Raw genomic sequence first — 56,792 nt, forward strand, 5'->3', positions numbered from 1 at the left:
TGGCGGTGACGCCGCAGGATCTCTGGACGCTGGGCATTGGCGTCGCCTGCGTGCTGGCGGTGCTGGCGTGGCAGTGGCAGGCGTTGCTGTCGATTACCATTAGCCCAGAGCTGGCGCAGGTAGATGGCGTAAATATGCAGCGCTCACGCCTGCTGCTGATGCTGGTCACTGCGTTAACCATCGGCGTGGCAATGAAGTTTGTCGGCGCGTTGATCATCACTTCGCTGTTGATCATTCCGGCTGCCACCGCACGCCGTTTTGCTCCATCACCGGAGCGCATGGCGGGCCTGGCAGTGGTGATGGGTATGTTGGCGGTCAGCGGCGGGCTCTGCCTGTCGGCGTTCTACGATACACCCGCGGGCCCGTCGGTAGTGCTCTGCGCCGCGGCGTTGTTTATGGTCAGCATGATGAAACGTCCTGCGGTCTGAGCCGCCGGGCAGACAAAAAAAGAGCCGCACACGTGCGGCTCTTTTTTTTAGGGTGGTGCAGCGACTTACTCTTCGCGAGTGATACCAAAATGCTTGTACGCATGTTGAGTAGCAATTCGTCCGCGTGGCGTACGCTGAATGAACCCCTGCTGAATCAGATAGGGTTCCAGCACATCCTCAATGGTTTCTCGCTCTTCGCCGATGGCTGCCGCCAGGTTGTCCAGGCCCACCGGACCGCCGGTGAATTTATCGATAATCGCCAGCAGCAGCTTGCGGTCCATATAGTCAAACCCTTCGGTATCGACGTTCAGCAGATTCAGCGCTTTGATCGCCACCTCGCCACTCAGCTCACCGGAATGGCGCACCTCTGAGAAGTCACGCACCCGGCGCAGCAGACGGTTAGCGATACGCGGCGTACCGCGTGCGCGGCGGGCCACTTCCAGCGCACCCTCCTCACTCAGCGGCAAACCCAGACGCGATGCGCTGCGGCTGACAATGTGCTGTAAATCCTCAATGCGATAGAACTCCAGCCGCTGAACAATGCCAAAACGATCGCGCAGCGGTGAGGTCAGCGAGCCAGCACGCGTGGTGGCGCCGATCAGGGTAAACGGCGGCAGATCGAGCTTGATCGAACGCGCGGCCGGCCCTTCGCCAATCATGATATCGAGCTGGTAATCTTCCATGGCGGGATAGAGCACTTCTTCCACCACCGGCGACAGACGATGGATCTCATCAATAAACAGCACGTCGTGCGGTTCAAGATTGGTCAGCATCGCCGCCAGATCGCCCGCCTTTTCCAGCACCGGACCCGACGTGGTGCGCAGATTAACGCCCATTTCGTTGGCAACGATGTTAGCCAGCGTGGTTTTACCCAGGCCCGGCGGGCCGAAAATCAGCAGATGATCCAGCGCATCGCCACGCATTTTCGCCGCCTGGATGAAGATTTCCATCTGCTCGCGCACCTGTGGCTGCCCGACATACTCTTCCAGCAGCTTCGGCCGAATAGCGCGGTCGATGCTCTCTTCTTCGTTCAGGGTGCCAGGCGAGACCAGGCGATCGGCTTCAATCATTATTTACCTCAGAGGGCTGCACGAAGGGCTTCGCGGATCAGCGTTTCGCAGTCGGCATCTTTACGGCCAACTTTGCTAATCATGCGGCTCGCTTCCTGCGGTTTATAACCCAGCGCCACCAGCGCCGCTACCGCTTCGCCTTCCGCATCGTTCGCCGCAGGCTGTTCGCCCGGCGCAGTAAGCGTAAAGGCGGAGTCGCTGCCGAACAGATCGCCATGCATGCCCTTAAAGCGATCTTTCATTTCCACCACCAGACGTTCAGCGGTTTTCTTGCCAACGCCCGGGAGTTTGATCAGCGTGGCGACTTCTTCACGCTCAACGGCGGTCACAAACTGCTGGCCGGACATGCCGGAGAGGATTGCCAGCGCCAGCTTAGGCCCGACGCCAATCACTTTAATCAGCTCGCGGAACAGCGCGCGCTCCTGTTTGGTGTTAAAGCCAAACAGCAGCTGAGCATCTTCTCTGACCACAAAATGGGTAAAAATCACCGCTTCTTGATGCAGCTCAGGCAGCTCGTAGAAACAGGTCATCGGCATGTGAACTTCGTAGCCCACGCCGTTTGCTTCGATCAGCACCTGCGGCGGCTGCTTCTCCAGAATATTGCCTCGTAAACGACCTATCACAGCATTGCTTCCTGTAAAATTATGCGCATATGCGGCTGTTTATAACATAAAAAAAGCTGGATGAATATCCAGCTCAGGAGGAACGTAAGCGGCCGCGCGCCAGGCTAAGTCGGTTTTCACTCATTTTCGCGGCGTTCTGCGTAATGTGGCAGTGCGTAATGGCAATGGCCAGCGCATCTGCCGCATCCGCCTGAGGATTGGCGGCCAGTTTCAGCAACGTGCGTACCATGTGCGCCACCTGGCTTTTCTCTGCGCTACCGATGCCAACCACCGTTTGCTTCACCTGGCGTGCGGCGTATTCAAACACCGGCAAATCCTGGTTCACCGCGGCAACAATCGCCGCGCCGCGTGCCTGGCCAAGCTTAAGCGCCGAGTCGGCATTTTTCGCCATAAAGACCTGCTCAATGGCGAAAAAGTCAGGCTGGAACTGGGTGATGATTTCACTGACGCCCGCATAAATCAGCTTCAGTCGCGTGGGTAAATCATCCACCCCGGTGCGAATACAGCCGCTGCCGAGATAGGTCAGCTGGCGGCCGGTTTGACGAATAACGCCGTAGCCGGTGATGCGTGAGCCGGGATCAATGCCAAGAATAATCGCCATCACGCCTCTCCGCTAAGTGCTGCAGGCAACGTCATCAAAGCGTCGCCGCCACCTCGTCAGAAATTTCACCGTTATGGTAAACCTCCTGCACGTCGTCGCAATCTTCCAGCATATCGATCAGGCGCATCAGTTTTGGCGCAGTTTCCGCATCCATATCCGCTTTGGTGGATGGGATCATCGCCACTTCAGCGCTTTCCGGCTGCAGGCCAGCGGCAATCAGCTGATCTTTTACTTCGCCGAGGTTTTCCCAGGCGGTAAAGATATCGATGGTGCCATCGTCGTAGGTCACAACATCTTCCGCGCCCGCTTCCAGCGCCGCTTCCATCACCTGATCTTCATCCAGGCCCGGCTCAAACGAGATCACGCCTTTTTTGCTGAACAGGTAAGCCACGGAACCATCGGTGCCGAGGTTGCCGCCGGTTTTGGTAAATGCGTGGCGCACTTCAGAAACGGTACGGTTGCGGTTATCGCTCAGGCACTCAATCATTACCGCTGAGCCACCTGGGCCGTAACCTTCATAAATGATGGTTTCCATGTTGGCGTTATCATCGCCGCCGACGCCGCGCGCAATGGCACGATCCATGGTGTCACGCGTCATGTTGTTGGATAACGCTTTATCCATCGCCGCACGCAGACGCGGGTTTGAAGCAGGATCGCCGCCGCCCAGTTTCGCTGCAGTCACCAGCTCACGAATGATTTTGGTAAAGATTTTACCGCGTTTGGCATCCTGCGCCGCTTTGCGGTGCTTGGTGTTTGCCCATTTACTGTGTCCAGCCATTACTTCATCTCTCTTTGTAATCACTTGCCAGGCTATCTGACTGGCGATCGTATTCCCCGGCGATGCACACTTTCCCTGGCGCGATGCGCTGCGGTTGCGGCGTGCTGGCGGTCAATACCTCGCTGCGACGATAACGCCTGTAGGTTGACAAGGTATCCCTGAACGCCCGGTCAGGCTTCAGAGGTTTGCTGTTAACTTAACGATATCGCTAACGGCGCGCTTGTAAGCCGATCGTTCACGCTGCCGTTAGCCAATAAACTCTTCAATTGCCTGGCGATTGCTCCAGGACTTAGTCAGCTGAGCGGCATCGCGCGGCGCAAGCCACTGCGATGCCAGATGCTCACTGACGATAACGTTCCGCTCAGCGGGCAACGCCAGTAAAAACCAGTGCTCGCGGTTGTGCGTCACGTCTGGCGCATAACGATGACGAAAATGGGCGAAGATTTCGAATTCTATCTCACGGTGGCAGTCAACAACCTTGAGCTGCTCCGCATCAATATCAATCTCCACCTCTTCCTGCACTTCCCTTCGCGCCGCCTGCACGGGCGATTCACCCGCTTCGAGGCTACCGGTCACCGACTGCCAGAAAGTGGGATCATCGCGCCGCTGCAGCATCAGCACCCGTCCCGTATCCACAGCATAGATCACCACCAGGACCGACACGGGATGCTTGAACGCCATTATTTGTTCTCTGCGCTCTCAGGCTTCTCTTTCTTCACTACCTGAATCGCCAGCTCGTTCAGCGCCGCCGGGCTGGCGAAGCTTGGCGCTTCGGTCATCAGGCAGGCTGCCGCGGTGGTTTTCGGGAACGCAATCACATCACGGATGTTATCGGTGCCGGTCAGCAGCATCACCAGACGATCCAGACCAAAGGCCAGGCCGGCGTGCGGCGGCGTACCGAATTTCAGCGCATCCAGCAGGAAGCCAAACTTCTCACGCTGTTCTTCAGCGGTGATACCCAGCAGGCTGAACACCGCCTGTTGCATCTCACCGTGGTGAATACGCACCGAACCGCCGCCCACTTCATAGCCGTTGATCACCATGTCATAAGCGTTGGCAATGGCGTTTTCCGGCGACTGCGTCAGCTGCTCTGGCGTCATCGCTTTTGGTGCGGTAAACGGATGGTGCATCGCTGCCAGGCCGCCTTCGCCATCTTCCTCGAACATTGGGAAGTCGATAACCCACAGCGGTGCCCAGCTGTCGGTGCGGGTGATGTTCAGATCGCGGCCCACTTTCAGGCGCAGCGCACCCAGCGCATCGGCCACCACTTTCGCGCTGTCAGCGCCGAAGAAGATCAGATCGCCATCTTCTGCAGCGGTGCGCTGTAGCATGGTTTCAACGATTTCAGCGGTGAGGAACTTGGCGATCGGGCTCTGTACGCCTTCTGCACCCGCGGCACGGCTGTTGACCTTCATCCACGCCAGGCCTTTCGCGCCATAAATTTCTACAAACTTGCCATAGTCGTCAATCTGTTTGCGGCTCAGCTGTGCGCCGCCCGGCACGCGCAGTGCGGCAACACGGCCTTTGGCATCGTTCGCCGGGCCAGAGAACACCTTGAACTCCACCGCTTTCAGCAGATCGCCGACGTCCACCAGCTCCATCGGATTACGCAGATCGGGCTTGTCAGAGCCGTAACGCGTCATCGCTTCAGCAAAGGTCATCTGCGGAAACTCGCCAAGGTCTTCGCCTTTGATTTCCAGCCATAAGTTGCGGATCAGACGCTCCATCAACTCGCGCACCTGTGGCGCGGTCAGGAACGAGGTTTCCACATCAATCTGGGTAAATTCAGGCTGACGATCGGCACGCAAATCTTCATCACGGAAACATTTCACGATCTGATAATAGCGGTCAAAACCGGACATCATCAGCAGCTGTTTAAACAGCTGTGGCGACTGCGGCAGCGCATAAAACTTGCCTTTGTGCACGCGGCTTGGCACCAGATAGTCACGCGCGCCTTCCGGCGTGGCCTTGGTCAGCATCGGCGTTTCGATATCCAGAAAGCCGTTGTCATCCATAAAGCGACGCACAAAGCTGCTAATTTTAGCGCGCGCTTTCAGGCGCTGGGCCATTTCCGGGCGACGCAGATCGAGATAACGATATTTCAGACGCGCTTCTTCGCTGTTGGTCTGATTGGAATCGAGCGGCAGCGGATCGGCACGATTGATGATGGTCAGCGCGGTCGCGAACACTTCCACTTCGCCGGTCGCCATGTCGCTGTTTTTGTTCTTCTCGTCGCGCGCTTTTACCGTACCGGTCAGCTGAATGCAGAATTCATTGCGCAGTTCAGACGCGAGCTGGAAAGCATCCTGATGATCCGGGTCGAAAAAGACCTGCACGATGCCTTCGCGGTCACGCATATCGATAAAGATCAGGCTGCCAAGATCACGGCGACGGTTAACCCAGCCGCAAAGTGTAACCTGCTGACCTACATGTGACAGGTTGAGCTGTCCGCAATATTCTGTACGCATAACGCATTCCTTTTAACTTCGCCGCTGCAGCATTGGTAACATCCCTGCGTGAGGTAAAGGGACGCTACCGCAAAAAAGGCGGCTATTATAATGGAAAATGGTGATAACGATAAGTGTTGCCGCGGCGATCTGGCGCTTTCGGCCGCAACTAAACCCTTAGCAGACATATTAATTCACAATAAGGGATAATTTTGCACACTCTTCCTTACCACAGCGACATCAATCCGTGGCAGGCTTAACCTTTTCCCTTTTTAACAGGATTCCAGCATGAAACTTAACACCGCAACCACCGCTCTGGTGTTGATCGATCTTCAGGAAGGCATTCTGCCTTTTGCGGGCGGACCGCACAGCGCGCAGGATGTGGTCAGTCGCGCCGCCACGTTAGCCGCGGCATTTCGCGCTCACAGTGCGCCGGTAGTGCTGGTGCGCGTTGGCTGGTCCGCCGATTTTGCCGATGCGCCGAAACAGGAAGTCGATGCACCCGCCCATGGCGCACTGCCTGAAAACTGGTGGGATTATCCGGCGGCGCTGGGCAAAAAGGAGAGCGACCTGCAGATCACGAAACATCAATGGGGCGCGTTTTATGGCACCGATCTGGAGCTGCAGTTGCGTCGTCGCGGCATCGATACCCTTGTTCTTGGCGGCATCTCCACCAACATTGGCGTGGAATCCACCGCCCGCAATGCGTGGGAGCTGGGTTTTAACCTCGTGGTGGTCGAAGATATCTGTAGCGCCTTCAGTGCCGAACAGCACAACAGCAGCGTTGAGTGGATTTTCCCGCGCCTCGGCAAGGTTCGTCAGTCGGCGGATGTGATCGCGGCACTGTAATCATTTCGGGATGGCGAGCCATCCCCTTTTTTAAGTCAGGCTTATGCGCATCGGTTTACCACAGTGGCAGCACCCGCACTGGAAGAAAATGGGGCTGGAAACCCTGGCGGATTATGCCCGCTACTTTAATTGCGTCGAGGGCAACACCACGCTTTACGCGCTGCCAAAAGGTGAAACCGTGCTGCGCTGGCGTGATATGACCGATGACGCCTTTCGCTTTTGCTTTAAATTCCCGGCGACTATTACCCATCAGGCCGGATTGCGCCAGTGCGACGAGCTGGTCGATACCTTTTTCCGTACGCTCGATCCGCTGGCGGCGCGCATTGGCCAATACTGGCTACAGATGCCGGCCAGCTTTGGCCCGGAACATCTTTCCGCACTGTGGCCGTTTCTCGACGCGTTGCCCGGCTGCTTCAGCTACGGCATCGAGGTGCGCCATGCGCAGTTTTTTGCCAAAGGCGAAGCGGAACAGGCGCTGAACCGCGGCCTGCATCAGCGCGGCGTTAACCGCGTAATCCTCGACAGCCGACCGGTTCACCTTTCCCCTTCCACCAGCGCGGCGTCACTGGATGCCAAACAGAAAAAGCCGCAGGTGCCGGTGCATGCGGTGCGCACGGCAACCCAGCCGATGGTGCGTTTTATCGGTGGCGATGAGCTGGACGCCAACGAGCAGCTGTTCCAGCCGTGGCTGAAGAAACTGGCGGCATGGCAGACGGAAGGCGAACCCTGGCTATTTCTGCATACGCCGGATATCGGCGAGGTGCTGCATCTGGTTCAGCGGCTGTGGCCTCATCTGGCGCAGCGTTTATCGCTGACGCTGCCGCCGCCCGACTGGCCGCAACAGGATGCGCTGTTCTGACCGTTGCCACAGGTTAATGTGGCAGAAGAGGTGCAGCCCGCCTCACTTTCTGCCAAAATAGCGCCCTTTCCGTAGCTACCTGTCGGACTTACCGTTATGTCTAATCGCGATACGCTGTTCTCCGCCCCGATCGATAAGCTGGGCGACTGGACTTTTGACGAGCGCGTTGCTGAAGTTTTCCCGGATATGATCCAGCGCTCGGTGCCGGGTTATTCCAACATCATTTCCATGATCGGCATGCTGGCGGAGCGCTTTGTGCAACCCCACAGCCAGGTTTACGATCTCGGCTGTTCGCTCGGGGCCGCCACCTTGTCGGTACGCCGCAATATTCAGGTCGACGGCTGTAAAATTATCGCTATCGACAATTCACCGGCGATGGTCGAGCGCTGCCGTCGTCACATCGACGCCTTTCGCGCCGATACGCCGGTTAAGGTGATTGAAGCGGATATCCGTGCGGTGCCGATCGAAAACGCCTCGCTGGTGGTGCTTAATTTTACCCTGCAGTTTCTCGATCCCAACGAGCGCCTGGCGCTGCTGGAGCGCATCTGGCATGGCCTGAAACCCGGCGGTGCGCTGGTGGTTTCTGAGAAGTTCAGCTTTGACGATGCGGAAGTGGGCGAGCTGCTGTTCAACATGCATCATGACTTTAAGCGCGCTAACGGTTACAGCGAGCTGGAAATCAGCCAGAAGCGCAGCATGCTGGAAAACGTAATGCTGACCGACAGCGTTAACACCCATAAAGCGCGGCTAAAACAGGCGGGCTTTACCCATGCTGAACTCTGGTTTCAGTGTTTTAACTTCGGCTCGCTGGTGGCGTTGAAATGATCGACTTTGGAAATTTTTATCGCCACATCGCTACCGGTCCACTGGCCAGCTGGCTGGAAGTGCTGCCGGCGCAGATCGCCACCTGGCAGCGTGAAAATCTGCATGGCCACTTTCGCAACTGGGAAAAAGCGGTGGATTACCTGCCTGCGATGGTGCCGGAACAGCTCGATCTGCTGCACAGCGTCAGCGCCGACAGCAGCCAGCTCACCGACCGCCAGCGCGCGGGCATTGAGAAGCTGCTGCGTAATCTGATGCCGTGGCGCAAAGGCCCGTATCAGCTTTACGGCACCACCATCGATACCGAATGGCGCTCCGACTGGAAATGGCAGCGGGTGCTGCCGCATATCTCGTCGCTGGCCGGACGCACGGTGCTGGACGTGGGCTGCGGCAGCGGCTATCACATGTGGCGTATGCTGGGTGCCGGTGCTCACTTTGTGGTGGGTATCGACCCGATGCAGCTGTTTCTCTGCCAGTTTGAAGCGGTACGTAAACTGCTTGGCAACGATCAGCGTGCGCATCTGTTGCCGATTGGCATCGAGCAGCTACCGGAGCTGAAGGCGTTTGATACCGTGTTCTCTATGGGCGTGCTGTATCACCGCCGTTCCCCGCTGGATCATCTCTATCAGCTGAAAAATCAGCTGGTCAGCGGTGGCGAATTGGTGCTGGAAACGCTGGTGGTGGAAGGCGACGAGCACAGCGTGCTGGTGCCGGGCGAACGCTACGCGCAGATGCGCAATATTTACTTCCTGCCGTCGGCCGCCGCACTGAAAAGCTGGCTGGAGAAGTGCGGATTTGAAGATGTGCGCATCGTCGATTATGCACTGACCTCGACCGACGAGCAGCGCCGCACCAGCTGGATGACCAGCGAATCCCTGGCGGAATTTCTCGATCCCAACGACAGCAGCAAAACCGTCGAAGGCTATCCGGCGCCGCTGCGCGCGGTGCTGGTTGCCCGTAAACCCTGACTTACACGGGCGGTACGCTGCCGCCCATTTTCCCGCCGGTTGTCTTCTTGCTACGCATAATCAAAACCACATCGGCTCTCCTGTGCCAGGCTTAACCAGCTTATTTTCATCAACGTTAAGGAGTGCAGCACTATGAGCAGATTCATATTTTCCTCTCCACGTAAGTATGTTCAGGGCGCCGGTGTGATCGCTGAGCTGGGCACCTATGTTGCCGATCTGGGCAAACAGGCCTTTCTGGTCGCGGATGAAATCGTTTGGAGGCTGATTGGTCAGCAGGCGCAACAGGCGCTGCAGCAGGGAGGCGTTGAAAGCCACTATCAGCAGTTTAACGGCGAAGCCTCCAGCAATGAAATCTCGCGCCTCAGCCAGCTGGCACGGGAAAAAGGCAGCAACGTGATTGTCGGGCTCGGCGGCGGGAAAACGCTGGATACGGTCAAGGCGGTAGCGGATGAGCTGGCGCTGCCGGTGGTAATTGTACCGACCGTGGCCTCTACCGATGCGCCGTGCAGCGCCCTGTCGGTGATCTATTCCGATACCGGCGTATTTGAAACCTATCGTTTTTACAGCAAAAACCCCGATCTGGTGCTGGTAGATACCTTCGTCTGCGCGCAGGCACCGGTACGCCTGTTCGCCTCCGGCATTGCTGACGGACTCGCCACCTATGTTGAAGCGCAGGCGGTGCAGCGCTCTCACGCTAAATCGATGGTCAACGGCGATCCGACCATTGCCGGGATGGCAATCGCCCGCGCCTGTGAAGAGACGCTGTTAACCTGGGGCTTCAGCGCCTATCAGGCCGTTGCGCAAAAACTGGTGACACCGGCGGTGGAAGCGGTAGTGGAAGCCAATACGCTGCTGTCAGGACTGGGTTTCGAAAACGCCGGCCTGGCGGGCGCGCACGCTATTCATAATGGCTTTACCGCCATTGACGGCGATATTCACCATCTGACGCACGGTGAAAAAGTGGCCTACGGCACGCTGACGCAGATGGTACTGGAACAGCGGCCTGATGAAGAGATCGCCCGCTATATTCGCTTTTATCGCTCCATCAATATGCCCACCACGCTGGCGGAATTGCATCTGGAAAACGAACGCTGGGAAAACCTGGTGAAAATCGGCGAGCTGGCTAACAGCGAAGGCGATACGTTGAAGAACCTCAATCCCAACCTGAGCGCGGAGACCATCGCCCATGCGATTCGTGCGGTTGATGCCTTCAGCAAAACGGTGAAGTAATGCAGCCTGCGGCGTCTGCGGACGCCGCTACTCCTTTTGCCCGTAATAGTCATAGCGATAAGCGGTGCCGAAGTTGCGCTGTAGCGTGCCGTTGGCATAGGTTTCCGTCTGACGGGAATAGCTGAGCGTACAGTTGCCAATCGCATCCCACAGCTGACACTCATCCAGCGTATCGAGCGTGCTGACCGCGGTCACGTGCGTGCCGTGAATCCGCAGTTCCCGCTGCAAATTATCGTAGCTGTAGAGATCCTTGCCCTTCTCCGAGCGCATTGCCGCAATCAATCCGCGCCGATCCCATTGGTAACGCATCACGCCATTGGCCTCGTCATCGCTGCCGCGCGCCACGCTGTTTTGCAGGCGCAGCTGGCTATCGTGCTGATAGGTGGTTTCGGTAAAGCCTTTCTTGCCCATATTGGTAAAGCTATCGGTAGCGCTGAGAATGGTGCCCTGTTTGCCGACCTGCCAGCTGATGGTGCCCTGCCGGTTATCCACCACCGTTTGTTTACCCGCTTTTTCGACCTTTACCAGCCAGGCATATTCCGCCACCCAGCCGTGCGCCACGCGGGAAATATGCTGCTGCATGGTCAGCAGCACATTGTTTTCATTTTTGTCGTAGCTGATATCGGCCACGGTCAGGCTGCCGCAGGGATCGAACTGGCCAAGAATGCGCTTTTGCGAGTTAACGTCTTTGCCAAACTCTCCGCCGACAAACTGGCGAATCTGCCCCTTTGCCGTGCCGCCCAGCATGATGAGATTGTTGCTGTCAGCCATCTGCCTGCTGTGCGGGCTGCAGGTTTCATCTGCTAACAGCGAGGTCGAGAAAAAGCCTGCACAGATCAACACGTAACCACGATATTTCATCGCTGCGTCCGCCTGAAGAGAAGATAAGAAAAGGTAAACACCTTACGATGGGCTGGCAATATTTTTATTGGCAGAGAGGCAACGACAGAAGCGTGCAAAGCAGAAAAAGCAGAGGCATCCGGCACGGTGCGCCGGATGCCCGATCAACTCACTAACGGCTTATTTATAGATATCAGCGGTAGCGCTGAAGCGGCCATGTTCACGACCGGCAACCACCATGTAATAGGTTGCGCCTTTCTCATCGGCCATTTTTGACAGCTCGCGCTTGGCATCCATTGGCGAGGTGGTTTTAGCCGTGGTGTTCACGGTGCCAATTTTTTCCAGGTTCATTTTCTGCACTTCTTCTTTGGTCACTTCTTTTGCAGCAAACGCAGAAAAAGATACGGCACTAACAACCAGAGCAGTTACGACGGTTTTCATCATGTTCATCATCCATTCCTCATTTATTATTGATTTACCTGTGTTTACCGCCGCTCGCTCCACGAACCGGAAAACATCGTGAACGGTAGTAAAGGGGTACAAAGCGGTTGATCTACATGAAACAGTATTGTCGCGTAACTATATTTTGCCAGTGACCGGCAGAACTTTTTGTAAACAACGCGTTGGCGGTGGGGTTTTGTATGAGAAATGGCTGAACACGGCGGATCGATTTGCCTGAATAACGGGCAAAAAAAACCCCAACAAGGCGCTGGGGTCTGGTACTTGCAAACATCACGTCGGTTAGGGCGTGCTGCGCGGCAAAATCGGTGATGATTCAGGCAACGCGCGCTCCGTTCATCTGGATTAACGCCTGCATCGCCTCAACCATATCGCCATCTACGCTGTAGCGGCTAAATTCTTCCGTTTCGGAGTCTGAACACATCGATACGCCCGCTTTACGGTAACGCATCGACGAGGATAATAACCGGCTGGCCGAGCTGTGCACCTCTCTGATGCCGCAATCCAGAAACTTCTGCAGATTGCTTAAACGGACCCCAGCACCAGCCATAACGATTGGACCTTCAGGCAGCTGATTAAGTTCCCGCAGCAGCGCAATTCCGTTTTCTGCACTTTGCTGCTGGCCTGAAGTCAGAATGCGCGCAATGCCGAGATCGGTCAACTCCTGATACGCGCGCTTCGGACTGTGACACAGGTCAAAGGCGCGGTGAAAGGTCACCGCCATATTGCCGGTCAGCGCCATTAGCTGCTGCATTCTCGCCCGGTCGATATGGCCATCCTGATCGAGCAGCCCAACCACCACGCCGGGAAAGCCCATTTCGCGGATCAGGGTGACGTCAGACTTAATGGCGTCAAATTCCGCCTCGCCGTAGCAAAAATCGCCGCCGCGTGGCCGCACGATCGGGTGCACCGGAATCGAGACCCGTTCCCGCGCCTGTTGCAGCATGCCAAACGACGGCGTAATGCCGCCCTCTTTGGGTGCCGCACACAGCTCGATGCGGTTCGCACCGGCCCACTGTGCAGTCACGGCGCAATCCACGCCATAGCAGCATATTTCCAGTATTGTCATTCTGCTCTCCTGTTTAATGACCGCTGGCTGGGCACCAGAATCTCAGTTAGTCTGCCATCAGCAGCTAAGTCTAACGGGAAACGCGCACATGACATTCAATTTTGACCAGGGTATAGACCGTCGTCACAGCGATAGCCTTAAATGGAATAAATATGGCGACGATGTGCTGCCTCTCTGGGTAGCAGATACCGACTTTCGTTCACCGGATTGCATCATTGATGCGTTAACCGCCCGCGTTCAGCACGGCGTATTTGGTTACGGCACCACGCCGCACGATTTTATGGCCATTGCCTGCCAGCGCATGCAGCAGCGTTACGGCTGGCAAGTGCAACCGGAATGGCTGGTGGTGTTACCGGGGGTGGTCAGCGGCCTGAATCTGGCGGTGCGCGCCTTTACCGATGCGCAGCAGAGCACTATTGCGCCCACCCCCATTTATCCGCCATTCCGTCTTGCTGCGAAGCTGGCCGGTCGTCTGCAGCGCAATGCGCAGATGCGGCTGGAACAGGGCCGCTGGCTGATGGATCTTGATGCTTTGGCGCCGCAGCTTGACGGCAGTGAAAAGCTGCTGATGCTCTGTCATCCGCACAATCCATGCGGCACCGTCTGGCGACGCGACGAGCTGGAGGCGCAACTGGCGTTCGCCCGGCGTCACAATCTGATCGTCTGTTCCGATGAGATCCACAGCGATCTGATCCTCGAGTCCGATCTCAAACATATCCCTTTTGCCAGCCTGAGCGAAGACGCTGAGCAGCGCTCGATCACCCTGCTCTCGCCGTCGAAAACCTTTAACATCGCCGGTCTCGGCGCCTCACTGGCGATCATTCCCAACGCTGACCTGCGTGAGCGCTTTAATCAGACACGCAAAGGCATCGTGCCCGAGGTGGATATTCTGGCGCTGGTAGCCGCCTGCGCCGCCTGGCGTGACGGACAGCCGTGGCTGGATGCGCAGCTCGATTACCTGCGCGGCAATCGTGACTGGCTGGTGAACGCAGTCAATCAACTGCCCGGCTTGCAGATGCAGTCGCCGGAAGCGACCTACCTCGGCTGGATCAACGCCCGGAAATTATCGGTAGCCAGCCCGGCGCTGTTCTTTGAAAAGCACGGGCTGGGTTTCTCGCCGGGCCGCGATTTTGGCGACGATGCGTTTATCCGCATTAACTTCGGCTGCACCCGCGCCACGCTGGAAGACGCACTGCAGCGCATGCAGCGCGCGCTGGCGACGCTGGCTTAGCGCTGCTCGCTGGCCACAATCTCCTTCAGGCTCCACGGATGGAACTTGATGGTGGTTTGCCCGTCGCTCACCGCCAGCGTGGGATTGGGTAAACGCTCATTTTCGCCCTGTGGCGAACTGGTTTTGACGCTGATGCCCTGCTGGCTCAGCCCCTCATCACTCATCATCGACAGCGCGCGAGCCGCTACCGTCTCCGGATCGCCGCGCAGCACGATTTCAATGTGCTCCCAGCCTTCGTGCGGATAGCGTTTGTTGCCCGGCCACGGCAGTTCCACGACGTCAATCTGTAACGGGCCAATCTGCAGCGGCCGATCAAGCGCAAACAGACAAATCGGGCGGCCATTGATCATATTTTCTGAAAACATCTTACCGCAGCTTATCAGCCCGGTTTTCCAGCGTTCCGCCGTGGTGTTCTGGTGACAACGCAGCGAAATGTGGTCCGCTTCCAGCCCCTCCAGAGCGAGCCCGAGTCGATCGGCCAGCGCCAGCAGCGAAGCGGTAAAACGATCGATATCCTGTTCCAGATCGGCCAATAACGCAGAGTGAAAAGCTGATGCCACAACGTCTCCTTAAAGATAAAAAAATGATTACTAACGGGATTAAAACAGATGTTACTATCACAACCGAAAATGAGATTTGTTGCGGCTTTTTACCAAAAACCACGTTCCTGTCTGCTTTTTGCTTTCAGACTCCACTGAAAAATTGCACTTTAGTACCAGTAGTATGTTTATAAAAAACAGTTAACTCTTTGTTTTTTTATGTCATTAATTATTCAATGGGATAACTCTCATTTGGTTGGTGATGAATTGCAGCGGTGACGGCTTTCTATTAAGTTTGTCACGACCATCATAAAAGGAATGGCTTATGTCTATGTTAATCGTTTCGGCAGTCCTCATCGCCCTGATGGGATTTGCAATTACTCGCCACTGGAAGATTCGTGCCGATAAAACTGTTAAGAACCCACGTCGTCATTTGCGTCGTCGTTAACACCCCGCTTTTACGGCGGAAACAGTGGCCGCCATGTTTCCGCCCATCTTAATGCAGGCTACTGACGCCTGAAAACAAATCACGTATACTTTTCCCCTTCTTTTTCCGCTTTGCGAACATTCTTTGTTCAGCTAAGGCGATGTTCCGGTGCGTTTTTTTCAAACGAACCGCTTAAGCGCATATAGGTAACTTGGTGAATATTCAGGCTCTTCTTTCCGAAAAAGTCAGTCAGGCAATGATCGCGGTCGGCGCACCAGCGGATTGCGAACCGCAGGTTCGTCAGTCGGCGAAGGCGCAGTTTGGCGACTATCAGGCTAACGGCATCATGGCAGTGGCGAAAAAACTGGGTCAGGCGCCACGTCAGCTGGCCGAGCAGGTGCTGCAGCATCTTGATCTGCAGGGCATTGCCAGTAAGGTTGAGATTGCCGGTCCAGGTTTTATCAATATCTTTCTTGAGCGCGCCTGGCTGGGTCAGCAGGTGGCGGCCGCACTGACCGCGCCAAAACTGGGCGTGGCGTCGGTCACGCCGCAGACCATCGTGGTTGATTACTCCGCGCCCAACGTGGCCAAAGAGATGCACGTTGGCCACCTGCGTTCCACCATCATTGGCGATGCGGCCGTGCGCACGCTGGAATTCCTTGGCCACCATGTCATTCGCGCTAACCACGTCGGCGACTGGGGCACACAGTTCGGCATGTTGATCGCCTTTTTAGAAAAGCAGCAGAAAGAGCATCACGAAGAGATTGCGCTGGCCGATCTGGAAGCGTTCTACCGCGAAGCTAAGCGCACTTATGACGAAGATGCCGCCTTTGCCGAGCGCGCGCGCAGCTACGTGGTGAAGCTGCAGGGCGGCGATGAGTATTGCCGTAAAATGTGGCGTCGTTTGGTGGATGTCACCATGACGCAGAATCAGCACGGCTACGATCGCCTTAATGTCACCCTGACGCGTGACGATGTGATGGGCGAAAGCCTCTACAACGACATGCTGCCGGGCATCGTTGCCGACCTGAAAGCCAAAGGGCTGGCGGTGGAAAGCGAAGGCGCCACCGTGGTGTTCCTCGATGAATATAAAAACAAAGAGGGCGAACCGATGGGCGTCATCATCCAGAAAAAGGATGGCGGCTACCTCTACACCACCACGGATATCGCCTGCGCGAAATACCGCTATGAAACGCTGCATGCCGATCGCGTGCTCTATTACATCGATTCCCGTCAGCACCAGCATCTGATGCAGGCGTGGACCATCGTGCGTAAAGCGGGCTACGTACCGGAATCGGTGCCGCTTGAGCACCATATGTTTGGCATGATGCTGGGTAAAGATGGTCGTCCGTTTAAGACGCGCAGCGGCGGCACCATCAAGCTGGCCGATCTGCTCGACGAAGCGCACGAGCGCGCGCTGACGCTGATCAAATCGAAAAACCCGGATATGGCTGAGGATGACGCGAATCGCATGGCGGAAGTGATCGGCATCGGCGCGGTGAAGTATGCCGATCTGTCGAAAAGCCGCACCACCGATTACGTATTCGACTGGGATAACATGCTGGCGTTTGATGGCAATACTGCGCCTTACATGCAGTATGCCTACACGCGTGTGCTGTCGGTGTTCCGCAAGGCGGGCATTGATGAAGCGAGCCTGTCAAGTGACGTGCGGGTCAGTGACGATCGCGAAGCGGCGCTGGCAGCGCGCCTGCTGCAGTTTGAAGAAACCATTACTCAGGTTGCGCGTGACGGTACGCCGCATGTGATGTGTGCTTATTTGTACGATTTGGCGGGTCTGTTCTCCAGCTTCTATGAGCACTGCCCGATTCTCAGCGCGGAAGAGGCAACCGTGCGCCAGAGCCGTCTGATGCTGGCCAGCCTCACCGCTAAAACGCTCAAGCAAGGCCTACAAACGCTGGGTATTGATACGGTAGACAGAATGTAAAACTGCCCTCCCCGTTTCTTATACGGAACGGGGAAGTTTTACTGCGCGCCGCGATAGTTGACCATCACGTCGGCGCTGAGTACCCGCAACACCCTTTTCAACTGCCCCGACCCTTCCACACCGAAAATAAAACGTAACGGTTCATCGGCGCTGACATTGGTCAATCCGCGCGTCGTGCCGCTGGCGCCTTCCAGCGGGACACAGCGCTGGCTGGAACAAAGACGCGCCTGCAACCCGGCGGGTGCCGGACCATTCAGCTCATAACGCCAGTAAACCAGCGTCATGGTGCCATTAATTTTCTCACTGGCAATTAGCGGCTGCGATGAGGCCTGCACGCCAGCATTGCTTAACGCCGGGCCGCGCGCCGAGGCGCTCCACGCGCCATCATTGGCCTGTGCCAGCAGCGGCAGCAGCGCTAACATCGCCATCACTCTGCGTTTCATCATTTGCCTCCAATGGTTGCGGTCATGCGGATCTGACGGGTATCGCTCAGTTCCATATTGGAGAGCACCACCAACTGCGGCAGATTGCGGCGCAGGAAGCGCGACAGCAGCGCACGCAGCGGATGATTAACCAGCAGCACCGGTGGAGCGCCCAGCACTTCCTGACGCTGCAGCGCGGCCTGCGCTTGATCCAGCAGACGATCGGCGAGGCCCGGTTCCAGCCCGCCGCCGCCCTGCAAGGCCTGCAGCAGCAGACGTTCCAGCATTGAGTCAAGACCAATCACCTGCACTTCGCCGTTGCCCGGGAACCACTGTTGGGTGATCGCCCGGCCCAACGCCACGCGGACTACCGTGGTCAGCTCCTGCGGATCGTTCTGTACCGGCGCATGTTCCGCCAGCGTTTCGATGATGGTGCGCATATCACGCATCGATACGCGTTCCACCAGCAGGTTCTGCAACACTTTATGCAGCGTGGTCAGCGTGATCACGCCAGGAATCAGATCCTCGGTCAGCTTCGGCATCTCCTGGCTGACGCGATCCAACAGCTGCTGCGCTTCCTGACGCCCAAACAGCTCGCTGGAATATTGGCCCAGCAAATGGTTGAGGTGGGTGGCAACCACGGTACTCGCTTCCACCACGGTATAGCCCTGAATCTGCGCCTGCTCTTTCAGCGCGCTGTCGATCCAGATCGCCGCCAGCCCAAACGCCGGATCTACCGTGGCTTCGCCCGGCAAGGTGCCGGCGGCGGTGCCGGGGTTAATCGCCATCCAGCGGCCTGGGTAAGCGTCGCCGCTGCCAATCTCCACCCCTTTCATCAGGATGCGATAGCGTGCCGGTGGCAAATCCATGTTGTCACGGATATGCACTACCGGCGGCAGGAAACCCACTTCCTGCGCGAATTTCTTACGAATACTGCGGATACGGCCCAGCAGCTCACCGTTTTGTTCATGGTCAACCATCGGAATCAGGCGGTAGCCCACTTCCATGCCCAGTGAATCTTCCAGCTGGACGTCGGTCCACGACGCTTCCACCGATGCTGCGGTCTCCTGCGGCTTAATGCTGATGCTCTGCGCAGGCGTCTTCGTCGCCTGCATCTGGCGACCGCGCTGCCACCAGGCAAGGCCGAGCAGGCCAGCGGTGAACAGCAGGAACACAAAGTTTGGCATGCCCGGCACCAGGCCGAGTAAACCGATCACGCCGGCACTCAGCATCATGACGCGCGGGTTAGCAAACAGCTGGGTCACCATCTGCTCGCCAACGTCCTGATCGGTGCCGACGCGGGTCACGATAACGCCCGCGGCGGTGGAGATGACCAGCGCAGGAATCTGGGCCACCAGGCCGTCACCGATGGTCAGCAGGGTGTAGCTTTCTGCCGCGTGGCCCATGTCCATGCCGTGCTGAATCACCCCCACCAGCAGGCCGCCGACCACGTTGATGATCATGATCATGATGCCAGCGATGGCGTCGCCACGAACGAATTTACTCGCACCGTCCATCGAGCCGTAGAAGTCCGCTTCCTGGGTCACGTCGGAGCGGCGTTTTTTTGCCTCTTCTTCGCCAATCAAACCGGCGTTCAGGTCGGCGTCGATCGCCATCTGCTTACCGGGCATACCGTCCAGCACAAAGCGTGCGCCTACTTCAGCGATACGGCCCGCACCTTTGGTGATAACCATAAAGTTGATGATCACGAGGATGATAAACACCACGATACCGATAGCGAAGTTACCGCCGACCAGAAAGTGGCCAAAGGCTTCGACCACCTGGCCCGCCGCGGCACCGCCGGTATGGCCTTCCATCAGGATGATACGCGTGGAGGCGACGTTCAGCGCCAGGCGCAGCAGCGTTGAGAACAGCAGAATGGTAGGAAACGCCGCGAACTCCAGCGTTTTCTGAGTAAACATCGCCACCAACAGCACCATGATCGACAGCGCAATGTTGAAGGTAAACAGCAAATCGAGGATGAACGGCGGTAACGGCAGCACCATCATCGACAGGATAATCAGGATCAGGATGGGCCCGGCCAGCACCTGCCACTGCGTATCTTTAAAGTTGCCCGGCAGACGGAGCATCGTGGACAGATTAGACATCGTTTTTCTTCTCTCCAGCAAAATCGAGTTCTGCCGGGACCGGCAGGTTATTTGGTTTCTTCGGAATCAGGCCGCCTTCACGCTTCCAGCGTCGCACCTGCCAGACCCAGGCCAGCACTTCCGCCACCGCACCATACAGCGTGCCGGGGATATGCTGACCAATCTCACTGTGGCGATAGAGCGCGCGCGCCAGCGGCGGAGCTTCCAGAATCGGAATACGATTCTCCACGCCCAGTTCACGAATACGCAGGGCAATATCGCCGGCGCCTTTTGCCAATACCTTGGGTGCGCTCATCTTCTTCTCGTTGTAGGCCAGTGCCACGGCGTAGTGCGTCGGGTTGGTCACAATGACGTCCGCCTTTGGCACATCGGCCATCATGCGGCGCCGTGAGGCTGCACGCATCTGTTGCCGGATGCGCCCTTTTACGTGCGGGTCGCCATCCTGCTCTTTGTGTTCATCGCGAATCTCCTGGCGGGTCATGCGCAGCCCTTTAAAGAAGCTGTAGAGCTGCCAGAAAACGTCAAAGCCCACCATCGGAATCAGCCCAAGCAAAATCAACAGCCCGCAGACGGCGATCATATTCAGGCCATGGCCCAGCGCGTCAAACGGCGATTCGCTGATCAGTCGCAGCATGTCCGGCCAATGGCTGCGCAGGTAAAACCAGGTCACGGTGCCGACGATAAGCGCCTTCAGGATGGCTTTGAACAGCTCTGCCCACGCCTGCCCGGCCACAATTTTTTTCAAGCCTTTCAGCGGGTTCATTTTACCCACGTCAAACTTGATCGCTTTACCGCTGATTACCACGCCACCGAGCAGCATCGGCGCGGCAATCGCCACCAGCACCAGCCCGGCAAACACCGGCACCAGCGCGCCAATCGCCTGACCCAGCAGGTTGGCGATATGACGAATAATCAGATTGTCATCGTTGACCATACTGTGGTCAAAGTTCAGTCCCGCCCGCAGCATCGCCGCCATCTGGCGCGCCATCGATTCACCTCCTACCCAGAGGATCATCAGGCCCACCACCAGCATCAGCAGAGAAGTCAGCTCGCGCGAACGCGGTATCTGGCCTTCTTCTCGGGCTTTATCAAGTCGGTGAGCCGTGGGGGATTCTGTTTTTTCCTCTTCGCTATCTCCGGACACGGCGATAATTCTCAGGCGGGGAATGAGTGAGAATAGAGTGCCAGAGTCGCGCAAAAGCGATGGCAAGAGTAATGAGGCGAAATTGCGGTTATTTCAGGGATGGAATAGCAAAAAGGCCAGGCCGAAGAGCATCGGCCCGGTTACATCATGGGGCGACCAGCACGGCCGCCCAAAGGTCCAACATCAAAATCCGAGGCTGTCCAGCAGGTCATCAACCTGATCCTGGTTTGCCACAACGCCTGGCGCTGCCGCATTGACCTGTGGGCCATTCAGCAGGCTGTCGTTGTCACGCTTCTGCCGTGCGTTCGCTTCCGGCATGTTTTCCAACAGCACCATCAGTAGCTGACGTTCGATCTCCTGAATCACATCCATCATGCGCTTGATTACCTGACCGGTAAGGTCCTGGAAATCCTGCGCCATCATAATGTCGAGCAGCTGCGAGTTGGTAAATGACGTATGAGTGGGCACCTCGCCAAGATACGCACGCGTATCTGAAACCAGTGACCGGGCATCCGTCAGCTCAATAGGGTTCTCAAACCATTCATCCCAACGGCCTTGCAGCTGTTTCGCACCGTTTTCCAGCGCATCCTGATGAGGCTGTGCCGCTTCCACGCTGTTTAGCGCACGATCGGCAGCCTGCGCCGTCATCTGCACCACGTAGTCAAGACGGTCACGCGCATCAGGAATGGCTTCCGCCGCTTCAGCAATCGCCTGGTCCAGTCCCAACTCACGCAGGCTGTCGCGCAGCATGCGTGTTAATGAACCAATGCGGCCAATGATGTCTTGTGCAGACGCCGCATCGGTCGATGGTTTCTGAAGTTCACTCATCACGACTCCTTACATACCCAGTTTTTCGAAGATCTTGCCCAGCTTCTCTTCAAGGGTTGCAGCGGTAAAAGGTTTAACAACATAGCCACTGGCGCCTGCCTGAGCGGCAGCAATGATATTTTCTTTCTTCGCTTCCGCGGTCACCATCAGCACCGGCAGCTTGTTCAGCACGCTGTCTGCACGAATGGTTTGCAGTAGCTCAAGCCCATCCATGTTTGGCATGTTCCAGTCAGATACCACGAAATCGAAACCACCTGAGCGCAGTTTGTTCAGCGCATCAACGCCATCTTCAGCTTCTTCTACGTTGTTGAAGCCCAGCTCTTTTAGCAGGTTACGCACAATACGACGCATCGTATTGAAGTCGTCCACCACTAAAAAACGCATATTCTTGTCAGCCATATCTACTCCTGAGTTATCTGCCTGACTCTGCTAAATACGCAGAGCCTGTCCGGCGCTAATTTTTGCCAGCATGTGCTGACTGATTTGGTGTAAGTCCACCACTTCACTGGCTCCCCCGAGAGCGATCGCTTCTCGCGGCATGCCGAATACCACACAACTCGCCTCATTCTGGGCGATGGTCCAGGCGCCAGCGCGATGCATTTCCAGCATGCCCGCCGCGCCATCGTTCCCCATGCCGGTGAGGATCACACCTACGGCGTTACGCCCCGCGTGGATCGCCACCGACTTAAACAGTACGTCGACTGACGGTTTGTGCCGGTTAACCGGCGGGCCGTCGTTCAGCTTCACCTGATAGTTGGCGCCGCTGCGTGCCAGCTCCATGTGCATCGCACCCGGCGCGATGTAGGCGTGGCCGGGCAGAATACGTTCGCCATCCTCCGCCTCTTTCACCGTGATCTGGCACAGCTTGTTCAGCCGCTCGGCAAATGAGCGGGTAAAGCCAGGCGGCATGTGCTGCGTAATCAGCAGCGCCGGGCTGGTGGCCGGCAGCGGCTGCAACACATGACGAATCGCCTCGGTGCCGCCGGTTGAGGAGCCGATAGCTATCAGCTTCTCGCTGCTGAGCATCGGTCCCGCTTTCAACATCACCGTTGGCCCTTTCGGTCCACGCATCTGCAAACGGGCACGGGCCGCGGCACGTACTTTATCGGCGATCATCTGGCTATAGGCGATCATGCCTTCGCGGATGCCCAATGCCGGTTTGGTGACAAAATCCACCGCGCCCAGCTCCAGCGCCCGCAACGTAATTTCTGAACCTTTACCGGTCAGCGAGGAGACCATCACCACCGGCATCGGCCGCAAACGCATCAGTTTTTCAAGAAAATCGAGCCCATCCATGCGCGGCATTTCAACATCAAGCGTCAGCACCTGCGGGTTGAACTGCTTAATCAGATCCCGCGCCACCAGAGGATCTGGCGCGGTTGCCACCATTTCCATGTCCGGATGGCTGTTAATGATCTCGGTCATCAGCTGACGCATCAGCGCAGAGTCATCAACACACATTACGGTGATTTTGCTCATTATCTTTCCTTAGTCAGCCCGTAAACCGTCTGGCCACGCAGCCAAAATTCTTTGCTGATCTGGCTGAAGTTTTCGGAGTGTCCGGCAAACAGCAAACCACCTGGTTTCAGCATGGGAACAAAACGCCGCAGGATCTTCTCTTGTGTTTCTTTGTCGAAATAGATCATCACGTTACGGCAAAAAATTGCATCAAACGGGCCGGGCACCGCCCACTCATTGCCCAACAGGTTGAGCTGGCTAAAGTTAACCAGATTGGTCAGCTCTGGCCGGGCGCGCACCATGCCAGCGTGCGGGCCGGTGCCGCGTAGAAAAAAGCGCTGCATCTGCGGCTGCGACAGCGTACGCAGCTCTTCCTGACGGTAAACGCCCGATATCGCCTTCTCCAGTACCTGGGTGTCGATATCACTGGCGTGTACCTGAAACTTGCCTGGTCCGCCGCCCAGCGTTTCGGCCAGCGTCATGGCGATAGAATAGGGCTCTTCACCGGTAGAGGCCGCCGTACTCCAGACGCTGTAGCTGCCGCCGCGTTTTTTCGCATGCTCAGCCAGAATCGGAAAATGGTGCGCCTCACGAAAAAATGCCGTCAGGTTGGTGGTCAGCGCATTGATGAACGCCTGCCACTCGGCGCTGTTCTGATCGGATTCCAGCAGCGCCAGGTAACGACCAAAGTCATCGATATTCAGCGTACGCAGACGACGCACCAGGCGGTTGTAAACCATCTCCCGCTTGTGATCGGCCAGAACAATACCGGCACGCTGGTAAATCAGCTGGCTGATGCGACGAAAATGCGTATCAGACAACGGCAGTCGCTGCACCATCTGTGAGAGCAGAGTGGTGTTCTCACCCTGATCCAGTAACGTTGATTTTTTCATGTATAGCCACCCGGCAAAGTACGGATTAAAGAGATAAAAAGGGTTCAGTTTCCTCGAATGCCAGCGTAGCGTCAGACTAAAGCGCCTTTTTGCGCCGCAATCCCGACAGACTTCAGTTCTTCGTCTGTCTAACGCCGTAGTGACCGGTACCGCTTTCAGGTATCAGCGCGGCCTTCTGTGGTACTCACTGCGCTGATGGCTCTGCCTGAGCGCACCACCTAAAGTGACATTGTCACTTTTTTTATCGGTCTGTTGCTGCTGTCAGTGCCGCCCTTGCGGGCGGCCTGCGATTCAGAAGGTTTCCCAGTTGTCGTTTGCATTGGCGGCGGACTTACTACCACCGGCTAAAACCGGCACAGTTAAGGGATTCTTACTTTCTCTAACTTGGTTAACGGCCTGGCCGCCGAATTCTTTACGGATATTGAACGCAGAGACCGCTTGTTTTAGTCGACTAGCCTGATCTTCCAGCGATGCTGCCGCCGCAGCGGATTCCTGTACCAGCGAGGCGTTCTGCTGCGTCACCTGATCCATCTCGGTTACCGCAATGCCAATCTGGTCAATACCGCGGCTCTGCTCGTCCGACGCCGAGGCGATTTCACCCATGATGTCGGTGACGCGGGTTACCGCATTAACGATATCGTTCATGGTTGCACCCGCGACGCTGACCTGGTTGGAGCCGCTGTCGACGCGATTGACCGAATCCTGAATCAGCGATTTGATCTCTTTTGCCGCCTGGGCGCTGCGCTGCGCCAGGTTGCGCACCTCGCCCGCCACCACCGCAAAGCCTCGGCCCTGCTCACCGGCGCGCGCCGCTTCCACCGCGGCGTTCAGCGCGAGGATGTTGGTCTGGAAGGCGATGCCATCGATCACGCTGATGATGTCAGCAATCTTTTTCGAGCTGCCAGCGATTTCGTTCATGGTTTTCACCACGCCCGCCACCACGCTGCCACCCTTCTCAGCGGTTTCTGAGGCGCTGAGCGCCAGCTGCGACGCCTGGCGGGCGTTCTCGGCGTTCTGCTTCACCGTGGCGGTGAGCTGCTCCATGCTGGCCGCGGTTTCCTCCAGCGAGGCCGCCTGCTGCTCGGTGCGGGCTGAGAGATCGTTGTTACCGGCGGCAATTTCGCTGGCACCGGTGTAGATCGCATCGGAGCCATCACGCACCCGGCTCACGGTAGAGATCAGTTCCTGCTGCATATGCTGCAGCGAGGCCAGCAGTTCACCGATTTCGTTACGGCTTTCAACCTCAATCTTCTGCGTCAAATCACCGGCGGCAATATGGCGAATGTGGGCAATGCTGCTTTTCAGCGGCGCGACCAGTAGCTTCTGCATGCCGCTCCACACCAGCAACATCACGCTCAGCGAGACGATCAGCACCAGGGTCAGCATCCAGATGGTACGCTGCCAGGCGCTTTCATTGGTCGCCACGCCATCTGCCATCAGCTGATTGATCACCTTCTGCCAGTTGGCATAAGAGGCACCCATGCGATCCTGAAATCCCTGGGTAGGCTGATCGATAAACGCCTGAAACTGGTTGGTGGTAAAAAACACCGTCAGCTCATCAAGCGCCTGACGATAGGCTTTGTAATCGTTCAGCAGCGCCTGCACATCCGGTGCCGCTCGGCCCTCATCACTTAACGTGGCGTTGAACACCGCCATCGAACGATCGGCGGTTTCCAGTTCGCTTTTCGCCAGCGTCACCAGTTTGGCTACCGCGGCGACGGATTCGGGTGAGGTTGCATCCTGCAAATGTTGAATACCGGCGCGGTTCAGCGTGTTACGCGCCTGCACCAGCGAGACCCATGAGGTGCCCATTGCGCGTTGCAGGTTGCTCATCTGTTGGCTAAAAGCAAAATTATCCTTATCCGCTTTTACGGTGTGAAAAAACATGCCGCCCATGGCAAGTTGAATAACAGCGAATAACACCAGCACGCCCAGCAGGCCGGTGACGATACGAATACGCTTTAGCATAGAAACCTCTTTTATTGTTGGTTCCTGAGTTATCGACCAATTCTGTTTGGGCTTTATCGCTGGCACAGCGATGTCAGCTGTTTATCTGTACAGCCCGCATTTTTGACATAAAAAAGGCGGAGTTTCCTCCGCCTACAGATGATTGTTCTGATAATCAGAAGGTTTCCCAGTTATCCGTCGGCGGCGTGCCCGCTGCGGCACGCAGCACCGGCTGTGGCACCACCCGGCTCAGCGGCTGGCTGGTACGTCCGCTGCCGCTGTTGCTGATGCGGAACACCGATACCGCCTGACTCAGGCGGCTCGCCTGCGCCTCCAGCGATGAGGCCGCCGCGGCAGACTCCTGCACCAGCGAGGCGTTCTGCTGCGTCACCCGGTCCATCTCAGTCACCGCCTGACCCACCTGGTCGATACCGCGACTCTGCTCGTCCGACGCCGAGGCGATTTCACCCATGATGTCGGTGACACGGGTCACCGCGCTAACGATGTCATTCATGGTGTCACCGGCGACACTGACCTGCGCCGATCCGCTGTCCACCCGGCTGACCGAATCCTCAATCAGCGATTTGATCTCTTTTGCCGCCTGGGCGCTGCGCTGCGCCAGGCTACGTACTTCGCCCGCCACCACCGCAAAGCCACGGCCCTGCTCACCGGCGCGCGCTGCTTCCACCGCGGCGTTCAGCGCCAGAATATTGGTCTGGAAAGCGATGCCGTCAATCACGCTGATGATGTCGGCGATCTTTTTCGAGCTGCCGGCGATATCGTTCATGGTTTTCACCACGCCCGCCACCACGTTGCCGCCTTTCTCGGCGGTGGCTGAGGCGCTGAGCGCCAGCTGTGATGCCTGACGGGCGTTCTCGGCGTTCTGCTTCACCGTGGCGGTGAGCTGCTCCATGCTGGCCGCGGTCTCTTCCAGCGAGGCCGCCTGCTGCTCAGTGCGCGCTGAGAGATCGTTGTTACCGGCGGAGATTTCGCTGGCACCGGTAAAGATGGCATCTGAACCGGTGCGCACATCGCTGACCGTGCGGACCAGCTCCTGCTGCATATGCTGCAGGCTCGACGCCAGCTGGCTCATTTCGTTGCGCCCTTCTACCGCAATCGGCTGGGTCAGATCGCCCGCCGCAATGGCGCGGATGTTGCCGATAATTGCGTTCAGCGGCAGAATCAGCACGCTGCGCAGGCCAAACCAGCTGGCCAGAATCACCGCAAAGACGATCGCCAACACCAGGCCAATCACCCACATCATCTGCACAAAGGCCGCATGATTCTTCGCTTCGCCTTTCGCCGCCATTGATGCCTGCGCTTCACGCCATTCGGTATAGGCTTTCTGCATCTCGCCCTGCTTCTGCTCAATGTTGAGTTTCAGCATGCCCTGCAGATCGTTGGCCTGCATCAGTTGCAGCATCATCTTCAGCGCTGCGTTATAGCTGCCGTAACGGCTTTCCAGCTCGTCGGTAATGCGGGTATCGAAATTCGGCAGCTCCGGCAGGTTGTAATAGATCTTGTAGTGCGCCTCGGCATCCGCCAGCAGCTGCTGCGTTTTGGCAATCACGCTGTCAAGATTACCGCCGTTCATGTTTGCCACCGCGCTGCTCTGCATACGCAGCATGCCGCGGTTAAGCTGAATGCGCGTCTGGTTCAGCGCAATCCACGCGTCGGTCATTGAGGTGACGTTTCCGGTCGCCAGCTGTGAAACGGCAAAGCTCGCTTTGTCATTTTCCAACGCCCGAAAACTGAGCCAGCTGGAGGAGAGCTGAATAATACCGAACAGGCAGAGCACCGCGACCAGGCTGGTCACGACTTTGATTCTTTTAAACATGGTTATCCCTGAAACTGGAAAAATACTGACGAGGGCGTTATCGGCGCGAGCGCCATAGCGATTAGGTATTTTGTGCGCTGCCTGAATCCGTATTACCGGCGCGTGGGTCAGTCCGACCCGGTGTGTTTGCTGCGGCGCCCATTGTGCAGGCGCGCATCAGGGCGGCGTCAGACGCCGCCCGGTATGTTTTAGAAGGTTTCCCAGTTGCTGTTGCCAGCTGGCGCGCTGGCCGCAGCACGCAGTACCGGCTGCGGTGTCACACGGCTGGCCGGCTGGCTGGCGCGCACGCTGCCGCTGATGCGGAACACCGACACCGCCTGGCTGAGACGACTCGCCTGCTCTTCCAGCGACGCCGCCGCCGTAGCGGACTCTTCCACCAGCGAGGCGTTCTGCTGCGTCACGCGATCCATCTCGGTTACCGCCTGGCCAATCTGGTCAATACCGCGGCTCTGCTCGTCTGACGCCGAGGCGATTTCGCCCATGATATCGGTAACGCGGGTCACCGCATTGACGATGTCATTCATGGTTGCACCCGCGACGCTGACTTGGTTGGAACCGCTGTCGACGCGGCTGACCGAATCCTGAATCAGCGATTTGATCTCTTTTGCCGCCTGGGCGCTGCGCTGCGCCAGGTTTCGGACTTCGCCTGCCACCACCGCAAAGCCACGGCCCTGCTCACCGGCACGCGCCGCTTCCACCGCCGCGTTGAGCGCGAGAATGTTGGTCTGGAAAGCGATGCCGTCGATCACGCTGATGATGTCAGCAATCTTTTTCGAGCTGCCGGCAATTTCGTTCATGGTTTTCACCACGCCCGCCACCACACTGCCGCCCTTCTCGGCGGTTTCCGAGGCGCTGAGCGCCAGCTGCGACGCCTGACGGGCGTTCTCGGCGTTCTGCTTCACCGTGGCGGTGAGCTGCTCCATGCTGGCCGCGGTTTCCTCCAGCGAGGCCGCCTGCTGCTCGGTGCGGGCTGAGAGATCGTTGTTACCGGCGGAGATTTCGCTGGCGCCGGTAAAGATGGCATCTGAACCGGTACGCACATCGCTGACCGTGCGGACCAGTTCCTGCTGCATGTGCTGCAGGCTGGATGCCAGCTGGCTCATTTCGTTGCGCCCTTCCACCACGATCGGCTGAGTCAGGTCGCCCGCAGCGATGGCGCGGATGTTGCCGATGATGGCGTTCAGCGGCTGGATCAGCACGCTGCGCAGGCCAAACCAGCTGGCCAGAATCACCGCCAGCACCACCGCCAGCACCAAACCAATCACCCACATCATCTGGGTAAAGGCCGCATGGTTTTTCGCTTCGCCTTCGGCTGAAATCGCCGCCTGCGCTTCACGCCATTCGGTATAGGCCGCCTGCATATCGCTCTGCTTCTGCTCGATGTTGAGCTTGAACATGCCCTGCAGATCGTTGGCCTGCATCTGTTTCAACATCGCTTTCAGCGCGTCATCGTAGGTAGCATAGCTGGCTTCCAGCTTGTCACGTACGCGGACATCAAAACCTGGCGTGGCGGGCAGATTGTAGTAAACATTGTAGTGCTTTTGCGCTTCGTCCAGCAGTTGCTGAGTCTGCGCGATGATGCCGTCCAGCTGGCCGCCGTTAATCTTCGACGCCATATCGCTCTGCATGCGCAGCATGCCGCGGTTGAGCTGGATGCGCGTCTGGTTCAGCGCAATCCACGCGTCGGTCATTGAGGTCACGTTATCGGTGGCTATCTGCGAGACGGCGAAGCTATTTTTATCGTTTTGCAGCGCCTGAACGCTCAGCCAGCCAGAGAACAGCTGAATAATGCCAAACAGGCACAGTACCGCGACCAGGCTGGTCACGACTTTAATTCGCTTAAACATGTTTACCCTTGGTGATTAATTGAAAACGGGAAATAGTAAAAAGAAAACAACAGGTAGGTTATCGGCGAACGGCGGCGCGAGTTTAGCGAACAGTGGTCAGAAATGGCGAAAAAACGGGCAATTAACGCAATAAAACAGCACAACATCAGGATTTAGCTGAATCGTGACAGGCGTGAGCGAGGCAGCATGGGATTCAGTGACCGCGCAGCCTGTGCTGGCGAAAAAAACAGCCCGGGCGATCGGTCTCGCCGCGGGCTGTCAGGCAGGATTACGCGCTACGCAGCGTATCGACCAGTTCCATCTCATCGCTGTTAAGCAGCTTCTCGATATCCACCAGAATCAGCATACGTTCGCCGAGCGCGCCAAGGCCGGTCATGTATTCGGTAGACATCGTCACCGCAAATTCTGGCGCCGGACGGATCTGATCCTGGGTCAGCGACAGCACGTCAGAGACGCCATCCACTACGATACCCACCACGCGCTGTACCAGATTCAGCACAATTACCACGGTGTTGTCATTGTATTCGACATCGGGCTGCTCAAACTTCAGACGCAGATCGATGATCGGCACAATCACGCCGCGCAGGTTGGTCACGCCTTTGATAAACGACGGGGTGTTAGCGATACGCGTTACCTGATCGTAACCGCGAATCTCCTGCACCTTCAGGATGTCGATGCCATACTCTTCATCACCTAAGGTGAATACCAGAAACTCCTGGCCTACGGTTTCGCCAGCCAGTTTCGTAACGGTTGCCATTCCACTCATTTTTTTACCCTTTTTGGTTTCGGTTACGCTGCGGCGCCGGCCACACGCTTCTCACGGTTCAAAGTTTGCAGTGCGGAGACATCAACAATCAGCGCAACACTGCCATCGCCAAGGATGGTGCCAGCGGAAATGCCCGGCACTTTGCGGTAGTTACTTTCAAGGTTTTTCACCACCACCTGATGCTGACCAATTAACTGGTCTACTAACAACGCATAGCGCTTACCGACGCTCTGCAGGATCACCACGATGCCCTGTGTCGCTTCCGTTTTCGCCTCTTTGACGTCGAAGACGTTCCACAGCTCAACCAGCGGCAGATATTCGCCACGCACTTCCAGCACGCGCTCGCCACCGGCCAGCGGCTTTAGGTCATCCGCCAGCGGCTGCAACGACTCCATAACGGCGTTCAGCGGCAGAATAAACACTTCATTCGCCACGCGCACCGACATGCCATCGAGAATAGCGAGCGTCAGCGGCAGCAGAATACGAATAGTGGTGCCTTTGCCCTGCTTCGAGGAGATTTCGACGTGACCGCCCATCTCCTGAATATTACGTTTCACCACGTCCATACCGACACCGCGTCCCGAGACGTCGGTGACCTGCTCAGCGGTGGAGAAGCCTGGGGCGAAGATCAGCATGCCGACTTCTTCGTCGCTCATGCTCTCGCTAACCGGCAGGCCGGAAGAGAGCGCTTTGGCCAAAATACGTTCGCGGTTCAGACCGGCACCGTCGTCAACCACTTCGATACAAATATTGCCGCCCTGATGTTCCGCAGACAGCGTCAGGTTACCCACCGCATCTTTGCCGTTTTCCAGGCGTTTTTCCGGCGATTCAATCCCGTGGTCGAGACTGTTACGTACCAGGTGCGTTAACGGATCGATAATGCGTTCAATCAGGCTCTTATCGAGTTCAGTCGAGCTGCCCAACAGGGTCAGTTCCACTTCTTTACCCAGCTTGCTGGCCAGGTCGCGTACCAGACGCGGGAAGCGGCTGAAAACATATTCCATCGGCATCATACGAATCGACATCACCGATTCCTGCAGATCGCGGGCGTTACGCTCAAGCTGGCCCATGCTGTTCAGCAGGTCGCCGTGCGCCACCGGATCCAGTTCGCCGGAACGCTGTGCCAGCATCGACTGGGTAATCACCAGCTCGCCAACCAGGTTGATCAGCTGATCGACCTTCTCTACCGCCACGCGAATACTGCTTGATTCGCTGGTTTTTGCCGGTGCAGCAACGCGTTTCGCTTCGCGTTTCGCCGGGGGTGCAATCTCAGTGACGCTGGCCAGCGCAGGCGCAGCGGCTGGCGCGGCTGCAGCCGGTGCAGCTTCAGCGGCAGGCGCGGCTGCATCCGGGAAGTGAATTTGCGTCTCTTCAATGACGAAGCAGAGCACTGCCACGATGTCATCTTTGCCGACGGAATCGATGTTAGCTTCGAGGGTGTTCTCCCCTTCCACTACGTCGCTCAGCGTGCCGAGGTTACCCAGTTCTTCACGCATCAGCTTCACTTCACCGGCTTTCAGGTCGGTGAGTTTCACACGCAGGCCATTGCTGGCAACCGCGGCGGCAGCGACAGGCGCGGCAGCAGCAGGTGCTACCGCTTCGCCTTTGGCTTCCAGCGCCAGCTGACGTAAAGCTTCGCAGATATATTTGAAGCTTTCCTCGTTCGGTTCCTGCCCGGTTTTATAGGCATCGAGCTGTTCCTGCATAATATCTTTGGTTTCCAAAAACAGGTTGATGATGTCGGTGCTGAGCTGCATTTCGCCGCGACGAGCACCATCCAGAATGTTTTCCAGAATGTGGGTAGTTTCCTGTAGTACACGGAAACCAAAGGTTCCCGCACCGCCTTTAATGGAGTGGGCGGCACGGAAAATGGCATTGAGCTGCTCGGAGTCTGGCTCCTGCGGGTCGAGACCCAGCAGGTGCTGCTCCATATCGGCCAGCAGCTCGTCTGCCTCGTCAAAAAACGTCTGGTAAAAATCGCTGATGTCCATACTCACGGGATCACCTCTGCTGTGAGGAGCGGTCTTGTTATTGCGTCGCGTTGGCAGGTGCCGCTACGGGAGCAGGCACTGCTGGCGCAGTAATTTGTTCAATGCTGGCGACGTCATTGACCGCCGTGGCATCACTTTCGGTATTCTCTTTTTCAATCGCGGCCTCAGTGTCATGGTTCAACACCAGCAGGCTCATACGCCGGTTCACGGCATCATCCCCGCCGCGATTTTTCAGCTTCATGGTGTCGGACATGCCCACCACGCGCAGCATCTTGTCAAAGGCCAGGCCACCGATAACCAGTTCCCGCCGTGAGGCGTTGGCACGATCGGTAGAAAGCTCCCAGTTGCTGTAACCGCGCTGTCCGCTGGCATACTGAATGTCATCTGTATGGCCAGCGATACTGATTTTGTTCGGTATATCATTCAAAATCGGTGCAATGGCCCGCAGGATATCGCGCATATAAGGTTCCACATCCGCGCTGCCGGTTTTAAACATGGGTCGATTCTGGCTATCAATAATCTGAATACGCAGCCCCTGCTCCACCATGTTGATGATCAGGTGCGGACGCAGCGCCTTCAGTCGCGGATCCGCTTCGATCAGCTGATCGAGCTTCTCCCGTAACCGGTTAAGGCGAATATCGTCCAGGTTGCGCTTTTGCGCCTCCATATCAATCTTCGGCTGCTTGTTCACTTCACCCTGCTTTTGCGTGGGATCGTCACCGCCGCCTGGAATGGGGCTGGAGCTGTCACTGCTGCGCTGGCCACCGGTTACCGCCACTTTCAGCGGCGTCTTAAAGTAATCGGCAATTTGCACCAATTGCTGAGGGTTAGAGATCGAAATTAGCCACATCACCAAAAAGAAAGCCATCATGGCGGTCATAAAGTCGGCGTAAGCGATTTTCCATGAGCCGTGACTGCCCTCATGTTTTTTATGTTTGCGCCGTTTGACCAGCACGATCGGGTGATTATCGTGTTTCATCAGCGGTTATTCCGTTTTAGCCGGTGACTTGGCATTACGTACGTGTTCTTCCAGTTCAGTGAACGACGGACGGTCGGTGGAATAGAGCGTTTTACGGCCAAATTCCACGGCGATCTGCGGTGCATAGCCGTTCAGACTCGACAGCAGCGTCACCTTGATGCACTGCATCATCTTGGTGGTTTCCGCACATTTCTGCCGCAGCACGTTCGCCAGCGGCGAAATAAAGCCGTATGCCAGCAGGATACCGAGGAAGGTTCCTACCATGGCGTGGGCAATCAACGCACCCAGCTCGGCGGCCGGACGGTCCGCCGATGCCAGCGCGTGTACCACGCCCATTACCGCCGCCACGATACCAAACGCCGGCAGGCCGTCACCGATCTGCCCAATGCTCTGTGCTGGCACATCACACTCGTGTTCGTAGGTTTCGATCTCTTCATCCATCAGCGCCTCAATCTCAAAGGCGTTCATGTTGCCGCTCACCATCAGACGCAAATAGTCGTTAATAAAATCCACCAGCCGGTTATCGGCCAGAATGCGTGGGTAATTAGCGAAAATTTCACTCTCTTTTGGATTTTCGATATCGCGTTCCAGCGACAGCATGCCTTGCTGACGCGATTTAGCCATGATGCGATACAGCAGCGCCATCAGGTCCATATACACAGACTTGTTATATTTTGAACCGCGGAACAGCAGCGGTAACGCTTTGCCCGTGGCTTTGATCGCTTTACCGTTGTTGCCAACCAGAAAAGCACCTAATCCGGCACCGCCGATGATGATCAGTTCCGAAGGTTGATAGAGCGCGCCAAGATGGCCACCGACCATCATGTATCCGCCCAGTACTGAGCCCAGTACCACGATGTAGCCCAAGATAACCAGCACAATAAATCCTTACGTCTGTAACGTGTTGGTGGAAGTTAAGCCAGAGAGCCGAAGGTGTCGTTTCTGAACGCGGAGCAAAAAAAAGCAGCGGTCAAAAACCGCTGCTGGATGCATCTCACGTAGCGAACAAACTTAAACGGCGTGTTTAACCTGTTCATCCAGCAGTTGTGAAATGTTATCGGCAGATTCTACCGAAAGTTTACGTCTTTTTACCGCACGAGATGGCGGCTGGCACAGGCTGCAGCAGAAGCTGCCGACTGGCTGATGCGCATGATTAATAAAGCTTCCACGGCATGATTTACAGTCAGATAACTCCAGCATGCCGCTTTCAACAAATCGCACCAGGGTCCATGCACGCGTCAGCGCCAGCAGTGGGCCTTCGTCTGATTGCGGACACTGTTCAAGGTAAAGACGGTACGCTTTAATCACCGCGTCCACGCCGGTGCACAGGCCGGTTTTCAACAGGAACTGCCAGGCGTTACTGAAGATCGTCGCGTGAATATTCTGTTCCCAGGTCATAAACCAGTCGGTAGAGAAAGGCAGCATGCCTTTTGGCGGTGGGCTGCCACGCAGTTCTTTATACAGCTTGATCAAACGACCACGGCTGAGCTGCGTTTCGCTCTCTAACATCTGCAGGCGTGCGCCCAAGGTAATAAGTTCCATCGCCAGCTGAATATCACGGGCTTCCTGAACGATACTTTTGTCGCTCATAATGCCGCCTTTTTCTTTGGTAATTCGGTTACTTTTCCTGAGGCTTCACGCAGTAAACGGCTGGAGAGCAGGATGCCGGTATGGATCTGCTGTAAGTCATCCACGCGCGATTCTTGCGTCAGGCGGTTGATCAGGTTGTGATCGTTAAAGCGGAACTGGCACACCAGCTGATTGGTTTCAGCTAATTTCACCATATCTGGCAGGGTCAGCTTTGCCAGCGTGTCAGCCATGGCTTCATCAATACCCAGGCGAAACATTGCGGACGCTTTTTCCTGATTAATTAAACGTTGCGCTAACAGTAAATAAGACAAGTTGATGTCGTAAATATGCTTGAGTAATTCAGATGTACCCATTTTGCTTTCCATCCTGACTGACACGACTTTTAACGTTCGCGGCACTATCCCGCGCTTGAGTTTGTTGGTTGGTAAATCTAAAGATGGCAAAACGTTATTAGGTATAGAACCAAACATGCACTGTTATCTGTTCGCATCCCAACGGGGTGCTGATGCAGTAATTAGTCATAACTCCAGGCCAATCTTTCTTTGAATCTTCGTCCTCTTCCGTGACGTTCTCTTACATCTTTTTAAGACTATTCCTAAAAACAACGCAACTCTAGCTGCTCTAATTTCTACATACAACGAATATTTTGCGAAATTTTAGATAAAGTGTGATCTGCGTCACACTTTTAAGGCAAATTCTTTACCTGAACCATCAGCATAGCTTTTGAATAGGTCAATTTTTGACCGTTTTTAGCTTTTTCTTTACAAAACTGGACACAACTACGCATTTCTAAATAGAAATGATTAGCTTTTAGACTCTCAGGATCGATACGTTGTCAAATCGCGGCTAGCACCCTATTAAACGCTGGTTTTTTAATTTTATGCAGCGTTATTCACTATTATGACTGGGAATTTACCCTCTATAAATTAGTGACTTAGGGTTACAGTTCCCTTTATGAATAGCTCAACGAAGCAATAAAAGCGTCTTTTAGCCATCGACAGAGATAAGCGGGTGTTAACAGAGTGAGGGTTATGTCAGCGGGGAAGAACCAGATGTAACAAGGGGTTACATTAACAGCATAAATGTATTTCAGAAAAGCGCAGTCTGAGTGCAGTAAACATCGGCCGCAAAATGGCAAACTTTAACGCTTTCTTTAAATTTGCTACCTGGCACTGCTCTTTTTTTATCGACCTTCAGGCCTGGCGGAAAAAAGCATTACCGCCGTTGATGCACGGCGAAAAATTCAAGACCAATCAAAGGTAAAGTCCTGATAACCTGACTGCCAGCCCGCGAAATCAGTACGCATAATTACCAACTAAGATAATTCTTAGAGGCTGTCAGCATAAAATGCTCTTTGCCTACCCGGACGACAGACATAAAAAAAGGACGCCGAAGCGTCCTTTTTATTTCAGGGTAAATCAGGCCAGCTTAGGCAAGCTGGCAACGTTGTTCTCATCCTGCGTGTCATCGCTGTGCGCAATCGCGCGCAGATCTTTCAGGAAGCTTTCACGCCACGCGCTGATGTCGTTTTTGCGCAGCACCGCCATCATGTCGTTGTAACGCGAAATGCGTTCGGTGCGCGGCATGGTCAGCGCGGTGTTCAGCGCGGCGGCCACTTCATCGCGATCGTAAGGGTTAACGATCAGCGCCGAGGTCAGCTCGTTCGCCGCACCGGCAAAGCGCGACAGCACCAGCACGCCCGGATCGTCCGGGTCCTGCGCCGCCACGTACTCTTTCGCCACCAGGTTCATGCCGTCACGTAGCGGCGTCACCAGGCCCACATCGGTCAGGCGGAAGATTTTCATCAGCAGACGACGATCAAAGTGCTGGTTGAGATAATAGAGCGGCGTCCAGCCCAGCGTGCCATATTTGCCGTTAATGCGCCCCGCTTCCGTCTCCAGCTGATGACGAATATCCTGATAAGCCTGCACATCGCCACGCGACGTAGGAGCAATCTGCGAATAGCGGATTTTGCCACGGTGTTCCGGGAAGTTTTCCAGCAGCGCTTCATACGCCAGGAAACGTTCCGGCAAGCCTTTGGAATAATCGAGACGCTCACAGGCAATAATGTTTTTCGCATCGCCCAGCTCGCGCTTCATCGCGGCCATTTTTGGCGGCAGCGGGCCTTCAGCCATCTCTTTGATGCTGTCCGGCTCAATGCCGATCGGATAAACCTCGGTTGCAAAGGTGTGGCCAAACGCGTGATGCAGCTTATCGCCTTTGTTTTCCAGCTCTGTCAGCTGGGTCAGGCAATCGATAAACGCCACGCGATCGTTTTCGGTCTGGAAACCCAGCAGATCGTAGTCACACAGCATTTCCAGCAGCTCTTCGTGCGGCGGCAGCGCGTTGAAAATCTCTGGCGTCGGGAAAGGAATGTGCAGGAAGAAGCCGATGCGGTTAGTAATGCCCAGCTTGCGCAGCGCGGCAGCAAACGGCAGCAGATGATAATCGTGGATCCACAGAATATCGTCCGGCTGAATCAGCGGCTGCAGGCGGCGAGCCAGCTTTTCATTGACGTCACAGTAACCTTCCCAGGCTTCGCGCTGGAACTGCACCAGATCGAGACGGTAATGGAAGGCGGGCCAGACCACCGTGTTGGAGAACTGACAGTAGTAAAGATCGTATTCGTTCTGATCAAGGGGGAAAGAGGCGTAGGTGATACCATCGTGCTCGACGATGCCCAGCTCTTCATCTTCCTCTTCCGTGACGGCGCTGATTTCGCCATCCCAGCCAAACCACAATCCACCGGTAGTTTTTAACGCATCAAGTATGCCGACTGCGAGGCCACCGGCGCTCGCCTTTGAACCATCCGGGATAGCGATGCGGTTAGATACGACCACTAAACGACTCATAACCTTAACTCCTTACCGACGTTGTCTTGTCTTGCTCTAATTGTAATGTGATCTGCTCCAGCCAGGCGTAAACCTCGCTAACGCCTTTGAGGCGGTAACTGGCCTGGCTGTCGCCTTCGCCGACCTTCACTGAAATTCCGTTCATCGCGTTGACGGCGAGGAATCCTTTCTCATCAGTTAAGTCGTCACCAATAAATACCGGGATGCGTCCGATAAAAGGTGCTTCCTGCATAAATGCGCCGATCGCCGCGCCCTTGTCGATGCCCAGCGGTTTAATTTCCACCACGCATTTGCCTGGCTGTAACGCCAGTGCCGGATACTGCTCCACCACCGACTGAGCCAGCGCGAGGATCGGCTGCTCATATTGCATCGCCTGGCGATAATGCAGCGCAAAAGCCATGCCTTTGCTCTCCAGCTGCGTGCCTGGCCAGCCGTCGATTTTCTCAGTCAGCATGGCGCGCAGGGTTTGCTCAACCTCAGCTGGCAGCGTGGTGCGATGCATCTCACCGCGAGCATCGCGGCGCTCAGCACCGTGCACACCCGCCATCGGCGGCTGTAACGGCGCTGCCAGCTGCTCCAGCTCATGCACCGGACGGCCAGAAACCAGCGCCATAGCACCCTGCGATAAGATGGCGATCTGCTGTAAAGAGGCAATAACGGAATCGGGAATGAAAACATCTTCGGGGCGAGGCTGAATAGCGGCTAACGTACCATCAACATCAAAAAAGAAGGCGTAACGTCCGCCGTTTAATGCGGGTAATGGTGCGTGTTCAATCAGTGCGCTGGTCACTCCTTTCCTCCTGGTCGCGTGTGATGACAGGCATCATTCACGTCATTAAATTACTTGCTGCCAGCAGAAAGGGTAAAACCGTTGAAGTCAGGCGTTTCTGACATAGAGTCGGTGAGGTAAAACGCGATGGTGTTAAGACGTTCTGTTTTCTCCTGAAAACCGGTTCAACACGTGTACTCGCAACTGCCTTTCTGCGGACATGAACAGCATTCAGTATAGCCACTCTTCGGGGGGTTGCCAGACGAAGCGGCAGCGCCACGCCCGTGCTGACGCGGCCAGGCAGCTTTTTTCTCAAAAAATTGTTCTGCATCCCTGAACACTGGAAATCCTTACAGCACGGCCTCTTCCGCCCGGTTTTTCTGTTTCTTCTTGTTAATAAACAAGCAGAAACCGCGCAAAATAGCGGCAACGCGTCAGCCGCCAGCAGCATGATATTCAGAAATATCCGAGCAGACACAGCACATCATCAGGGGGATTTGCTTAATAACCAGACGATAACCGCCGGTCAATGCCGACACGCTGCTGATTATGCTCGCCAGCTTAGGGAACGATGGCTACTCAATTAAACTCAGGGAAGAGGCGCTGAAAGAATGGAATGGGCTCGACAGCATCATTCGTGAGCAGTTTAAAAAGAAGCTCAAAAAACTGCTTGAAAATCCGCACATCCCTGCAGCACGGTTATCCGGTATGCCAGACTGCTATAAAATCAAGCTCAGGGCATCCGGCTTCATGTTGGTTTATCAGGTGATGGATGATGTGCTGATTGTCGCGGTGGTCGCGGTAGGTAAACGAGAGCGTAGCCAGGCCTATAAACTGGCGAGCGAAAGATTACGTTGATGGCCTGAAAGCGCATTGTTTACCCGACTTATTTAACCACGAGAAGTTCATCAAGACAGGTTGTATAGCGCGGGCTCAACATCTCCCGTTTCATCAGCCACGGGTTATCGGTGCCCTGACCGGCAAACCATACTTTACCCATGCCAGAGCGATTGATCTTATCCAGCGCGAACATCAACGCCTCTGCCCCCGGCTTAGGCTGGTTTTCACTGAACATATCCAGCTGAGCAATGCCCGTCTGATAGAAGTCACCCAACATGATGCCCGCCTTGGCATAGCGATATCCCTGACGCCAGATAGCCGCAAGGCCGCGATGAGCCAACCGGATAATGTCGCGGGTGTCGCTGGTGGGATATTCACAGATCATCGATACCGAATTGGCATATTGCGGCTCATCGCCGTGACGCGCCGTGGCGATAAACACGCCAACGTGGCAACAGTTTGACCTCTGCTCACGCAGTTTCTCAGCCGCGCGTGTCGCATAGGTGACCACCGCATGCTGCATATCCTGCAGTTCAAGGATGCGTTTTCCAAAGCTTCTTGAGCAGATTATCTGTTGTTTGGGCGGCGGGGCCTCTTCAAGCGCGATGCACGATTCGCCATTGAGCTCCCGAACGGTTCGTTCGAGCACCACGTTAAAGTTTTTTCGAATCATCGCGGTGTTGCAGTTAGCCAGGTCGATAACTTTATTGACGCCGATTGCCTGCAAACGCTTTTGTAGACGTCCGCCGATGCCCCACACTTCGCCAATATCGATCAGTGCCATCAGCTTTCGCTGACGCTGCGGGCAGGATAGATCAATAACACCCTGGGCTTTGGTCCACTTTTTGGCGGCGTAGTTAGCCAGCTTAGCCAGCGTTTTGGTGGGCGCGATGCCGACGCCCACCGTCAGTCCGGTATGGCGCAACACGGTGCTGCGCAGATGATGCCCAAACGTCTCCAGCACCAGGCAGTTGCTGATGCCGGTGAGATCCATAAAGGCCTCATCGATGGAATAGACCTCCAGCGCGGGGCCTTCGGCGCTTAACACGGTCATCATGCGATGGCTCATATCGGCATACAGCGTATAGTTTGAACTGAACACCACCACCCCCTGCCGCTGCAGTTGCTGCTTAATTTTAAAATAGGGTTCACCCATTTTTAAGCCCAGCGCTTTGGCTTCCGCGGAGCGCGAAATAATACAGCCATCGTTATTCGAGACCACAACAATGGGCCTTCCCGTTAAGTCAGGCCTGAATACCGTTTCGCAGGTGGTATAGAAATTATTCGCATCGATTAACGCAAACATTTATTCCACGCCCGCGATATGTTGGCCGTTGCAATAATGACCACCAGGATGAAAGCGGTGGCGTAACACTGGCGCAGACAGGCAGCGCGGCGTGAAACAGGGGGTGATGGCCATCGACCATGTCAGATGATAAGCAGGCTGCATGATTGCACCCTCAACAAATACTGTATTTACATACAGTATAGAGTGAGTTCCGCTAAATCAAGCCGCTTTCTGTAAAGGTTATCTTGCTGACGTGCCCAGCACCGCTTTTTATTAATGCGATTAAGGGGCAGACGTTATTATTTTCTGCGCGATGGCAGTCGGGAAATAGTGATGTTTATGATTGAATGACGCTGCGGATAAATAAGCACGATTAATGCCAGCGTTATTATTTCGTGCAGATCAGCAGAATGTGGCACGGGAATAGTGGCATGACATGGCGCGCGACGCAGAAGATTGAAACCGCCCGGCGTCGCGCTCACCGCGCACTGATTAGCGCTTCAACAGACGCGGCAGCTGGTTTTCCAGCTCCAGCACACAGCTGTCCATCATCTTGCGGGTTTCTTCACTGACCTTCTGGTATTGATTAGCCCGCCAGTCACTTAACGCGGCGGTTTTTACCGCAGGCGCGCATTCAGAAATGATGTAGGCGCTGAATATATTGCCGCCTTCTGGACGCTTATAGAACAGCACGCGATAGGTTAAATCGTAGTTACTGTTGTCGGCGGACATATCGCTGTAGACCAGTGACCACTGCGCGGCACCGATATACAACGGCTGCGTGTAAGCGTAGCTGCTGCCCTGTTTGTCGAGCCACTGGCGAATCACCGTGCCCGCTTTCGGCGTCAGATAACTGGCGGTCGGTTCCGGCATTGCGTCAATGTCGTTGCCTTTGTAGTTGCTCTTATCAAAAGCGTTGCTGCTGATACCGCCGCCCAGCACCGCGGTCATCACCGACAGCCCCATGCCGACGCCGGACACCGCAGGCGTCACTTCGCGCAGTTTCGGATCGGCGTAGCGGTTATTGTTCATATCCGGTGGCGTAAAGAAGGTAGCAACCTCAAGGCTGCTGCCATTAGTCGATTTAACGACAGTGGGCTGCTGATGCGCGCATCCGCTTAACAGAGCCACGACGATGGCACCGGGAATCAACTTCTTGAATTTCACCTGTTATCCTTTTCTGGCTACAGCGGCAGCAGGCCGATCCACGGACCACAACATCGCTGATGAAGAGTGTGTGCAAGTAATAACGGACGCGGTGACGGAAACTTTATTTTTTGTTTGGCCTGGCGCGCGAGTAAAAAGCCCGCAGGATGCGGGCCGGAGAAATTTTGTTGAACGGGCATCGCATCGCCGTAAGTCGCAGCGATAGCCGAGCGCGCGGTCAGTGCCTGCCGATCGCTTTGACCACCCAGGTCACTCGCCCAAACACCTGCAGCGGCTGTTCATCAGCGATAGCGATCGGCAGATACTTTTTATTGTGGGCCACCAGCTGCGTCACCGGCGTGGTGCACAGCTCCCTGATGGTGAAGGCACCGGCCACCGGCGCAATCACAATATCGCCGTGCGCAACCGGAACGGCGCGATCGACCACCACCATATCGCCATCGCTGAATCCGCGATCCTGCATGGCATCACCACGCAGCCGCATAAAATAGGTGGCGGTAGGATGGCCGATCATCAGCGCGTTGAGATCGATATCCGTGGCCAGACAGCCCGGCATCGCGTCCGCGCCTTTCCACGGTAGATGCGCAGCCTCGGCCTGCCCTTTCGGCAGATGAACAGATGACATAATAACCCTCCTCAATTACTGTATAAAAATACAGTATTACCCAGCGGCGGCGATTTACAAGCGTGCCGTGCGTAAAGTCAGGCATTGAGCGCGCAAGCGGCGCTTTTTAGCACAGTCCGTTGAAAAAAAGCGCGGTGCGCTTCTTAAGGTTGTCTTAATCTGTTTGCGCGACACTCGTGGCAATCAACGAGGAGAGCCCATGAAACGATTTATTTCCGCCCCGGTTAGCGAATATGTCAGCGTGATGTTTTGCATCGCCGTGATCCTCTGCTTCCTGCGCATCTGGTTTACCAGCTAACGCGCTACGCCGTATCGCCAAAAACAATGCGTGCCTGACAGCCCACCTGCTGCGGTCGATTTTCCAGAAAGAACTGCGCCTGATGCAGCTGGACGATCCGCGTCACGATGCTCAACCCCAGCCCAATGCCGCCGTAGCGACTGTCCATGCGGGTAAAGGCTTTGCTGAGCTCGCCGCGCTTGCTTTCATCTATTCCCGGCCCCTCATCCTGCACCATTAGCATCGGCAAGGCGCCGTGGCTGATGGTCACCGAAATCACCGAATGCTCAGGGCTGTAGCGATGGGCGTTTTCCACCAGATTACGCAACAGCATTCTTAACAGCGTGGCATCTCCGCGCACGATAACCTCATCGTGCATCGCCAGGCGCAGCGTCTGCTGGCGCGACAGCAGCATGGTGTGCAGCTCTGGCTCTATCGGCAGGATCACATCCTGTTTTAACGCCACGCTTTGATAGTTGCCCGAGGTGAACGATTGCCCGACGCGCGCCAGCTGCAGCAGTTGGGTAACGCTGAGCGTCATCTGATCCAGCCGCTGAATCAGCGGTTGCAGATCCAGAGCGTGTTTTCTTTCCAGCAGCTCAAGGTGCAGCCGCAATCCGGCCAGCGGCGTACGCAGCTCGTGCGCGACGTCGGCGGTGAACAGCCGTTCGCGTTCAATGCTGCCGGTCAGACGAGAGACCAGGCTGTTGATCGCCTGGGTCACCGCCTCAATTTCCAGTACCGATCCGGCGCAGTCTACCGGCGCCAGATCCTCTTCGCTGCGATTTTCCAGCTGCTGTTGCAGCCTCGACAGCGGCCGGGTAATCCACTTCACCGCCTGCAGGCAGAGCGCCAGCGCCAGCACAATCATCACCAGGCTCGGCACCGCCAGGCTGGCCACCGCCTCATGAATTTCGCGTTCAACGTGGCGGTGCTGATCGTGTTTATAGAGCGCGGCATCCACCAGCAGCTGAATCTGCTCTTTGCTCTCATGCCACAGCCAGGCCACGCTGATCACCTGGCAGAACAGCAGAATCAGGCTGATGGCGATCAGCAGCCGAAAGCGCAGCGTGTTGCTGTAGCGCTGCAGCGCGCGTTTAGTCATGCGGGCTTCCTTCATCCTCAGGTTTGATCAGGGCGTAGCCAAAACCGCGCACCGTACGAATCGCCGCCTTGCCGATCTTGTCGCGCAGATTATGGATATGCACCTCCAGCGTATTGGTGGAGGGTTCGGTTTCCCAGTTATAGATGTCGTTATAGAGGATTTCTCGGTGCACCGGCTGCCCCGCCTTGAGCATCAGCCGTGACAAAATGGCGTACTCTTTAGGCGTTAACTCAAGCCGCTTGCCAGCGAGTTCGATTTGCCGGTGCGTCATATCCAGCGCCAGCGGCCCTACCCGCAGCTGGCTGTCGCCCTGATTCACATGACGGCGAATCAGCGCCCGCACGCGCGCCAGCAGCTCATCCAGCGCAAAGGGCTTGATCAGGTAGTCGTCGGCACCGGCATCCAGCCCGGCGATGCGATCTTCAACGGTATCGCGCGCGGTAAGAATCAGCACTGGCTGCATCTTTTTCTGTCGACGCAGCCGCAGCAACAGCCGCAGTCCATCTTCATCAGGCAGGCCGAGATCGAGCACCAGCATGCTGTACAGCCCCGCCGCCAGATGCGCCTCGGCAGCCTGACTGGTTGAGACGCCATCGCACACGTAGCCCTCGCCTTCCAGCGCCATGACCAACCCCTGCAACAGCAACGCATCATCTTCCACAATCAGTATTTTCATCTACTTGCTGCTCCGACAGGCGCTGAGAATATCATCGCCGGGCACATATTCGTGGGTTTGGGTGCCGGTTAATCCCAGCATGGTAGAGAACAGATTATCCTGCGAATAATCCAGCGTCGCCGCCTGTTTATTCAGGCAGTGCATATCAATGCCGTAACGCTGCCGGTAATCGGGCGAGAGCCAGATTACCATCGGCACATGCTTCTGCGCATCGGGTGCAATCGCATAGGGCATGCCATGCAGATACTCACCGTTTTCACCCAGCGACTCGCCGTGATCGGAGAGATACACCAGGCTGGTGGTAAAACGGTCCTGATGTGACTTCAGCACGCCTATCGCCTTATCGACAATATAATCGACATACAGCAGCGTATTATCGTAGGTATTTACCAGCTGTATTTGCGAACACTCCTGAATCTCGTTGGTGTCGCAGGTCGGCGTAAATTTGCGGAACTGCGGCGGATAACGATGATAATAGGTTGGCCCGTGGCTGCCGATAGTATGCAGCACAATCACGCCGTCTCCTTTCAGCTGCTGAATATAGGCTTCAAGTCCGTGAAACAGCACCTCATCGTAGCATTCACCGTTGATGCACATACCCGGCAGGTCCAGACTGGTGATGTCCTGATGTGGTACCCGATCGCAGGCGCCTTTACAGCCGCCGTCGTTTTCATTCCACAGCACATTGATTCCAGCACGCTGTATGATATCCAGCACGCCTTCCTGATGGCTGGCCAGCGCTTCATCATAATGTGCGCGCGGCATGTTAGAGAACATGCAGGGCACCGACACTGCCGTTGCGGTACCGCAGGAGGTGGTATTGGGAAAATAGGTCACATCATCGTTGGCCAGCCGCGGATTGGTCAGCCGTGGGTATCCGGAGAGTGAGAAATTGCGGCCGCGCGAAGTTTCCCCCACGATCAGAATGGTCAGGTTCTTTTTGGCGCCGTTGAGCATCAGCGGATTGCGGTGCGCATCCTCACCGATTCTCACCAGCGGCTGATTCGTCAGGCGATGATGTTTGTACCACGACAGCGACGCCGCAATGCTGTTGGAAGGGCTTAAGCCTTTGATCAGCTCTTTGTTGTTGCGGAACAGCGAGGCGTAATCTTTATAGAAGCAGAGCGCCACCAGCAGGATCAGCGCCACCGAAAGCAGCAGGCTGCCAGCACGCCAGGCCAGTGCTTTCCACCACGACGGCGCTTTTTTGATGCGGATCCAGAAAGCCACCGCCACCATCGCCACACCCGATACCAGCAGGCTAAACAGCAGCTGCGGCGTCAGCAGCGCAAAGCTTTCCGACGCGGTGGTATCCAGCATGTTCACAATCATTGAGCGATCGACCACGATGCCATAATTGTGAATGAAGTATTGTGCGCTCGCTGAAAGCATAATAAACAGCGCAATCAGCAGTTTATCGAGCCACACTAACGAGGCGAGCACCAGAACGATGTTAATAACGCTGATGACGACCAGCGGCATCGACAGAAACACCAGCACGTTATGCGCCGTATGGAGCGGCATGACGGCAAGCACCTGACGATACCAGGCGACATTCAAAAACAGCGCAATATAAGCAGAAAACAGCAAAATAAAAGCCACGCGGTTGAGCGTTGGCCTTTTTAACAGCGTCAGGCGCATAACAACAATCCGATCGATCACAGGGATAATCAGCTTGTCAGAGCAAGTTTAGGAAAACCTTAAGAAGCTTAAGATTCGCGCTTCAGGTCGCCTTGATGACAAAAGTCACCACGCCAAATATCTCCAGCTCCGCTTCGCCATGCAGCGTTACCGGCGCATAGTGGCAGTTATGCGGCACCAGCTGTACCTGTGGCCGCAACCGCAGCTCCTTCACCGTGAATTCGCCGTCCAGCGCCGCCACGATAATTGCACCGTGTTCAGCGGTCATCGAACGATCAACCACCAGCAGATCGCCTTCGTTAATCCCCGCGTCGATCATCGAATCGCCACTGACCTTAACGAAGTAGGTCGCATCCGGATGTTTGATAATGAGCTTGTTCAGATCGAGGCGCTCTTCAATATAATCCTGCGCCGGGCTGGGAAAGCCGCAGGGCACGCGATCCATAAACAGCGGCAGGTGAATGAGCGCATCCAGCCCGGACGGCCGATAGATATCCATAATGTGTCGGTCTCAGATGTAACTGTATATAAATACAGTAATCGCGAAAGGCCCTGTTGATCAAGCGAGACGCCCACTATTTTTGTCAACGCGTGCTCGCGCCCCCGGTGATAGCGGCCTGACGAGGCGTTATTGTCTACACTTAGCGCCAGGCTGCTCGCGAAAGATGAGTTCGATAGCTTGAAAAGCAGCGTATCGATCTCCACTGATTACAGACAGACCAAGCAGGAGTAAGTAAATGGCTATTGAATATGCAGTAATCGCTGGCGGCTGTTTCTGGTGTACCGAAGCGGTATTTAAAGACGTTATCGGCGTGGAAAGCGTGGAGAGCGGGTATACCGGCGGCGCGCGCCCTAACCCAACCTACGAGCAGGTATGCAGCGGTGCCACCGGCCATGCCGAAGCGATCCGTATCGGTTTTGATCCCGCTCAGGTCAGCTATGGCGATCTGCTCGATATCAGCTTTGTGACCCACGATCCCACCCAGCTGAACCGTCAGGGCAACGATATTGGTACCCAGTATCGCTCCGCCATCTTCCCGGCCAATGCCGAACAGGAAGCGGAAGCCAAAGCGGCTATCGCCCGCGCCCAGCAGGATCATGATGTGCCAGTGGTCACCACCATTGAGCCGCTGAAAGAGTGGTATCCCGCTGAGGCTTATCATCAGGATTACTGGGAAGGCGCAGGCCAGCGCAACGGCTACTGCATGGCGGTAATCCCACCGAAATTGCAGAAGCTGCGTAAGAGCTTTGCGAATCGGGTGAAAGCGTAATCCCTCGGGCGGAACCGGTTTCCGCCCTTTCTTCTTTCTGTTGTCTCACTGTGGTTTTCTCCCCTCTTCCATCGCATTTTTTGACCGCAAAAACAGGCGCTGTATGAGAGTTAACCGAACGAAACAGCAGGAAAAAATAGTGCTTGACCCAATTCCCGCGACTCCCTATAGTAGCGCCCCGTTGCCCCCCTGCGGGATGACGAGAAAAATTTGGTGAGGTGTCCGAGTGGCTGAAGGAGCACGCCTGGAAAGTGTGTATACGGCAACGTATCGGGGGTTCGAATCCCCCTCTCACCGCCAAATTTAAAGAAGAGTCCAGACGATTGTCTGGACTTTTTTTTTGCACTTTTTTAATGCGGCGGCAATCAGAGGCTGCACTGGAGTGAATGGCAGAGCGGGACAAACTGGTCGCCGTTGTACTTTTCCATCTGGACTCAGCCCATCCCTTCCCTGGCGACATTGGCTGCACGCACTCAAGCCAGAAATAAAAGGCATGCCATCGGGCTGAACCCATAGCCACACACAGAAAGTTGAATGGTTAAATAATAAAGGCCAGGCATTTATTGGCTACTCTTCGCCCGATTACCTTTATTACATTCAATACCGCACTGAAAATATCATCCATAAAAGTAAACGTAAAAATAAAAATTTCAGCAGATCACTTCGGCATAATTAAAGGCGAGAGTCCTTCCGCAGGAAAAAACGCATTTTCTCCTGATTTGTCGGCGCAGGAAAAGCCTGTTTTATACTGAGGGGGAAAAGATGTTATTTCTACTCTTCCTGCCATTCCTCATACCATTCTTCTTTCCACGATGTTGATTTGGGGCTAAATACGCCTGACAATCCTGGATTGCATTTATATACATACTCCATAAATACCGGATGCCTGAACCCCGCTTTAGCCACAATACTCAGACGGTGGTGATACAACGTTTTGACCGCACACCCCAGTCTTTCGGACAGTACTGACAGACTCACACCGGCCGTAAAAAAGGGCAGCAGACGACGCTCCGTCTGGGTCAATCTAACCGGCCTGACGCATTCTGCTTTTTTACGTGTCACCGGCCGTTGTGTTTTCCCACTGATGGTGAGTTCAAGCGATGAAATATCCTGTTTCTGCGTAAGGATCCTGTCGCCCTGACTGGTTGCCGGGAAAATCCGTCCCGTATGTTCCCGGGTAAGCCATACCACGGTTATATCCTCTCGACAGTGACGAAGAGTATTGAATGTAAGCCATTCACCGCGGAAAAATATCAGACTGTCCACGACAACGGTGATGCTACCGGCATGCTCAACTTCCGGTGGCAGCGTTTGGCTGTCATAGCCCATCTTCAGGCAGGTCATCTCCGGCAACAGAGTCGTCAGCCCCGTGAACAACCAGTTATTCTCCGTCAATACGACAAGAAGTTTGTTATCCATTAGCGTCAATTTCCTGATTTATATATTTTAATAAGATTTATCATTTCGATGTAGAAAGTATCCATGCAGCAGCATCAGGCTCATCCATGTTAAATTAACAGGCTAAGCGGTAAAAATTAATCGCCGCTGAATAGGTATGCTTACCCTTTATATAGGCATGCAGAGGGTTATTTAAATGTCATATAGCATCTATTTTTATCAATACGCACGCGTAAAAACCGGAAGCGAAAGCAACCTCCGGTTCTTTACGTTACTATGAAATGTTAAATTTATATATTAGTAGAGTGCATGCTCAATATTAATGTGCTTTCATGAAATCGATGATTGTCTGTAAACCATTATTATTATTTTTATGATATTGCAGAGACAGAATCGTTCCCCAGAACATAAACCGGTACGGCATAACGTCTTCAGGGAGGTCCTCAAGGGTATTCACATTGAAAAATACCTGAAATCGCTGCTCAAAAACCTTTTCTATTGCGTCCCTGAGATCTTTGTCTGCAAACGTGGCCTGCCATATTTCCATGATCAAAACCAGTGGATTTTCAACAGGCTGTTGCTGCATAAACAGGATCAATTCCAGAATACGGGATTTGCAGTCTTGAGTATTACTGGCCGGTATCTGCTGAAAAAGTTGTGGAATCAGTTCATTCAGTAAATCATACCGACCCGCAGGAAAATGATACCGGAGCGCACCTCGGGTAACGCCAGCCTGTTCGCAAATTTTATTTTCGCTGATGGCAATATAGCCTTCCTCTGCAAGGATATCTTTTGCCGCACGTATCAATTTCTTTTTGGTGTCATCCGCATTACGGCGGATCATGTCCATCTTCATCAGCATTACACTCCGGATACATTTCTTTTGTTATCATCGGGCCAGCCAGGAACCGAGCGGAAAAGCGCCACCAGCTCTCCAATCCTGAGCAAAAGGGGTCTGTTCCTGAATGCCTCAGTGTCCATGCTCGCCTGCTGCATATCTATCATCAACTGACTTAACTGACTGTCGATAACCGGTATACTGCCCGGCTCACTTTGCAGTGCCTGTGCATAGCGCTTCACTTCAGCTGACAGGGTCTGTAGCACAGGATTGGCAAGCATTACAGCGTGGCGCAGCTTAGGATCTCCGATAGCCCGCGCATACTCAGTTTCCAGCCGGTAAAGCGCAACGTGAATTTCACGTAGTTTACCCAGCAACAGCTGACAGGCCAGCGTGAGCTCCTCATTGTCGTTGCTGCGCCAGTTGGGTTCGAGCGCCACCTGCGCGAGGAGTTTTTGCGTGGCATCCAGTTTTAGCCAGCCTTCCGCATGGGTATTTGTTTTCCATACCACAGGATGCATTCTTTCAGCCATGTACTCAAACAAGCCAGCCAGCGAATGACGCAATGTTTTTCCTTCAGCTTCCGGCCAAATCAGACTGTGTATCAGGGTCGAGACCGTAATGCCCAATAGAATACCGATGAATCTGTCCCGGATCTCTGCCAGATTCGGATGGGGAGAAAACGTCGCAAACATAGCCAGTGAAAACGCGAACAAAATCTGCACCCCGGCATAACTGCTTCGCTCTGAGCCTGCGGCCACCCAGCCACTGAGTGCGATAGCGGGTATCACCATCAGCAACAGCCCGGTCACAGAGTCGATATGAGGCAGGATAAATAGCGTGCAGAATAACGCCAGAAGCGTGCCGACTACGCAGCCACCAATACGCAGCAGGCTTTTTTGTACCGATGCGCCAAGTCCGGGGACGGCAACGATGATACAGGTGAGCATCGACGTATGAATACCCGGCCACTGCACGCTGGTATAAAAGATATAACAGAGCGCAACGGCGAATAATGTCTTGATGCCATATTTAATATAATCACAGGACACGCCTTGTCGCGCATGGGAAACGCCAGAGTGCGCTTCATCTGACCGATGCGGTTCACTGTCTGGCGCGTTCAGCAGGGAAACGCTGCACAGGGCACTGTACATCTCCTGAAGACAGGCTGGCAGCAGCTCAATTTGCGACCAGTCCGGTTGTTCAGGAGCATAGATCCGGTTGTCGCGCAGGCACTGAAGAAAGAAACGACACTCAGCGGCCAGCTTATTGCAATGGCTGAGGGCCATGTCTGTCAGCCCGCCGCTCAGGCCGTTTAACTGCCGTGAAGCGGAATAAAGACGTTCCAGGGTAGCAATTTCTGCAAGATGCTTTTCTTTATTTGCCCGGAACTGCTCTGAACGCATGATGGAGAATTTGAGACAGCTGTGTAACGTCAGCACGCTGGTTTGAATCTCTTCCAGCGTGATTGCAGCAGCTGGCTCTCCTGCGGCGGCTGACTCCAGCGCCTGGCTGGTCGCGGTAACTATCCTCGCCATCTCCTCTTGTAACTGTTTGACCGGCTCTACCGGCAGGAGCAGCGTATTGACCACATGTGCCACGACGGTGGCATAGCAACCGGCCACCCAGGACCATAAACAGTTACGCAACAACATTTCGCCATCTGCACTCAGATCCACAAAGCTTTGTACGTAGGTTATGGTGATAGCAACGGCAAAATATAGAAAGCTCCATTTTCTGGATGAACGCATCAGATACAGCAGAATGAGCAATGCAACAGAGACGCTGAGCAGACGGAGCATCGGGAGATCAATCGTGAATTTCAGGACGAGGAGTGCAGCGCCAACTGCCGCTGTATTCACCAGCAGGAATAACGGAAATATCATCCGGGTTAATACAATATTTTTCTGAGTGGCAAAAAAAACCACCAGCAGAGAATAGGCGAGTTGCGGGACACCTAACGTCAGCGAAACGACAATAACAATCACTGAAGAAAGCAGATATCTCAGCATGGCATTATAGCGTCCGGGAAACCCCCTTAATTCCTGCTGGAAAAAACGAAGCAGGTCACCGCTTTTTTCACCCGTGGTGACTGACATCATCATGCTGCATTACTCTTTTTTCATGGCTCTGGCTAGCCGAATGAACCTTCACTACCGCAGAGGTGCCCATCCTGAAGAGACGTGGGTCAGGTGCGGTAATGCGGATGCGTACTGGAAAGCGCTGGGCAACACGCACCCAGTTAATATTACGGGCAACGCTCGGTAAACCACTCTGTATCGCCCCGCCATCATCCGGATAAACGCCATATCCTGTGGATTCCACGAACCCGGTAAAATGCCTTCCGGTGTCACTCATCAGGTAAACGTCGGCGCTGTCACCGTCGTGAATATTCTTAAGTTCTGATTCGCGATAGTTTGCCACCACGTACCAGTTTCTGGTGTCAATCAGAGTAAAAACAGCCTGTCCTGTGCTCACGTACTGACCGCCGGTGGTTTTTAATGATGTGATACGACCATCAAATGGCGCCCTTATAATGGTATGTTGCAGATTAAATTCCGCCGTGGAAATATCGGCTTTAATCACTTCACGTTTCGCAATAAGCGCAGACACACTACTGACCGCAGCATTTGCCTGCTCGGCCTGCAGCCTGGCCGATTGTAATTGCGCCGCCGATGCACGCTGCCGTGCACGCGCCTGATCCAGGGATTCACCGGAAACATAGTTCTGCGTACGTAAGGCTTCCATCCGTCGCAGAGTAGCCGCATCCTGCTCAGCCGTCGCACGGGCTGCATCAATACGTTTTTCCGTAGCCCGAGCATTAAACTCCTGGGCACTGACATCACGCCGGGTAAGAATAATTTGCTGCTCAAGCTGGGCAAGGTTTGCCTTTTCGCGAATGAAAGCATCATGATACGGACGAGGGTCTATTTCGAATAAAACATCGCCCTCATGCACAAGTTCGTTCTCTTTCACCGCTATTTTTATGATAATTCCGTTAACCTGCGGGGCAATATTTATGGTGTCCGCATAAACATAGGCATCATCTGTCCCCGGCGTTTCATCAAACAGCCTAATGAGCCAGATTAATATCGCCAGCGTAAACCCTGACAGCACCAGAATAAACAGCCGTTTATTCATGCTACTTTTTACCTGAATTGACATCTGCGTTCCACGATTAACAAAGAAAGATTAATAAAAAAACAGGATCCAGCACCCCATTGATAACAAGGTGATCAGCAACGGATACATCACAATATAAGGCGATAGCCAGCTACCCTTCCTGAACTTTGTCAGTGACAGATATATTAATGCAGAAGCCAGACATCCGCCGGAAATGCAAAAAAGCCAGTCAGGAAAGTAGGCGCCGAGTATATTGACTGAAGGGGAATGCGCCGAGCAGCCATTAAGCTGAAATAGCATAACAGCCAGCAAAAGTAATCTGTATTTCATAAATACACGAGTCATTAGATTTTGACATAGCATAAATAAACCCACGACAACATACAACCCTGTATTTTGTATGGGAATAGAGTGCGCAGCGGTTTTCGACCCTGAACGAAGCGGCTGTACAGCGCATATTCGCCGTACCGGTATTTTTAAAAAACTCTTTTAAAACAAAATATTAAATAACCACCTGCACGTCGATGGCCACGTTAAGGCGTTGCCTGAACCTATGCTTCAATGCTCGCCGAAGCGACTCTTCGGCATGTATTAAGCTGCTCTAATGAATGAGCGCTTTTGGAAAAATAACCTTTTAATCTTGCGGCATGACTTTTCTCAGGCGTAAAACTGACTGACTATCATGCTACGTTGGCAGGCAACGTTGAGGAAAACATAGCAGGCCTGAACTATTATCGACACTCTGGCATCGCAATAGCGTAATCAGCCAGAAACAGGCTATCTGGTTCCAGCCTGGTTTTTCATAAAGGACATAACAAAAAGGCAAGAAAATTAAAAAAACGCTATATCACACCATTGTTAACACCATAAAAACACAAAAATCACAGTTAGTCTAAAATCATTCTCTCAGGGAAAGCGCCCTGAGAAGCGTGTAATTAACCCTCTTTGCAAGAATCATCCTATATTGCCTTGCCTCTGTTTTTTTTCGATGTAAGTTAATAAATATGTGATAGCCTTTAATAAAAGCACAATTAATGTTCTTAATTAATGCCGTTACAGGGAATTGGCTTTATGTCATCACGTTATTCATCGCCGCAGATCTGGCTACACTGGATCTCCGCGGTTATTATCATTTGGGCTACGCTCAGTGGATTCTACGTTGCGTTATTTAATCACGATCTACAATGTAAAAACTGGATTGGTTCCCTTAATGTATCCCTTACCACCCTTTACATTCCCTTTTTTGTGCTAAGGATCTGGTTTGCCTGGCACCACGGTAAACCTGGCAATAACTTATTGAGTCATAAAGAGGAAAAACGTGCGGCGGCGGGACACTTTTTGCTTTATAGCAATATTGCTTTAGTGCTGATTACTGGCGTCATAATGATGGAAACACCGGTTAGCGTGTTTGGGATAGTTGAATTGCCGAATCTCTTTAATGACACCGGAATTACCGGCCTTTTTAATAAAATACATATTATTTCATGCATAACGTTAGGGCTGCTGGTAATTGGACATATTTTAGCCGTAGTTAATCATCAGCTAAAGGGTAAGCCATTACTGCGGCGTATGCGATGGTAAACAGATTTCACGCCCCTTTTTATCGTGTTTTAAACATGGCATTAATCTGCCAGCCATTTTAGCGACAGAGGCAAGAGTAGAGGGCGATTTTTCGTACTACCAACAGTCATCTCAACGACACGAACAGTACACGCCCTGCTCTTGGTTGACTGCTGCTCCCTGCCCCACAAAAAAACCCGGCCTGAGCCGGGTTTTATCGTTGCGGTAATGCGGGTTAGCCGTAGGCGAGCAGCGTTCGCTGGCAAAGTGCGGAGCGCACACAGTCATCTTTGCCAAAGCGTACAATGCTCACCATTTCATCTTCCTCAAAGCGCGCCAGCGCATCGGCGAGGCCGGAAGGAACATGAGCCGGTAAGTCGCACTGGGTGATATCGCCGTTGACGATAACCGTCACGTTTTCACCCAGGCGCGTCAGAAACATCTTCATCTGTGAGGCGGTGACGTTTTGCGCCTCGTCCAGAATCACCACGGCATTCTCAAAGGTGCGTCCGCGCATATAGGCAAAGGGGGCGATCTCCACCTTGCCAATTTCAGGACGCAGGCAATATTGCATAAAGGAAGCACCAAGACGTTTAACCAGAACGTCGTAAACCGGCCGAAAATAGGGAGCAAACTTTTCTGAGATATCACCGGGCAAAAAGCCCAGATCCTCATCCGCCTGCAGCACCGGACGTGTAACGATAATCCTCTCTACATCCTTGTGGATCAGCGCTTCTGCCGCTTTCGCGGCGCTGATCCAGGTCTTGCCGCAGCCGGCTTCACCGGTAGCAAAGATCAGCTTTTTCGTTTCTATGGCGTTGAGATAGTGCGCCTGAGCGTCATTGCGCGCTTCGATTGGCGAGTGGTCGCGGTTATCGCGCGCCATACCGATGGAGTCCAGTCCGCCCATATGCACCAGCGTGGTGACCGATTCTTCTTCACGCTGACGATGGCTGCGTGAATCACTGCGAATAACACGCCTTGCTTCACGACGCGCTTTGATCACTGCTTTCTGTCTTCCCATAGTGGCACCTTTCATGTGGTTTCATTTCGCGCATCAACAGATGATGCGATTACGTGAACGCTTTAGAAATTTGGCTTCCTTTTAAGCCCTGTACAGCCGCTGAAAAAAAGTATGCGTTAACGCGCCTACCAGAAGAGAAGGTTGAATGTGAGTGAAGGTGGAATGAAAAAAGCGAAGCGAGAAATCGGAGAGGAAACGTTGTCCTCCGGATGGAGCATCTTTTTAGGGTAGTGACAGCTTGTCCTGAAAAGGACTTATCCATTCGCGATCTCCATAGTGATACAGAAACACAACCGACAACCGCTACCAACGTAAATTGCACTATTTCCCCAAGGGATTGCAATATCAATTCTAGAATAAATTTTAAAACAGCGTGCGGTATGGCGCAGGGAAAACAGCACTTAAGATAAATTAGCCTGCTAATTCAACGGCTTTAGGTGGGAAGAAAAAAGAGTGGAAAACAGAAAAATCTCACTGCGGATTTAGTGAATAAAAAACAGCCGATTAGACAAAAAAACCCGCCGCTTTCCGGGCGAAAACGGCGGGTAAAGGATGATGTTCAGGCTTCCAGCAGCCCCTGTGCCAGATAATGCCGCGCGTCGGCTACGCCAGGCAAGGCAAAAAAATAGCCGCCGCCAATGGGCCGAATATACTCTTCCAGCGCTTCGCCATTTAACCGTCGCTGCACGGTAAGAAATCCCTTCTCCAGATCATGCTGATAGCAGACAAACAGCAGCCCCATCTCCAGCTGTCCAGCCGCCGACACGCCCTGCGAATAGCTGTAACCACGGCGTAGCATCAGGTTCGGCTGCGTCTCTGGCGTACGCGGATTGGCCAGGCGAATGTGCGCATCCAGCGCGATCACGTCGCCATCCGGATCCTTGCCATAATCGGGCACATCGTGCTCATTCTGCATACCCAACGGTGCGCCTGAGCGCTTGTCGCGGCCAAAAATCGTTTGCTGCTCACCCAGCGGCGTACGATCCCAGAACTCAACGTGAAACTGGATAATGCGTATCGCCTGATAGCTGCCACCGCGCGCCCAGACAGGCTCATCCTGCTCCTGCGTCACCCACAGAATATGATCCATCAGCGCCTGATTATGGGTATCGGGATTGGCGGTACCATCCTTGAAGCCCAGCAGATTGATTGGCGTTTCGCTGCCGTTGCTGCGCGCGGCGTGATCGGAGATAAAGCCTTCACGTCGCCAGCGCACGCTCAGCAGATCCGGCGTGTGCTTGATGATATCGCGCAGCGCATGGATCACCGTATCGTTGGTGTTGGCGCAGATTTGCAGCAGCAGATCGCCATGACACTGGCTGGCATCCAGCGCATCGTTGGGA

The 56,792-nt window shown here is 54.8% G+C and carries 55 protein-coding genes, 1 tRNA gene and 1 pseudogene (2 of these 57 cut by a window edge); 14 read left to right on the forward strand and 43 right to left on the reverse strand.

Going from position 1 to position 56,792, the window contains the following annotated elements; translation table 11 throughout:
* Positions 1-428, forward strand: partial view of a zinc ABC transporter permease subunit ZnuB gene (gene znuB, locus ACJY2L_RS02170; protein WP_067431434.1) — the 3' portion only. The gene continues 358 nt to the left of window position 1, outside the view; the window shows 428 of its 786 coding nt (coding positions 359-786); its start codon lies off the left edge, out of view; its stop codon occupies positions 426-428.
* Positions 429-493: 65 nt separating this feature from the next.
* Here znuB and ruvB read toward each other — a convergent pair whose 3' ends face one another.
* From ruvB to aspS, 7 genes are all read right to left on the reverse strand, one after another.
* A complete protein-coding gene (gene ruvB / locus ACJY2L_RS02175) occupies positions 494-1,498 on the reverse strand; it encodes a Holliday junction branch migration DNA helicase RuvB (RefSeq protein ID WP_439212211.1) in 1,005 nt (334 codons plus the stop codon).
* Between the two features lie 8 nt (positions 1,499-1,506).
* Positions 1,507-2,121: a Holliday junction branch migration protein RuvA gene (gene ruvA / locus ACJY2L_RS02180; RefSeq protein ID WP_067431440.1), complete on the reverse strand. Its 615-nt coding sequence runs from the start codon at positions 2,119-2,121 to the stop codon at positions 1,507-1,509.
* A gap of 73 nt (positions 2,122-2,194) precedes the next feature.
* Positions 2,195-2,722, reverse strand: a complete 528-nt coding sequence (gene ruvC / locus ACJY2L_RS02185) for a crossover junction endodeoxyribonuclease RuvC (RefSeq protein WP_067431443.1) — start codon at positions 2,720-2,722, stop codon at positions 2,195-2,197.
* A 34-nt stretch (positions 2,723-2,756) separates the two neighbouring features.
* Positions 2,757-3,500: a YebC/PmpR family DNA-binding transcriptional regulator gene (locus ACJY2L_RS02190; protein ID WP_067431446.1), complete on the reverse strand. Its 744-nt coding sequence runs from the start codon at positions 3,498-3,500 to the stop codon at positions 2,757-2,759.
* 4 nt (positions 3,501-3,504) lie between these two features.
* Entirely contained in the window at positions 3,505-3,651 is a 147-nt protein-coding gene (locus ACJY2L_RS02195; RefSeq protein ID WP_157883869.1) for a hypothetical protein, read from the reverse strand.
* A 95-nt stretch (positions 3,652-3,746) separates the two neighbouring features.
* The gene (nudB, locus tag ACJY2L_RS02200; RefSeq protein ID WP_067431449.1) at positions 3,747-4,181 is read right to left on the reverse strand and encodes a dihydroneopterin triphosphate diphosphatase; all 435 of its coding nucleotides are present in this window, start codon (positions 4,179-4,181) and stop codon (positions 3,747-3,749) included.
* Positions 4,181-5,968, reverse strand: coding sequence for an aspartate--tRNA ligase (gene aspS / locus ACJY2L_RS02205; RefSeq protein ID WP_187487763.1), 1,788 nt, complete (start codon positions 5,966-5,968; stop codon positions 4,181-4,183). The genes nudB and aspS overlap by 1 nt, the downstream gene beginning before the upstream one ends.
* 267 nt (positions 5,969-6,235) lie before the next feature.
* Here aspS and ACJY2L_RS02210 point away from each other — a divergent pair, with 267 nt between their 5' ends.
* The 5 genes from ACJY2L_RS02210 to ACJY2L_RS02230 all read left to right on the forward strand — a co-directional run bounded on the left by ACJY2L_RS02210 (position 6,236) and on the right by ACJY2L_RS02230 (position 10,675).
* The gene (locus ACJY2L_RS02210) at positions 6,236-6,796 is read left to right on the forward strand and encodes a hydrolase (protein WP_439212212.1); all 561 of its coding nucleotides are present in this window, start codon (positions 6,236-6,238) and stop codon (positions 6,794-6,796) included.
* Between the two features lie 43 nt (positions 6,797-6,839).
* Complete coding sequence (locus ACJY2L_RS02215) at positions 6,840-7,655, forward strand: DUF72 domain-containing protein (RefSeq protein WP_439212213.1); 816 nt, start codon at positions 6,840-6,842, stop codon at positions 7,653-7,655.
* A gap of 96 nt (positions 7,656-7,751) precedes the next feature.
* Positions 7,752-8,480, forward strand: a complete 729-nt coding sequence (gene cmoA, locus ACJY2L_RS02220; RefSeq protein ID WP_439212214.1) for a carboxy-S-adenosyl-L-methionine synthase CmoA — start codon at positions 7,752-7,754, stop codon at positions 8,478-8,480.
* Complete coding sequence (gene cmoB, locus ACJY2L_RS02225) at positions 8,477-9,445, forward strand: tRNA 5-methoxyuridine(34)/uridine 5-oxyacetic acid(34) synthase CmoB (RefSeq protein ID WP_187487767.1); 969 nt, start codon at positions 8,477-8,479, stop codon at positions 9,443-9,445. Before cmoA ends, cmoB begins: the two co-directional genes overlap by 4 nt.
* A gap of 132 nt (positions 9,446-9,577) precedes the next feature.
* A complete protein-coding gene (locus ACJY2L_RS02230; protein ID WP_439212215.1) occupies positions 9,578-10,675 on the forward strand; it encodes a glycerol dehydrogenase in 1,098 nt (365 codons plus the stop codon).
* 27 nt (positions 10,676-10,702) lie between these two features.
* Here ACJY2L_RS02230 and ACJY2L_RS02235 read toward each other — a convergent pair whose 3' ends face one another.
* The 3 genes from ACJY2L_RS02235 to cutC form a co-directional block, all read right to left on the reverse strand.
* Positions 10,703-11,536 (reverse strand): hypothetical protein, encoded by an 834-nt coding sequence (locus ACJY2L_RS02235; protein WP_439212216.1) that lies wholly within the window; start codon positions 11,534-11,536, stop codon positions 10,703-10,705.
* A 159-nt stretch (positions 11,537-11,695) separates the two neighbouring features.
* Complete coding sequence (locus ACJY2L_RS02240) at positions 11,696-11,965, reverse strand: YdgH/BhsA/McbA-like domain containing protein (RefSeq protein WP_067431472.1); 270 nt, start codon at positions 11,963-11,965, stop codon at positions 11,696-11,698.
* A 325-nt stretch (positions 11,966-12,290) separates the two neighbouring features.
* The gene (cutC, locus tag ACJY2L_RS02245) at positions 12,291-13,043 is read right to left on the reverse strand and encodes a copper homeostasis protein CutC (RefSeq protein WP_439212217.1); all 753 of its coding nucleotides are present in this window, start codon (positions 13,041-13,043) and stop codon (positions 12,291-12,293) included.
* A gap of 88 nt (positions 13,044-13,131) precedes the next feature.
* On the opposite strand from cutC, the gene ACJY2L_RS02250 reads away from it, so the two are divergent.
* Entirely contained in the window at positions 13,132-14,274 is a 1,143-nt protein-coding gene (locus ACJY2L_RS02250) for a MalY/PatB family protein (protein ID WP_439212218.1), read from the forward strand.
* Here ACJY2L_RS02250 and ACJY2L_RS02255 read toward each other — a convergent pair.
* The gene (locus ACJY2L_RS02255; protein WP_439212219.1) at positions 14,271-14,834 is read right to left on the reverse strand and encodes a VOC family protein; all 564 of its coding nucleotides are present in this window, start codon (positions 14,832-14,834) and stop codon (positions 14,271-14,273) included. The genes ACJY2L_RS02250 and ACJY2L_RS02255 overlap by 4 nt on opposite strands.
* Before the next feature lie 304 nt (positions 14,835-15,138).
* Here ACJY2L_RS02255 and ACJY2L_RS02260 point away from each other — a divergent pair, with 304 nt between their 5' ends.
* Both ACJY2L_RS02260 and argS read left to right on the forward strand, forming a co-directional pair.
* Positions 15,139-15,261 carry a hypothetical protein gene (locus ACJY2L_RS02260; protein ID WP_262385463.1) on the forward strand — a complete coding sequence of 41 codons (123 nt, stop codon included), beginning with the start codon at positions 15,139-15,141 and terminating at the stop codon, positions 15,259-15,261.
* A gap of 193 nt (positions 15,262-15,454) precedes the next feature.
* Positions 15,455-17,185 (forward strand): arginine--tRNA ligase, encoded by a 1,731-nt coding sequence (gene argS / locus ACJY2L_RS02265; RefSeq protein WP_439212220.1) that lies wholly within the window; start codon positions 15,455-15,457, stop codon positions 17,183-17,185.
* Positions 17,186-17,223: 38 nt separating this feature from the next.
* On the opposite strand, the gene flhE is transcribed toward argS, so the two are convergent.
* The 18 genes and pseudogenes from flhE to otsB form a co-directional block, all read right to left on the reverse strand.
* Positions 17,224-17,628 (reverse strand): flagellar protein FlhE, encoded by a 405-nt coding sequence (gene flhE / locus ACJY2L_RS02270; RefSeq protein WP_439212656.1) that lies wholly within the window; start codon positions 17,626-17,628, stop codon positions 17,224-17,226.
* Positions 17,628-19,715 carry a flagellar biosynthesis protein FlhA gene (gene flhA, locus ACJY2L_RS02275; protein ID WP_439212221.1) on the reverse strand — a complete coding sequence of 696 codons (2,088 nt, stop codon included), beginning with the start codon at positions 19,713-19,715 and terminating at the stop codon, positions 17,628-17,630. Before flhA ends, flhE begins: the two co-directional genes overlap by 1 nt.
* Complete coding sequence (gene flhB / locus ACJY2L_RS02280) at positions 19,708-20,859, reverse strand: flagellar biosynthesis protein FlhB (RefSeq protein ID WP_439212222.1); 1,152 nt, start codon at positions 20,857-20,859, stop codon at positions 19,708-19,710. The genes flhA and flhB overlap by 8 nt, the downstream gene beginning before the upstream one ends.
* Positions 20,860-21,042: 183 nt before the next feature.
* On the reverse strand, positions 21,043-21,687 hold the full coding sequence (gene cheZ, locus ACJY2L_RS02285) for a protein phosphatase CheZ (protein WP_067431497.1): 645 nt from the start codon (positions 21,685-21,687) through the stop codon (positions 21,043-21,045).
* 9 nt (positions 21,688-21,696) lie between these two features.
* Complete coding sequence (gene cheY, locus ACJY2L_RS02290) at positions 21,697-22,086, reverse strand: chemotaxis response regulator CheY (protein ID WP_439212223.1); 390 nt, start codon at positions 22,084-22,086, stop codon at positions 21,697-21,699.
* Positions 22,087-22,116: 30 nt separating this feature from the next.
* Positions 22,117-23,166, reverse strand: a complete 1,050-nt coding sequence (locus ACJY2L_RS02295) for a protein-glutamate methylesterase/protein-glutamine glutaminase (RefSeq protein WP_209501917.1) — start codon at positions 23,164-23,166, stop codon at positions 22,117-22,119.
* Positions 23,166-24,038: a protein-glutamate O-methyltransferase CheR gene (cheR, locus tag ACJY2L_RS02300; RefSeq protein WP_439212224.1), complete on the reverse strand. Its 873-nt coding sequence runs from the start codon at positions 24,036-24,038 to the stop codon at positions 23,166-23,168. Before cheR ends, ACJY2L_RS02295 begins: the two co-directional genes overlap by 1 nt.
* A 291-nt stretch (positions 24,039-24,329) precedes the next feature.
* On the reverse strand, positions 24,330-26,006 hold the full coding sequence (locus ACJY2L_RS02305) for a methyl-accepting chemotaxis protein (protein WP_439212225.1): 1,677 nt from the start codon (positions 26,004-26,006) through the stop codon (positions 24,330-24,332).
* A 154-nt stretch (positions 26,007-26,160) separates the two neighbouring features.
* Positions 26,161-27,822: a methyl-accepting chemotaxis protein gene (locus tag ACJY2L_RS02310; RefSeq protein ID WP_439212226.1), complete on the reverse strand. Its 1,662-nt coding sequence runs from the start codon at positions 27,820-27,822 to the stop codon at positions 26,161-26,163.
* Between the two features lie 188 nt (positions 27,823-28,010).
* Complete coding sequence (locus ACJY2L_RS02315) at positions 28,011-29,669, reverse strand: methyl-accepting chemotaxis protein (protein WP_439212227.1); 1,659 nt, start codon at positions 29,667-29,669, stop codon at positions 28,011-28,013.
* Between the two features lie 268 nt (positions 29,670-29,937).
* On the reverse strand, positions 29,938-30,435 hold the full coding sequence (gene cheW, locus ACJY2L_RS02320) for a chemotaxis protein CheW (protein WP_439212228.1): 498 nt from the start codon (positions 30,433-30,435) through the stop codon (positions 29,938-29,940).
* Positions 30,436-30,458: 23 nt separating this feature from the next.
* Positions 30,459-32,426, reverse strand: a complete 1,968-nt coding sequence (gene cheA / locus ACJY2L_RS02325) for a chemotaxis protein CheA (protein WP_439212657.1) — start codon at positions 32,424-32,426, stop codon at positions 30,459-30,461.
* Positions 32,427-32,463: 37 nt separating this feature from the next.
* A complete protein-coding gene (gene motB / locus ACJY2L_RS02330; RefSeq protein WP_439212229.1) occupies positions 32,464-33,405 on the reverse strand; it encodes a flagellar motor protein MotB in 942 nt (313 codons plus the stop codon).
* A gap of 6 nt (positions 33,406-33,411) precedes the next feature.
* Positions 33,412-34,284 carry a flagellar motor stator protein MotA gene (gene motA, locus ACJY2L_RS02335; protein ID WP_439212230.1) on the reverse strand — a complete coding sequence of 291 codons (873 nt, stop codon included), beginning with the start codon at positions 34,282-34,284 and terminating at the stop codon, positions 33,412-33,414.
* A 132-nt stretch (positions 34,285-34,416) separates the two neighbouring features.
* A complete protein-coding gene (gene flhC, locus ACJY2L_RS02340; RefSeq protein ID WP_439212231.1) occupies positions 34,417-34,995 on the reverse strand; it encodes a flagellar transcriptional regulator FlhC in 579 nt (192 codons plus the stop codon).
* On the reverse strand, positions 34,992-35,348 hold the full coding sequence (flhD, locus tag ACJY2L_RS02345; protein WP_439212658.1) for a flagellar transcriptional regulator FlhD: 357 nt from the start codon (positions 35,346-35,348) through the stop codon (positions 34,992-34,994). Before flhD ends, flhC begins: the two co-directional genes overlap by 4 nt.
* 1,065 nt (positions 35,349-36,413) lie before the next feature.
* Positions 36,414-37,847 carry an alpha,alpha-trehalose-phosphate synthase gene (otsA, locus tag ACJY2L_RS02350; protein ID WP_439212232.1) on the reverse strand — a complete coding sequence of 478 codons (1,434 nt, stop codon included), beginning with the start codon at positions 37,845-37,847 and terminating at the stop codon, positions 36,414-36,416.
* Positions 37,844-38,637 (reverse strand): annotated as a pseudogene (gene otsB / locus ACJY2L_RS02355) (trehalose-phosphatase). The gene otsA and the pseudogene otsB overlap by 4 nt, the downstream one beginning before the upstream one ends.
* Positions 38,638-39,165: 528 nt before the next feature.
* On the opposite strand from otsB, the gene ACJY2L_RS02360 reads away from it, so the two are divergent.
* Positions 39,166-39,474: a type II toxin-antitoxin system RelE family toxin gene (locus tag ACJY2L_RS02360; protein WP_439212233.1), complete on the forward strand. Its 309-nt coding sequence runs from the start codon at positions 39,166-39,168 to the stop codon at positions 39,472-39,474.
* A 28-nt stretch (positions 39,475-39,502) separates the two neighbouring features.
* On the opposite strand, the gene umuC is transcribed toward ACJY2L_RS02360, so the two are convergent.
* The 7 genes from umuC to umuD form a co-directional block, all read right to left on the reverse strand.
* A complete protein-coding gene (gene umuC, locus ACJY2L_RS02365; RefSeq protein WP_439212234.1) occupies positions 39,503-40,762 on the reverse strand; it encodes a translesion error-prone DNA polymerase V subunit UmuC in 1,260 nt (419 codons plus the stop codon).
* A 474-nt stretch (positions 40,763-41,236) separates the two neighbouring features.
* Positions 41,237-41,911, reverse strand: coding sequence for a hypothetical protein (locus tag ACJY2L_RS02370; protein WP_439212235.1), 675 nt, complete (start codon positions 41,909-41,911; stop codon positions 41,237-41,239).
* A gap of 217 nt (positions 41,912-42,128) precedes the next feature.
* Positions 42,129-42,536, reverse strand: a complete 408-nt coding sequence (locus tag ACJY2L_RS02375) for a S24 family peptidase (RefSeq protein ID WP_439212236.1) — start codon at positions 42,534-42,536, stop codon at positions 42,129-42,131.
* Positions 42,537-42,838: 302 nt separating this feature from the next.
* Positions 42,839-43,918, reverse strand: coding sequence for a two-component system sensor histidine kinase PmrB (gene pmrB / locus ACJY2L_RS02380; RefSeq protein ID WP_439212237.1), 1,080 nt, complete (start codon positions 43,916-43,918; stop codon positions 42,839-42,841).
* The gene (pmrA, locus tag ACJY2L_RS02385; protein WP_187487781.1) at positions 43,911-44,594 is read right to left on the reverse strand and encodes a two-component system response regulator PmrA; all 684 of its coding nucleotides are present in this window, start codon (positions 44,592-44,594) and stop codon (positions 43,911-43,913) included. The genes pmrB and pmrA overlap by 8 nt, the downstream gene beginning before the upstream one ends.
* The gene (gene eptA / locus ACJY2L_RS02390; RefSeq protein WP_439212659.1) at positions 44,595-46,235 is read right to left on the reverse strand and encodes a phosphoethanolamine transferase EptA; all 1,641 of its coding nucleotides are present in this window, start codon (positions 46,233-46,235) and stop codon (positions 44,595-44,597) included.
* A gap of 82 nt (positions 46,236-46,317) precedes the next feature.
* A complete protein-coding gene (gene umuD, locus ACJY2L_RS02395) occupies positions 46,318-46,734 on the reverse strand; it encodes a translesion error-prone DNA polymerase V autoproteolytic subunit (RefSeq protein WP_439212238.1) in 417 nt (138 codons plus the stop codon).
* 238 nt (positions 46,735-46,972) lie between these two features.
* Between umuD and msrA the strand changes: the two genes are divergently transcribed.
* From msrA to ACJY2L_RS02410, 3 genes are all read left to right on the forward strand, one after another.
* Positions 46,973-47,506 carry a peptide-methionine (S)-S-oxide reductase MsrA gene (gene msrA, locus ACJY2L_RS02400; RefSeq protein WP_067431555.1) on the forward strand — a complete coding sequence of 178 codons (534 nt, stop codon included), beginning with the start codon at positions 46,973-46,975 and terminating at the stop codon, positions 47,504-47,506.
* Between the two features lie 212 nt (positions 47,507-47,718).
* A tRNA-Ser gene (locus ACJY2L_RS02405) sits at positions 47,719-47,806 on the forward strand.
* A gap of 263 nt (positions 47,807-48,069) precedes the next feature.
* The gene (locus ACJY2L_RS02410; protein ID WP_439212239.1) at positions 48,070-48,258 is read left to right on the forward strand and encodes a hypothetical protein; all 189 of its coding nucleotides are present in this window, start codon (positions 48,070-48,072) and stop codon (positions 48,256-48,258) included.
* 19 nt (positions 48,259-48,277) lie between these two features.
* Here the strand turns inward: ACJY2L_RS02410 and ACJY2L_RS02415 are convergent, their stop codons facing one another.
* The 5 genes from ACJY2L_RS02415 to ACJY2L_RS02435 form a co-directional block, all read right to left on the reverse strand.
* Complete coding sequence (locus ACJY2L_RS02415; protein ID WP_439212240.1) at positions 48,278-48,925, reverse strand: helix-turn-helix transcriptional regulator; 648 nt, start codon at positions 48,923-48,925, stop codon at positions 48,278-48,280.
* Positions 48,926-49,223: 298 nt separating this feature from the next.
* Positions 49,224-49,766: a TetR/AcrR family transcriptional regulator gene (locus ACJY2L_RS02420; protein ID WP_439212241.1), complete on the reverse strand. Its 543-nt coding sequence runs from the start codon at positions 49,764-49,766 to the stop codon at positions 49,224-49,226.
* Positions 49,766-51,847, reverse strand: coding sequence for an FUSC family protein (locus ACJY2L_RS02425; protein WP_439212242.1), 2,082 nt, complete (start codon positions 51,845-51,847; stop codon positions 49,766-49,768). The genes ACJY2L_RS02420 and ACJY2L_RS02425 overlap by 1 nt, the downstream gene beginning before the upstream one ends.
* Positions 51,822-52,907, reverse strand: coding sequence for a multidrug transporter subunit MdtN (mdtN, locus tag ACJY2L_RS02430; RefSeq protein ID WP_439212243.1), 1,086 nt, complete (start codon positions 52,905-52,907; stop codon positions 51,822-51,824). Before mdtN ends, ACJY2L_RS02425 begins: the two co-directional genes overlap by 26 nt.
* A 27-nt stretch (positions 52,908-52,934) precedes the next feature.
* On the reverse strand, positions 52,935-53,228 hold the full coding sequence (locus ACJY2L_RS02435; protein WP_439212660.1) for a YtcA family lipoprotein: 294 nt from the start codon (positions 53,226-53,228) through the stop codon (positions 52,935-52,937).
* 708 nt (positions 53,229-53,936) lie between these two features.
* On the opposite strand from ACJY2L_RS02435, the gene ACJY2L_RS02440 reads away from it, so the two are divergent.
* Positions 53,937-54,446: a cytochrome b gene (locus ACJY2L_RS02440; RefSeq protein WP_439212244.1), complete on the forward strand. Its 510-nt coding sequence runs from the start codon at positions 53,937-53,939 to the stop codon at positions 54,444-54,446.
* 214 nt (positions 54,447-54,660) lie between these two features.
* Here the strand turns inward: ACJY2L_RS02440 and phoH are convergent, their stop codons facing one another.
* Together phoH and efeB are read right to left on the reverse strand one after the other, a co-directional pair.
* Entirely contained in the window at positions 54,661-55,449 is a 789-nt protein-coding gene (gene phoH, locus ACJY2L_RS02445; protein ID WP_439212245.1) for a phosphate starvation-inducible protein PhoH, read from the reverse strand.
* 559 nt (positions 55,450-56,008) lie between these two features.
* A protein-coding gene (gene efeB, locus ACJY2L_RS02450; protein WP_187486093.1) for an iron uptake transporter deferrochelatase/peroxidase subunit crosses the window boundary here: on the reverse strand, positions 56,009-56,792 show its 3' portion. Its footprint extends 503 nt past the window's final position; only the last 784 of its 1,287 coding nucleotides appear in the window; its start codon lies beyond the right edge, outside the window — the gene reads right to left on this strand; its stop codon occupies positions 56,009-56,011.

Origin of the sequence: Duffyella sp. Ts4 (assembly GCF_051851875.1) — a bacterium.
GTDB lineage: Bacteria > Pseudomonadota > Gammaproteobacteria > Enterobacterales > Enterobacteriaceae > Duffyella > Duffyella gerundensis.

What these genes read in the sequence shown, in the direction of transcription:
- ACJY2L_RS02295 (WP_209501917.1), bottom strand. Translation starts at nt 23,166, where the DNA reads ATGAGCAAAATCACCGTAATGTGTGTTGATGACTCTGCGCTGATGCGT.
- ACJY2L_RS02310 (WP_439212226.1), bottom strand. Translation starts at nt 27,822, where the DNA reads ATGTTTAAAAGAATCAAAGTCGTGACCAGCCTGGTCGCGGTGCTCTGC.
- ACJY2L_RS02315 (WP_439212227.1), bottom strand. Translation starts at nt 29,669, where the DNA reads ATGTTTAAGCGAATTAAAGTCGTGACCAGCCTGGTCGCGGTACTGTGC.
- cheA (WP_439212657.1), bottom strand. Translation starts at nt 32,426, where the DNA reads ATGGACATCAGCGATTTTTACCAGACGTTTTTTGACGAGGCAGACGAG.
- ACJY2L_RS02420 (WP_439212241.1), bottom strand. Translation starts at nt 49,766, where the DNA reads ATGCTGATGAAGATGGACATGATCCGCCGTAATGCGGATGACACCAAA.
- ACJY2L_RS02375 (WP_439212236.1), bottom strand. Translation starts at nt 42,536, where the DNA reads ATGTCATCTGTTCATCTGCCGAAAGGGCAGGCCGAGGCTGCGCATCTA.
- ACJY2L_RS02415 (WP_439212240.1), bottom strand. Translation starts at nt 48,925, where the DNA reads ATGGATAACAAACTTCTTGTCGTATTGACGGAGAATAACTGGTTGTTC.
- ACJY2L_RS02440 (WP_439212244.1), top strand. Translation starts at nt 53,937, where the DNA reads ATGTCATCACGTTATTCATCGCCGCAGATCTGGCTACACTGGATCTCC.
- ruvC (WP_067431443.1), bottom strand. Translation starts at nt 2,722, where the DNA reads ATGGCGATTATTCTTGGCATTGATCCCGGCTCACGCATCACCGGCTAC.
- ACJY2L_RS02210 (WP_439212212.1), top strand. Translation starts at nt 6,236, where the DNA reads ATGAAACTTAACACCGCAACCACCGCTCTGGTGTTGATCGATCTTCAG.
- cmoB (WP_187487767.1), top strand. Translation starts at nt 8,477, where the DNA reads ATGATCGACTTTGGAAATTTTTATCGCCACATCGCTACCGGTCCACTG.
- ACJY2L_RS02425 (WP_439212242.1), bottom strand. Translation starts at nt 51,847, where the DNA reads ATGATGATGTCAGTCACCACGGGTGAAAAAAGCGGTGACCTGCTTCGT.
- flhC (WP_439212231.1), bottom strand. Translation starts at nt 34,995, where the DNA reads ATGAGCGACAAAAGTATCGTTCAGGAAGCCCGTGATATTCAGCTGGCG.
- ruvB (WP_439212211.1), bottom strand. Translation starts at nt 1,498, where the DNA reads ATGATTGAAGCCGATCGCCTGGTCTCGCCTGGCACCCTGAACGAAGAA.
- ACJY2L_RS02215 (WP_439212213.1), top strand. Translation starts at nt 6,840, where the DNA reads ATGCGCATCGGTTTACCACAGTGGCAGCACCCGCACTGGAAGAAAATG.
- ACJY2L_RS02230 (WP_439212215.1), top strand. Translation starts at nt 9,578, where the DNA reads ATGAGCAGATTCATATTTTCCTCTCCACGTAAGTATGTTCAGGGCGCC.
- flhD (WP_439212658.1), bottom strand. Translation starts at nt 35,348, where the DNA reads ATGGGTACATCTGAATTACTCAAGCATATTTACGACATCAACTTGTCT.
- umuD (WP_439212238.1), bottom strand. Translation starts at nt 46,734, where the DNA reads ATGGATATCTATCGGCCGTCCGGGCTGGATGCGCTCATTCACCTGCCG.
- nudB (WP_067431449.1), bottom strand. Translation starts at nt 4,181, where the DNA reads ATGGCGTTCAAGCATCCCGTGTCGGTCCTGGTGGTGATCTATGCTGTG.
- ACJY2L_RS02190 (WP_067431446.1), bottom strand. Translation starts at nt 3,500, where the DNA reads ATGGCTGGACACAGTAAATGGGCAAACACCAAGCACCGCAAAGCGGCG.
- pmrA (WP_187487781.1), bottom strand. Translation starts at nt 44,594, where the DNA reads ATGAAAATACTGATTGTGGAAGATGATGCGTTGCTGTTGCAGGGGTTG.
- phoH (WP_439212245.1), bottom strand. Translation starts at nt 55,449, where the DNA reads ATGGGAAGACAGAAAGCAGTGATCAAAGCGCGTCGTGAAGCAAGGCGT.
- cutC (WP_439212217.1), bottom strand. Translation starts at nt 13,043, where the DNA reads ATGACAATACTGGAAATATGCTGCTATGGCGTGGATTGCGCCGTGACT.
- motB (WP_439212229.1), bottom strand. Translation starts at nt 33,405, where the DNA reads ATGAAACACGATAATCACCCGATCGTGCTGGTCAAACGGCGCAAACAT.
- cheR (WP_439212224.1), bottom strand. Translation starts at nt 24,038, where the DNA reads ATGAAAAAATCAACGTTACTGGATCAGGGTGAGAACACCACTCTGCTC.
- ACJY2L_RS02235 (WP_439212216.1), bottom strand. Translation starts at nt 11,536, where the DNA reads ATGAAATATCGTGGTTACGTGTTGATCTGTGCAGGCTTTTTCTCGACC.
- ACJY2L_RS02305 (WP_439212225.1), bottom strand. Translation starts at nt 26,006, where the DNA reads ATGCTAAAGCGTATTCGTATCGTCACCGGCCTGCTGGGCGTGCTGGTG.
- umuC (WP_439212234.1), bottom strand. Translation starts at nt 40,762, where the DNA reads ATGTTTGCGTTAATCGATGCGAATAATTTCTATACCACCTGCGAAACG.
- ACJY2L_RS02250 (WP_439212218.1), top strand. Translation starts at nt 13,132, where the DNA reads ATGACATTCAATTTTGACCAGGGTATAGACCGTCGTCACAGCGATAGC.
- ACJY2L_RS02240 (WP_067431472.1), bottom strand. Translation starts at nt 11,965, where the DNA reads ATGAACATGATGAAAACCGTCGTAACTGCTCTGGTTGTTAGTGCCGTA.
- msrA (WP_067431555.1), top strand. Translation starts at nt 46,973, where the DNA reads ATGGCTATTGAATATGCAGTAATCGCTGGCGGCTGTTTCTGGTGTACC.
- cheY (WP_439212223.1), bottom strand. Translation starts at nt 22,086, where the DNA reads ATGGCTGACAAGAATATGCGTTTTTTAGTGGTGGACGACTTCAATACG.
- flhE (WP_439212656.1), bottom strand. Translation starts at nt 17,628, where the DNA reads ATGAAACGCAGAGTGATGGCGATGTTAGCGCTGCTGCCGCTGCTGGCA.
- ACJY2L_RS02435 (WP_439212660.1), bottom strand. Translation starts at nt 53,228, where the DNA reads ATGCTATGTCAAAATCTAATGACTCGTGTATTTATGAAATACAGATTA.
- ACJY2L_RS02360 (WP_439212233.1), top strand. Translation starts at nt 39,166, where the DNA reads ATGCTCGCCAGCTTAGGGAACGATGGCTACTCAATTAAACTCAGGGAA.
- mdtN (WP_439212243.1), bottom strand. Translation starts at nt 52,907, where the DNA reads ATGTCAATTCAGGTAAAAAGTAGCATGAATAAACGGCTGTTTATTCTG.
- cheZ (WP_067431497.1), bottom strand. Translation starts at nt 21,687, where the DNA reads ATGAGTGAACTTCAGAAACCATCGACCGATGCGGCGTCTGCACAAGAC.
- cheW (WP_439212228.1), bottom strand. Translation starts at nt 30,435, where the DNA reads ATGAGTGGAATGGCAACCGTTACGAAACTGGCTGGCGAAACCGTAGGC.
- otsA (WP_439212232.1), bottom strand. Translation starts at nt 37,847, where the DNA reads ATGAGTCGTTTAGTGGTCGTATCTAACCGCATCGCTATCCCGGATGGT.
- pmrB (WP_439212237.1), bottom strand. Translation starts at nt 43,918, where the DNA reads ATGACTAAACGCGCGCTGCAGCGCTACAGCAACACGCTGCGCTTTCGG.
- aspS (WP_187487763.1), bottom strand. Translation starts at nt 5,968, where the DNA reads ATGCGTACAGAATATTGCGGACAGCTCAACCTGTCACATGTAGGTCAG.
- flhA (WP_439212221.1), bottom strand. Translation starts at nt 19,715, where the DNA reads ATGTCTAATCTGTCCACGATGCTCCGTCTGCCGGGCAACTTTAAAGAT.
- ACJY2L_RS02260 (WP_262385463.1), top strand. Translation starts at nt 15,139, where the DNA reads ATGTCTATGTTAATCGTTTCGGCAGTCCTCATCGCCCTGATGGGATTT.
- cmoA (WP_439212214.1), top strand. Translation starts at nt 7,752, where the DNA reads ATGTCTAATCGCGATACGCTGTTCTCCGCCCCGATCGATAAGCTGGGC.
- eptA (WP_439212659.1), bottom strand. Translation starts at nt 46,235, where the DNA reads ATGCGCCTGACGCTGTTAAAAAGGCCAACGCTCAACCGCGTGGCTTTT.